We start from the raw sequence: 45,298 nt of genomic DNA on the forward strand, positions 1-45,298 counted from the left end.
TAGCTCAGAATTACCCCCGCTCGTGCGGGGAAGAGCGCACAATAGCGGGCGGCTCTTTGATTAGCTCAGAATTACCCCCGCTCGTGCGGGGAAGAGCGCACAATAGCGGGCGGCTCTTTGATTAGCTCAGAATTACCCCCGCTCGTGCGGGGAAGAGTTTCGATAGCATTGCTAATCCACTCTGGAACGGGAATTACCCCCGCTTGTGCGGGGAAGAGCCTCAAGGGGTCGGCTCAAAACAAAAGGAAAAAGAATTACCCCCGCTTGTGCGGGGAAGAGGCAGCAGCATCATTAAACTGCCGACTCCAAGCGGAATTACCCCCGCTTGTGCGGGGAAGAGGCAGCAGCATCATTAAACTGCCGACTCCAAGCGGAATTACCCCCGCTTGTGCGGGGAAGAGATTTTATTAAGCTTCTTTTTCCCTTCCGGGCTAGAATTACCCCCGCTTGTGCGGGGAAGAGATCATCGCCGGCGGTATCGGAGCGGGTGAGGAGGAATTACCCCCGCTTGTGCGGGGAAGAGCTACCCGCCCGGCGCGGGTAGCTAACCTGACAGGAATTACCCCCGCTTGTGCGGGGAAGAGTAAGGCCGTTTACTGTGAGTGCGGCCGCTGTGGGAATTACCCCCGCTTGTGCGGGGAAGAGGCGCGGGTCACCATTCGCCGCGGCCTTAATATAGAATTACCCCCGCTTGTGCGGGGAAGAGCCAAGCAGCGCGAGCCGCGACTGCCGGAGCTTAGAATTACCCCCGCTTGTGCGGGGAAGAGGTCATGATGCCCTGCGCTACCTTAATGGCCGCGGAATTACCCCCGCTTGTGCGGGGAAGAGCGATGGGTCAGATGGTGGTGTCTGATGTGGTGAGAATTACCCCCGCTTGTGCGGGGAAGAGTTATTATTCCCGATGAACTTAACCGGCGATTTGGAATTACCCCCGCTTGTGCGGGGAAGAGGGACTAACGACCTAACGGAGCTTTGGGAAAAAGGAATTACCCCCGCTTGTGCGGGGAAGAGGCGGTGGCTGTATATTGCGGCCCCCGATAATAGGAATTACCCCCGCTTGTGCGGGGAAGAGCGGATTCTAAGAAACCGGATTACATAACCGAAGGAATTACCCCCGCTTGTGCGGGGAAGAGCATTCACGAGGCGGATGTGCGGGCCGGTACTGGGAATTACCCCCGCTTGTGCGGGGAAGAGCATTCACGAGGCGGATGTGCGGGCCGGTACTGGGAATTACCCCCGCTTGTGCGGGGAAGAGACTGGCTGACCTGGTTGTTTATCGGTTGCGGGCCCGGAAATCGCAATGGAACAGAGTTCCAGATTTGCGGCTCTCCGGGAAATGTGCCGGTACGCCGGATACTACAACCACACCAGTTCCCACGTCTCAAATCTAGCTTATTTCACCTCATCCATCTTCATCGCACACAGGGCCGCTCTCGCGATTAGCGTGTTTGATGATAGTGACAGTAGGCTTGTTAACCCGACTCCTCCATTCACGATGAATCGGCGAGGTGAGGAGCGAATCGATAGAACCTGCCGACCTCCCTAGCGGAGTGGCAGCATCCGTTTCCTTGTCAGCCGCATCCTTCACACCCATCCCAATAACCAGCATGCCATCCAAATCAAAAACAAGGCGACTGCCGGTACCCGTACTGTGCAGGGAAAAGCTCTGCTCGCGGGCGGCGTCGTCGTACATAAGAGTGAGACTGCCGGTACCCGCAGTAGATACAGCGCGCGAGTCCCGTCTGCACAGGAAAGATCCAACGCGGTCACATTGCTATCTTTCCCCAGAATTTACTGGACGCACACCTCGCCATCAGTTCCGGCAAATTTTTATGTCGTAGGAGTGTGGCACCCTTAAGTCATGAGTTCACAACAGTCAGATCAGCCCGGGGCCGCGGCGCTGCGCCCTCGTCCGCAACTCAATGTTGCCCTGGACCTTCTGGAGGATAAGTATGGGCTCAACCCGCCTGATGATGCGCTTTATGAGGCTTTCACCCAATGGGCGGAAAGCACCGGGCGGCCGCTTTACCCCCATCAGGAAGAAGCGCTGCTCGCCGCTATTGATGATGCTCATATGATTGTTTCCACACCCACCGGCTCGGGGAAATCACTCATCGCACTCACCGCCATTTTCTGCGGGCTCGCGCGCGGAAAAACCGCGTATTACACCGCGCCTCTCAAGGCTTTAGTGTCGGAAAAGTTTTTCGAGCTCATCAATGTTTTCGGTGCCGATAACGTGGGGATGGTGACCGGGGATTCCACCATTAATGCCGGCGCTCCCGTGGTGTGCGCCACCGCGGAAATCGTGGCGAACCTCAGTTTGCGTGATGGTGCTGCGGCGGATATCGGCGTGCTGGTCCAGGATGAATTCCACTACTACTCCGATCCGCAGCGCGGTTGGGCCTGGCAAGTTCCGCTTCTGGAACTCACCCACACACAGCAAGTACTCCTCTCCGCGACCCTGGGGGATACCACCTGGCTGGCAGAGGATCTTGAGAAGCGCACCGGGCGCGCCGTCGAACTTATGAGTAACGCGGAACGGCCGGTACCACTGTCCTTCTCCTATTCCTATCAGCCGCTCGGCGAACTCCTCCTGGAACTCACCTCCACGCATCGGGCGCCTGTATATGTGGTGCATTTTTCGCAGCGGGAAGCGGTGGCGCAGGCCCAAGCTCTCCTCACCCACGCGCTCGTTTCCAAGGAACAGAAAGCCCGCATCCACGAAGCCCTCGGGGATTTTTCCTTCGGTCCCGGTTTCGGGAAAATTCTCTCTAAGCTGCTCCGTTCCGGTATTGGCGTGCACCACGCGGGCCTCCTCCCCCGCTATCGGCGGCTCGTGGAAAAACTAGCGCAGGCGGGCCTGCTTCCGGTTATTTCCGGTACAGATACCCTCGGGGTCGGCATTAACGTGCCTATTCGCACTGTTGTGATGACCGGGCTGGCTAAATTTGATGGCCAACGCAGTCGCCACCTGAGCGCGCGTGAATTCCACCAGATCGCGGGACGGGCCGGGCGGGCCGGATTCGATACTAAGGGTGATGTGATCGTGCAAGCACCCGAATTTGAAATTGAAAATGCGCGGCTGGTGGCCCGCGCCGGGGATGATCCGGTCAAGCAGCGTCGCATTCAAAAGAAGAAACCCCCGGAAAATACGGTGCTGTGGTCGGAAAAAACTTTTGAGTATCTCAAGGGTGCCGCTCCGGAAACTCTTACGTCCCAGATGCGGGTCTCCCACTCGCTCATGCTCAATTTGTTCCAGCGCCCGGGGGATAACGTGGCGGCCGTCACCAAGTTACTCACGGATAATCACGAACCGCGCACAGCGTCGAATCAATTGATTCGCCAAGCCACCCGCATTTATATGTCTCTGGAGCGCGCCGGGGTGATCATCCACCACACTCCGCAATGGATGGCCGAGCATCCGGGGCACTCCCCCATCGAATACACGCGTGAAGTTCCCTATGATTTCTCCTTGAACCAGCCGCTGGCACCCTTCGCGCTGGCCGCGCTGGATATCCTTGATCCGGATAGTCCGGAGTACGCCCTCGATGTTATTTCGGTTATCGAGGCGGTTCAGGATAACCCCATGCAGGTTCTGTACGCGCAGGAACGCGCAGCGCGTGGGCGCGCCATCGGGCGCATGAAAGCCGCGGGCATCGGCTATGACGAACGCATGGCCGAAGCAGATAAAATAACCTGGCCGCAACCGCTCGCGGAAGAACTTGGCGCGGCGCTTCAAATCTACCGGCAGACCAACCCCTGGGTGGATGATTTCCAGCTCTCCCCCAAGTCCATCGTGCGGGAAATGATCGAAAACGCGATCACCTTCTCTGAGTTTATTTCCCGCTATGACCTGGCCCGTTCCGAAGGAACCCTGCTGCGTTACCTAACAGATACCTACAAAGCGCTGCGCCAAACCGTTCCCCTGGAAGCCCGCACCCCGGATCTTGAAGACATGACCAACTGGCTGGGAAGCCTGGTGCGCTCGGTGGATTCCAGTTTGCTGGACGAATGGGAAGCCCTGCGCGATGGCCGTATCACCGCCACGGAGATCGCCAATCTTGACAGCAGCGCAGGTGGCGCCCGCGAGCGCGCTTTCGGGGCGGATGAGGATGGCAAGGTCACGCTCTCGCGCAGCCCACACGCACTGCGGGTCTCCATCCGCAATGCGCTTTTCCGCTTCGTGGAAGCCGTGGCGCACGAAAATCTCGACTGGCTTGATCGCGCGGCCCTGGATGACGGAGCCGGAGTGGCCCGCGGGGATGGCATCCCGCTCTGGGTGGGCGGGCCGGTCTGGGATGGCGACACCTGGATGGATGCTACCGACGCCTATTTCGATTCCTACCAGGAAATCGGCATCGGGCCCGAAGCGCGTTCCGCCCAACTCGTCACCATGCTGGAACACCCCGACCGAGCCGACTTCATCACCGCCGGCGTCCCTGCGGAACACGTGGATAGCGTGATGGACAACCTGACTTCTGCAACCGGGCGCCTGCGCGCCTGGTTAGTGCGTCAAGTTTTTGACGACGGCGCAGGTGACAACTCCTGGGGATTCTGGGCAGTCGTGGACCTTGAGGCAAGCGATGAAGCCGGGCACGCCATCCTCGACATTATTAGCGTGGGAGAACTATGAGGCAGCTACTGCACCTGCCACCGCTACCCCGGTAATGAGGATATATGCGAATTCGGTGAACAATGCGCCAGTTCTGAAACCATGCCACCAGTTCTGAGACCATGTCACCAGTTCGCGGCACAGAGACCTACTATAAACAACGGCGGATACCCGATACCTGTGGAGTTGACACAAACCATGACATATACGGAGCATGACAAGCTTGCTCGCCTTGCTGAACTTTCCGGCGTTACCCCGACCGCGGAGGAGATCCCCGGGCGCATCAACCTGGTGCGTGACGCCCTGCGTGGAGCGGAAGAAGCTGCAGGAATACCGCTGGGCACCGCTCGGCTCCAAATCGTGGTGAAACACCAGCCCATCACCGCCATCCGCGCCGCACTCGCCGCCGGCTCCCGCCTCATGGGCCAGAATTTCATCCAACAACTCCAGGAGGTAGAAGCCCAACTCGCAATACCCGGAACGGATGTGGAATCATCGGCACGCCTCATCCACGACGCCAGCACCTGGGAAGGCAGCGGTACCGCCCCGTCCAGTGCCGGAAACCCGCCCCACTGGACCCATGTCATCGGCCACGTGCAATCCAATAAAGCCGGGCGGGCCCTCGAACTGGCCGATTGCATCGAAACGGTGGACAGTCTCAAATTAGCCCAGCGCCTCAACCGACTCCAGGGCCGCCTGCGCGAAGAAGGCCACGCCCGCGGTCCCTTCTCTATTTACGTGCAAGTCAATTCCTCCGGAGCGACCAGCCAATACGGGGCCGACCCGGAGCGGGTAGAAGAACTTGTGGGCCAGATTGCGCAGCTCCCCCATCTGCGGGTAGACGGTCTCATGACGATCGGAGCCAATACCACTGATGTGCGGGACATCGCCCACTCTTTCGCCCTCGTGCGCGATCTTCGGGACAAGCTCCAAGGCGAGCACCCCACCGTGCGGGAACTCTCCATGGGCATGACCCACGATATGGGTATCGCCGTGGCTGAAGGTTCCACCCAAGTCCGCGTCGGCAGCGCCATCTTCGGACCCCGGCCCGCAGCCTAAATCCCTGCCGAAACCGGCACAACCATCGGGGTGCCCGTCACCGGATCCGGGATAACCACAGCGGTCAGCCCATAAATCTCCGCAATATTTTCGGGAGTGAAAACCTCAGCAGCAGAACCCGAAAAGGCAATACGCCCATCCTTCATCGCGATGACATGGGTGGCATAACGCGCCGCCTGATTCAAATCATGCAGAACCGCAACCAAAGTCCGCCCCTCCCGATTCAGGCGAGCACACAAGTCCAGAAGCTCAATCTGGTAGGCGATATCTAAATACGTCGTCGGCTCATCCAAAAAAATAATCGGTGTATCTTGAGCCAGAACCATCGCCACCCACACTCGCTGGCGCTCCCCACCCGAGAGCTCCCCCAGCAGCGCGTCGGCGAAATCCGCAGTGCCCGTAGCAGCCAAAGCCCGAGCAACCGCCTCCTCATCACGCGCCGAAGGCCGCGCAAACAAACCCTGGTGCGGATAACGCCCCCGGCCCACCAGCTCGGCAACCGTAATCCCCTCCGGAATATGCGGCGACTGCGGCAACAACGCCAGTTCCCGCGCGAAATCCCGCGAACCCAAGGCCGCGATATCCCGTCCATCCAGCAGCACCCGGCCGCGCGCCGGCGAAAGCAACCGCGCCAAACCGCGCAGCAGCGTGGACTTCCCGCACCCGTTCGCCCCCACAATAACCGTGAACGAACCATCCGGAATCACCACATTCAGATCCCGCGCCACCGCCACATCGCCGTAACCGAGACACAGATTCTCCCCGCGCAGCCGCGCCACACCGGCAGAAGCACCGACATACACATTTACGTTCTCGCGCATATTTATCGCCCCTTCCGTTGCGATATCACCACAACCAGCACGTAGAGGCCACCGACCACCGTGGTAATCGCACCCACCGGAACCGGCCGAGCTAGCGCAAATTGGGCAAACAGATCAGCCAGGAACAAAATCGAGGCACCCGCCAACGCGCTATGCACGAGCGAAATTCCGCGTCGCCCGGCCGTCACCCGCCCCACCTGCGGAGCAGCCAAGGCCACAAAAGCAATAGGTCCGGCCGCCGCCGTCACCACACACGTCAAAGCGATACCGACCGCGATGATCCCCCGGCGAGCCCTCTCGACCGGCAAGCCGTGCGCAGCTGCGGCGTCGTCGCCCAATTCCAGTTGCCGCAACGGCCGCACGCAACAGACCACCAACGGCACCAGGCACCCAAGAATCACCACCGCCGGCCCCACATTCGCCCACGAGGCCTGCCCGAGCGTTCCCGCGCCCCACACCGCAAGGCTCAGCGCCACCTCATCCGAAGCCCGCAACAGCAGCCAGGTATTCGCCGCGCTGAGCATCGCCGTCATACCAATCCCCACAATAATGAGACGGAATCCGGACACGCCATGCCGGTAGGCCAGCACATAAATAATTATTCCGACGACGACGCCACCTGCCAACGCGCCCACACTCACGGCAAGGGCTCCGCCCACGAGGAATGTCCGGGTGAGAATAACGCCGGTATAGGCACCAGCATTGAAGCCGATAATATCCGGCGAACCGAGCGGGTTACGGGTCAGAATTTGGAAGAGTGCACCCGACAGTCCGAGCGCTGCCCCGAAAACCACGGCGGCGAGGATCCGTGGCAGGCGCCACGTCAGAACCACCTGGGCCGCAAAATTCCCCTCACCTGCGGCAACCGCGCGTATCGAATCCGGGGTGAAGCAGGCGGCCACCTCGCCCAGGCTCAGGGGTAAGTCCCCGAGGAGCAGGGCGCCGAAGCCGCCGACCAGCAGGGCGAGACTCACCACAGCCGCAACCAGGCGGGAACGGCGGCGGCGTCGTATAGCGGAGTAGCGAGAACGCCTGGACCGGGCGGTTACTGGCGCTTCGGGAGCGGACTGGGGCGCGGCACTCGTATACGGCGCGGCGGAATACGCGGCTGTGGACTTGGGCGCCGCAGGCTGCGGCAACATACTCATAGCGCGAAAGCCTTTCGCCGGCGGACGAGGGAGATAAGAACCGGGGCACCCAGGAAAGCGCTCACCACGGAGACGGGAAGTTCACCGCTGGGGAGGATAATGCGCGCGAGGATATCCGAGGCCAGGAGCAGGGCTGGCGCCCAGATCGCGGACAGTCCCACGACCCATCGTTGATCCGCGCCAGCAAAGGAACGGATGGCGTGCGGTGCCATGAGCCCGATGAAAGAGATGGGGCCGGCAATAGCAACCGCCCCGCCGGTGAGGAGCGTCATCGCCGCAATACCGGCCAGGCGAATCGCGGTGACGTTCGCGCCGAGGGCGCGGGCGGTATCGTCACCGAGGGCGATGATATTGAGAGCCGGGGTGAGTGCGGCGGCCACGATGAGCCCGAGAGCGAGAAGCGGGAGGACCGGCAGAATCACCTCCCAGGGGCGGTTTTCCAACGTGCCGGCCGTCCAGACGAGGATTTCGTTGAAGGTGCGCGGGTCAGCGAGGCGTAGCACCCCCACGGTGCCGTTGAGCACAGCAGAAAGCGCCACCCCGGCCAGGATGAGACGAACCGGTTCCGCACGACCCCCACGGTGCGATCCGATAAGGAGAACCGCTGCGGTAGCCGCGAGTGCACCTACCACCGCCCACCACATGTACATGCTCGGCCGGCTGATGCCCCCGAGCGCGATGGCGAGGGTGACCGCAAAACCGGCGCCGGCCGAAACCCCGAGGATTCCCGGCTCCGCCAGCGGATTGCGCGAAATTGCCTGGATAAGAGCGCCCGCAACCCCGAGGGCTGCGCCGATGGCAATAGCTGCGATGGTGCGCGGCGGGCGCAAAGTAAGCACTGCTTGCGCGTCCATGGAATCGCGGTCTGCGCCGGAAAGAATAGTAAACAGTGTTCCCGGGGAGATGGGGCGGGCGCCGATGCAGATGGAGAGAATTGCCAGTACAAGAACAGCGATCACTCCGGCGATAAGAGCCGCGGAGCGCCGGCGCGCAATGGTACGGCCGGGGGCCGCGGGGGCCCGGTCCGGGTTCCGGTTGTCTTCGGAATGCGCGGGGGCGGGACAGGCGCGGCGTCGTACCGAAAAACGGTGGTGGACAGTGCTGTTCATAACGAGAACAGGCTACCCCAATTAAACAACGTCAGCGTATCCTAATAGGGCATCTGTGGTTTCAGTGACAACCACACGACCACCGCAGCCGCAGGTGTGTTCGGCCGCGAGTGCGGCATCCACGAAAGGAAGTTATGAAGAAGTCCCTGACCGCGTGGGCAGGCACCGTCCTGGTGGCTTGCCTGGCTTTTGCCGGATGCGGTTCTCAGAAGAGTAATGATTCTGCCAATTCCTCGGCGTCCCCTGCCTCCTCCTCCGCGGCGGCAAGCTCCGCAGCAGACGGGAGCGCCGCAACCGAGGCCGTGTTCCCCGCGACGATTGACACGAAGTTCGGTCCCGTTACCGTCAAGGAAGCCCCGCAGCGCGTGGTCGCTCTGGGCTGGGGCGATGCCGAAGTGGCGCTCTCGCTGGGCGTGCAGCCGGTGGGCGCGGCCGACTGGCTGGCTTTCGGTGGTAATGGCGTTGGCCCCTGGGTGAGCGAATCCTATGAGAAAGCCCCGGAGATTCTGGGCACCATGGAGCTTTCCTATGAGAAGATCGCGGCGCTCAAGCCGGATCTTATTCTCGATGTGAAGACGTCGGGCGATAAGGAACGCCACGATAAGCTTTCCCAGATTGCAACGACGGTCTCGCTGCCGGAGGGCGCGGATAATTGGCTTACCTCCACGAAGGACCAGGTCACCATGATTGGTGCGGCGCTGGGTAAGCCGAAGGCTGCCGCGGCGCAGCTGGATGCGGTGGAGAAGAAGTTCGCTGAGGTCACGGCCGCGCACCCTGATTGGAAGGGTAAGTCGGTGACGGTAGCAACCAAGACTTCTGAGGGTTGGGGCGCCTACCTGAAGGGTGATACTCGCCTGGAGTTCATGACGAAGCTGGGCTTCGTGCAGAACCCGAAGGTTCAGGAGCTGGCCACTGCCGATAGCGGTTTTGCCGTGCAGCTCTCCGCCGAGCAGCTCGATGCGATTGACGCGGATCTGATTGCCGCGTTCCCGATTTTCATTGATACCGCGCAGATTACCGACGACGCCACCTGGCAGAAGGTTCCGGCGGTTGCCGCCGGTCATGCCTTCGTGGTGGACGGTGACCTGTCCAATGCGTTCTCCCTGGGCACCCCGGCCGCGCAGCTGTGGGCCTTGGATAAGCTGACGCCGCTTATTGAGAAGGCTGCGAAGTAGCATCCTCGCGGCGAACCGCCTAAGTTACCCGCTACTGGCCTGCGCATAGATAGGCACAGAACGCCCCGGAAGGACCACTCATATGGGTGATCTTTCCGGGGCTTTTCTGTGGGGCGAAGTCACACTGTGGCGCGCGGGCGGGTTCACAGTCGCGACATGCTGGCATTCGCGACCACTTCGCGCCGTGACGCAACGGAACCTAGCGTTCCAGCAGCTCAGCTACCCGATTGAGCCATTCTTTCCGTTCGGTCACCACGTCCACCATGCTCGCGGTGCCGGGCAATGCCCCCGGCCCACTATCGGGCATATGTGGGGCCCGCGAATAGGTCCACACCTGTTTTTTCGCTTTCTCAAAAGACGGGTCACACACCGGGATCCGGTTGAGCATGTCATCCTCGCCGCGTCCCAGATAGAACGGGAACGACGGCGCAAAGGCTTTCTTCCCCAAGTAGGTCACGAAAGCAGGACTGCGCAACGCGGCATCCACCTCCTCCTGATGCCCCGGGCAGGTGACTCGCACGAGGAACTCGGCTCCGGCCAGGTAGGTGCGGCGGATGACCGCGTTCGAGTTTTGCTGATCCGGGGTGAAAGCCAGGTTTTTATCGGAATCACTTTGTTTCCGGATCCACAACTGGCGTGTTCGGAACTCGAGCTCGTCGTTGCGGAGGCCGCTTTTAGTAGCACGGGGATTAATGGTCTGGAATTCATTGATGAAACAGCCGGGACGATCAACCCGTACCGTAAAATCAGCTCCCTCCAGCCACTCTGGCCATTGTTCGCGCGGAGCACCTAAAGCGCCCGCGAGGAGCCCAAGGAGACCGGACCGTGTAGGCCGAGGCTCCGAGTTGACCACGTTCCCCGTCACTCGCGGCCCCGCCCAAGATTGCACGGGACTCGCTAGACGCAGGAATGTTGGATTACTCATTCTGGCCACCCAAGATCCACGCTACGACCGTGTCAACAAGGCCGTTCTTTGACGTGGGTTCCACCCCAAACAGCTCTTCTAGCTGGGGGAACGTTCCACTAAGGGCCAGTGCACTCCCGAAGTTATCGGGATCGAAGCGACGAGCAGCATGGAATTGGTCTCCGAGAGCCCGGACAGACGGTTCCAGGAATCCACCCTGGGAATCGTTAGCCTTCACCGGTGTTTCAAAACTGTAGGCGCAGCGGTAGCGCTGCTCTTCAGCAAGAACGACGACGGGCTGCGTGTACGGTGCCGTGGAATGCTCCTTACCGCGCGGCTGACCGTAAATAAGAGCGGTAATCATCTGACGTAGGTTTTCCTCTGCCTCCGGTTTGCCGAAAGCAGTCCAGCTAGCTTGGAGCTGTTCGCGATCAATGGTCACCGTGCGGTAGAAAATACCGCTGGTAAATTGGCTGATCCCTAGGTAGGTAGCCCCGCTGCGGGATTCTTCCCCGGTGAACTTATTCTGCTCACGGATATCGTCAACAGTCGAGAAATAGTCAGTGCCAATGGTGGCAGCGTGGGTGGTCACCGCAGGTGATACGCTCAGTGCCGCTTCTGTACCTTTCTCAGGTTTCGCCGCAAACATACGCCCAAAAGCGGCAATGGCGAGGGAACCGGTGCATCCGTTAAGCACGAACTCCGTATCAGGATCGACTTCGCCGGCCACGACCTGCGCCGCAACCTGGATCTCTTCCCCACTCAACCAGATCGAACGATCCGCTTCAGCAGCTCCCGCACCATCATCAGCATCGGCTTTCGCCTGCTTCTTGGTGAATTGACCGACGAGAGCGCGAGCCTTTGTCAGGGTTTTCTTCGGGTCCAGATCGGGGGAAAGCTTGAGTGCGGCGTCGCGAATAACTTCCTCAAGCTTGCCAGAACGCACTGAAACGTCAAGGCTGGCCTTTTCGTAAGCAACGCGTGCACCGCGTTTGATGGCCTGCGAGGAATGCATGGCGCGGAGAACGCCGCCTTCCATGAGGCGCTTGGGGGTTCCTGAATCGTCACGGTTGAGATTCGAGTAGCTGATCGGAGTAAGGAAATGCAGGGTTAGGTGACGGTACATGATTGGTCCTCTCGGTTATGGTTTTAGTTTTCAGAAGCTTTGGCAGGAACGGTTTCAGGTTGATCCGAAACCGCAAGTTGAGGTGCGGAATAGAATTCCTCTATTACTCGCATTCGAATGTGCTGAGATTGAGGTGACAGGCCGTTCCCCCAGCGCATCAACGTATCGGCAATATCGAAATAATTGACAGGAGGAACCGGACCCGGAATCGTTGATGCCACATCAAAAATTCGTTTGATGGATCGGGCTGCTTCTTCCATATCTTGGGTATGTAGGTACGCTAGGCGCGCGGCAATCATTCCTGGATTATCTGGTGAAACTGATTGTGCGCGTCCGTTTTTGTTCTCAGCGGTTGCCACGCGATATGCCCACCGACCCAAACTGTTGCGGCGCTTACCCTCACTGGAATGAGGCACCCGGTCATATTCCGCGGCCAGGGCTGCCACCCGCAGCAAGGCATTACGTTGCTCGGGGCGTGCATCTTCGGGCACCGCGGGTAGGACATAGGGATAAGCACGCATTTGAGTGAACGGCGTTGCCCCTTGCCGAATCACAGCGCACGCAGCACGAGATCTAGGATTAGTCTTTTTCTCTTTAGCCCATTTTGTAACTTCAAGCAGCAACGCTTTCCAAGGCTCCCGTTGCGGGGTATCTATCTGCGTCATTGTTATTTCTCCTCATAAGCCGTGGGAACATCAAATTGTTTTGTGACAGCCCGAATATGACGAGCAACATTCGAATAAACTGCCGCGAAGAGCGCCGGATCTTGCCCCCGATAGGGTGCAATAGCTTCATTGAAAGCTCCGAGCGCAACCTGAGCAGCCCCGCCGCGAGCCGCACGGATTTCTTCAGGACGCCGCTCAGCGGTTGTCACTTGAGAAAGAAAATCTTCATAGGAGCGGGTGATCGCACGCCAGAAAATATCCGATGCCGAATCCCGATAGTTTTCAAGCGAGTCAAGAACGGTGGGCATTCCATTAGAGGCAACGGAGGCTGCCCCGCGTGCGCGTCGGAAAGGTTGGACCACGCAATAGTGCAGAGCCTGGATGAACTCTGCATGGCGCCGTACTTGGCCCTGTGCTCGATCAGATAGCCCGAAAGCCCATAGCTGCGGATCTGCCACATCAACCCGCGAGGAACGGATAACTGGAGAAGAAGCGGTCCCTTCGATGTAATGGCGGATGAATATCAACCGACAGTCAGAGGAGGAAACAATGCGATCATGTGCTTCGGCCACTTGTGCCAGTCTGCCGCGTGCGGCCCATTCCACCGCAAGATCCGTCGCATCCCTCCCTACGTCCATCCGCTGAGCCTTTAACTCGCCGGACTTATTAGGCAAATACAGGTAGAAGGGATCGCTCTGATCGCGCTCAACCCAATAAGCTTTTCGGCTCTCTTTCGTTGCTCCCGCTTCTGGGGGCACCCACGCCGGTGGAACGCCACCGATGCGCACACCGGCGAGCTCGTTATCCTCCCAGTAACAGGCAGCACTATTGGATGACCAGGTAGCCCGCCATAGTGGATGATCAGTCCCACCCCGAGATCCGGTTCGATCTGCCCATGCTGGTAAACCGTCGCCTTCTACCCACGAGCGTGGGATCATCGCTAAAAGCGTATGAAGAAGCGACGAGCCTTCCCAGATCAGTTCGGTAGCCGTCATGCCTACGCCGACAAAATGGAAACCAGGACTTCCCATTTCAGCTTTTTGACCAGCATAAGAGTTATTTCCAGCCGGCGAATAGCAGTGATAGGCGAGAAGATAAAGCGCGGCATCTTCCAGGGAAAGAGTGTCACGCTGTGTCAGCAGACTCCAGAATTCTTCACCTTGGTCGGAGATCATGGAAGGTAACAACTTCTTGAGCCGCAGCTCCCCTTTTCCGAGTTTGCGCTCATTATCTTTCGCATTACGCATCGGCTCAACGGGCCGTTGCATAAACGGCTGCCGGTCATCGAATAACAAAGACCCCGGTGCGAGTATTTCAATAGCTTTGTCAATCGCCTCGGGTTCAAGACCCTCCGAAAGAATGCGTTCCCAGTCGATCCGGAATGGATCCCCATGAGCATGATTAGATTGCCTTAAAACCACGGCAACGACCGCCGCTAACAGTCGCAACTCTGCACCATACACATAGCCCGGGACAGTTTTATCCAGGACCACCGGTTCGCGGCCCATTTTTTTGTCGGAGGACCCTTTTAGAATATGAGCATCGAGAAGCGCATCACGAACCGATAATCGTCCGCGTAGCGTAACCAGTAACGGAATGTCCGTCAAAGCATTGATTTTTTCCATGCTTCCTCTCCTTTGAGATGAAACGAGACTAACAAGAGAAGAAGGCGTTGTCAATCCATTTGACCCGTCTTTACATTTACGGTTCTCTCCGCTAATATGAAACTCAAGATAAGGGAGAAATCCAGCCTCGAAAACGCTGTTACCCCCGCTCACGCGGGGAAAGCGGCCTATCTAGGCAATCCATTAGACCCTGAAATACCCACGCTAGACGTGGAAACCGCTCGCTAAGAGCCTAGTCGACGGAGACGAATATGGCAGATCAACACACATCGGAACCTCAACCGATCTTCTTAACAAAAGTACCGGTGCATACCCTTCTCTCACGCGTGGCCCTGCACAAGCCAGAGCGCGGATGGACACTGAAGGATCCGCAAGTACGCCACCGCGCGATCATGGCACTCTTCCCACAGACCGGCGCGGAACACCCCCGGGCGGAGATGGGGATTCTTTTCCGCTTGGATCACGTTCCCGGAGATGCCCCATTCTTCCTTATCCAATCCCGCGAGCCGGTTCCGCAACTCAACCTCCCCCACGAGGCCGCGATGAAAGAGGTTGAACTCAAGGAACTCCCGGCTGGAACTCCAGTTTCGTTCCGCATCGCAATCAATGCGATTCAACGCATTGGAACCGGGGGAACTCGGTCAATTCCGCTTGACGGTGAGGAATCTGAACCTGGGGTCCCAAGCCTCTCTGAATGGCTGAGCGCAAAACTAGCCCCCGCCCTCACGAATACAGAGATCATTGACGCGCGGCGCGAAATTCTCACCACCGGTTCGGGAAAAAACAAACGCGCCGTCCAGATCGATACGATCAACGGAGTTGCCACCGTGGGAGATAGCGAAGCACTACTCACCGCCCAAACCAACGGGGTTGGACGTGCGAAAAGCTACGGTTGCGGGCTTCTCTCCATACAGGCACTATCGTGATGCGCACGCACCCCAACGTATGGGCAAAGCAGCGCGGTACGGAAACGTCCTACCCACTTCTCGCCCACTTGCTGGATACCGCAACTACTGCCGGAGTCCTCTACGAAACTTGGCTGAGGCCCGGTCTGCGCACAGTTCTCGGACCTGCGGGAAAACGGGAAGTGGTGGAATGGGTGGCCGGGTCTCATGACCTAGGAAAAGCCTGTCCGGTATTCCAATACCAGCAAACCCAGAAGGGGCCGCAGTGGGATGAGATTCGGACCGCGCTCCGTACTAACGAACCTCAACTTGGTGACATTTCCGAGTGGTCTCGAAACTTCTGTGAGGATTACGCTCCTGATATCCGCCACCATCAGAAAATGTCAGCGCTGCTACTGCATCGGAAGGCGATCATTCCCGATGCATATGCAGTACCGTCGTGGAAATACATCCCAGCACTCGGCCATCATGGCCATTTCGAGACCCCATCCTGGAACAGTGAAGAGACCAACTACCTTTTCGAAGACATGGAAGAAACCGGCTGGTTTGCCCTCGCCGATGATCTTATCTCCTGCTTGGAAGAAGGCATTGGCATAACCCAGGCTGAACTCTCGCCCACCGCAACAATCTTACTCTCCGGCCTCACCGTGCTAGCCGACCGCATTGCCTCGGGAACCGAATGGGTGGCCGCCCAGCAGGAATTCCTCGCGGCCGGGAAACTCACCCTTGATGACCCAACCGGGTGGATCACCGCATGCCGCGCCCGCGCCCGTGCCCGCGTCGAAGAAACCGTTGGGGTGTATCACGGCTGGGAATCCACAGAGCAAAGCCAGCGGGCAATCCTCGGAAAGCGCACCCCGCGCCCGCTCCAGAAAGAAGCCACCCGGGTAGGCTGCGGACTCTGGAATGTCATGGCCCCCACCGGCGTCGGCAAAACCGAAGCGGCTCTACTCCGACACGCCACCGCGAACGAACGCCTTATTTTCCTGCTTCCCACCCAAGCTACCTCGAATGCGCTCATGCGGCGTATCCAGCGTTACTATGCAGGCACACCAAATGTGGCTTCGCTCGCGCATTCCCTCGCCTCCACCGAAGATTTTTATAATCAACCGGTCACCATGGGGAATGACCGCAGCGAAGCCCCGGGCAAAGCCAGCATCACCTCCGCGGGGCACGGCACTAGCACAGCCGGTCTTTTCCCCACCGACTTCGTTCGCTCCGGAAGCTCCCGCCTCCTGGCACCCGTCTGCGTCGGCACAGTGGACCAGGCACTTCTGGGCGCCCTACCAGCAAAATGGACACACCTGCGGCTCCTCGCCCTGGCCAATGCCCACGTTGTTGTGGACGAAGTCCATACCCTCGATCAGTACCAGAGCGGTCTCCTCAGCAACCTTCTGCTCTGGCTGCGCGCCACGAACACCCGGGTCACCTTCCTTTCCGCCACCCTCGCCTCCGCTCAACGCGCCACCTACCTCGAGGCGTATACGGGCCAACCCCCGCAAGGCGAAGCGCACTTCCCCCTCCTGGAAAACCTGGATACCACCGGAACCCAGCTGCGGAGTATTCGCCCCGACGGCCCGCCCCGTACCCTCACTATTGACCGCAGTGCCGAAAAGTATTGCAAGCTCGTTAGTTCGCACCGCGATTGGGTGCGTGACCAGCGGCGGCGTTACCCCCAGGCCCGCATCGGAGTCATGTGCAATACAGTTGCGCGTGCCCAGGAACTCACCCGAGCGCTCGCCGCCGAGGGCAACGTTGTTATCCTCCATTCCCGCATGACAGCTGAGCATCGCCGTCGTAACGCTGAACTCCTCGAACACGAAATCGGTTCGGGTAGCACGGGCGCGGCGCTCACGGTTATCGGAACCCAGGCAATCGAAGCCTCCCTAGATATTGACCTCGACCTGCTTCGCACCGAGCTATGCCCGGCCGCATCCCTCATTCAGCGTGCCGGGCGCCTGTGGCGTTCCGCCGATCCGAACCGCGCCACCCGAGTGCCGGGACTGAGCGGGCCGCGAGTGTCCGTCGTCGCTATTAATGGCAGCGAGGGGCAACAGCTACCGTACCTAGCCAGCGAACTTGCGCGCGTGGAGAAATGGCTCAAAGAACACAACAACATCCGAATCCCGGAGGATTGCCAGGAATTTGTAGATACTGGCACCCTGCTGCTGGCGGATATTGAGGAAGATAAACCCGATGAACTCAATGAATTCGCGAAGAAATCGCTGGCGGCAATCCGCGCTCGGAACGCTACGTACGATATGAAGGAGTGCCTGAGCGAAAGTTCCCAGGTGAAATCCTTCGCTGCCATGACGCAGCGTGATAAAAACCTCGGGGACGAGCGCTCAACCAGACTCATCGAAGTAGAAACCACCCGCCTGATTGTATGCGGTGATCCGGATATTATCCCCGGCGCGTGGACCGGTGCCCCTGAAGATTTGGGGAAGCTGCGCGGCAGTGACCGTGAAGGCATACGCAGCGCTTTGCGTGCGTCCGTTCCGGTCACGGTTACGGGTCGTGCGAAAACACTGTTTACGGATGCGACATCGCTTGAAAATGCGCCGTCGCTACTCTGCCGCTACCACGTTTTAAACGACGGCGCAGCTCATTACGATCCGCTCATCGGGCTCGTTGTGCCGGGTAGCATTCCGGATCCCCACTGCTCGGGCGCACCGGCACAGTCCGCCACCGGGAAGGAGTAAACATGGCTTACTCAGATGAGGCTCTGGCCTTCCGCACTATCAAGGCGAGCGAGCAGGTGCGCCTTGAGGACCGGGTCTCCTTCCTCTACCTCGAATACGTGCAAATCCGCCAATCGCGCACGGGCGTGGTGGCCTACGATGCCGGCCGGGAAGGGAAGAATGGATCCTTGGAAGGCACCCGTGCCCGGGCGATCCAACTCCCGGTAGCCGGGTTAGCAGTGCTTACCTTGGGCCCCGGAACCTCAATTTCTAGCGCAGCGCTGACCTCCTGTGCCCGTGCGGGAACCACCGTTCTTATCACCGGCGGAGGAGGCGTGCCCCTGTATACCCACGCCACGCCGCTCACCTCGAGCGCACGATGGGCCATTGCACAAGCCCGGCTGGCGAGTAATGAAGCCCGGCAGCGCGAAGCCGCGCTGGTGCTCTACAAAAAGCAGCTGGGGGTGGAGAATGCGCCTGGTAGTTCTATTGCAACGATGCGCGGGCTGGAGGGGCAGCTCATGCGCAATACTTACCGCACGATGGCAGCAAAATATGGAACCGGGAGCTTCGCACGTGATACTTCCTCGGACGACCCGGTCAATGCCGGCCTGAACTTGGCGAATTCAATACTCTACGGGTGCGCAGCTTCCGTGTGTGCGGCGCTGGGGATCAACCCGGCGCTGGGGATTATTCACCGCGGTGATGCGCGCTCCTTACTTTTTGATCTCGCGGATCTGTACAAACCGAGCGTGACGATCCCTCTGGTGTTCGCGGCGGCGCGCGAAGACGACCCCATGACGGCGGTCCGCAAAGCGGTGCGCAGAGCTATCGTGGAGCACCGAATTCTTCCCGATATGCTCGCCACCATCATGGACATCCTCCAGCCTTTCCTCCCCGCACGTGACGACGACCGACTCATCTCCGGTAATAACGTCGAAGTCGCCGGCCACATCCAGTACGGATAAGGAGGCTGTGTTGTTCGTTGTTGTTAATGCGGTCGCCATCCCAGATCACCTGCGCGGATACTTGAGCAGGTTTCTTTCCGAGGTTACCACCGGATTATACGTGGGAGTTGTTTCCGCGCGAGTGCGGGACAATTTGTGGGAACGTGCCGTATCCGCCGCTGGTTCCGGCAGCCTCACTCTTATTTATAACGACGCCGCCCGTGAGCAAGGCTTCGTGCTGCGCAGTACGGGAACCGGCAGTCGCCCAGTCCTTGATCTGGACGGCATGCTACTTATCGGGACGGGTGCGGAGGATGCAGTTGCTACGGAAGCAGTTGACGTCGATCTACCAGGTGCTTCGCTCAGCTCTCCTGATTCGGTTAGCGCTGCACCGATTCATCGCGAACGGAGAAGCCGGGTTCGCAAGCGCACGGTCACTATAGTCAAACGGGATCATCGAGAGCACGATCCTGTGTCCGATAAAGATAGGTAGGGCGAAATAAGCTAAATTTGAGGGGTGGGAACTGACGTGGTTGCTGTGCCCAGCACACCGGCGCATCTCCCGGCGAGCCGCAAATCTGGAACTCTGTTCCATTGCGATTTCCGGGTCCGCCGCAGATAAACAACCAGGTCAGGCGGACTCTTCCCCGCGCGAGCGGGGGTAATTCCTGTTTCGAGCATGGCGCAGCGCGGCAATGCCTCTCTTCCCCGCGCGAGCGGGGGTAATTCTAATTGCAAGGGTAATCCAGGTGAGGGGGTTAGCTCTTCCCCGCGCGAGCGGGGGTAATTCCCAAATGCCCGCCGTTCAATTTGAGCGTGAATACTCTTCCCCGCGCGAGCGGGGGTAATTCCACGCTGCCCTATCTCTGCGGATGGCGCAAGCGCTCTTCCCCGCGCGAGCGGGGGTAATTCCGTCGGTGTTAATGGCGAGCTCTTCGGCGATCTCTCTTCCCCGCGCGAGCGGGGGTAATTCCACGATCACGTTGAAGCCGTCCGGGACGATACCCTCTTCCCCGCGCGAGCGGGGGTAATTCCGATTGAAGCACAACAGGAACGGATCCGGTTCACTCTTCCCCGCGCGAGCGGGGGTAATTCCCGTGGGCGACGCCTACTACGGCAACAACAATTCTCTTCCCCGCGCGAGCGGGGGTAATTCCTACGCCTTGCACGGCGATGCGGGCGCCGCGCGCTCTTCCCCGCGCGAGCGGGGGTAATTCCGTGAAGATGTCACTTCATGATGAGCAGGCTTACTCTTCCCCGCGCGAGCGGGGGTAATTCCCGTTAAGGGATTCTTTAGCGACCTATGGACGACTCTTCCCCGCGCGAGCGGGGGTAATTCCATCTCGCGATTCCGCTGCTCCACCTGGTCGGCCTCTTCCCCGCGCGAGCGGGGGTAATTCCTGGCATCTGCCGGAATTCGGAGTATCGCGGCCCTCTTCCCCGCGCGAGCGGGGGTAATTCTGGCATAAGAGAATACCGTTACAGGCGCAATGCGCTCTTCCCCGCGCGAGCGGGGGTAATTCCCAGAAAGATTGGTCTCCGGCAGGGTACCGAATCTCTTCCCCGCGCGAGCGGGGGTAATTCCACCCATGACACGTAGCCACGCTTGGGCGTGGTCTGTTCCCTGCGCGAGCGGGGGAAATTCCATTGATAGGGCGCTACGGTGCCCTATCACCGTATATAAGTAGCATTGAACCATGGATAAAGACATTTTCGCCGCTAGCCGGCGCCGCCTGCACCTATCAGTAAAGCAATGCGCCGCGGCCCTCGACGTCTCACCCCGCACCCTGCGCGCCTGGGAATCCGGACGTGATCCTATCCCGCCCGGCGTCGCTGATGACCTCGCCGCGCTCATGCAGTGGCCCGCGCCACCTCACGCAAGCGACAGTAACCCTTCCCCGCGCAAGCGGGAAATTATCAAGAACGCGTTAAACCGGAATGACTGATGCAAGCGCATCTGGTGACTACTAAGTCAGAAACTGATAGCGTAAGCGCTTATATAACCATGTTTCAGGCAAGCGTATTCCAAAGCAATTTCTCGTGGATTTCGAGAGTGAAACAGGTTTAACCAGTGTGCCGTGATTGTCATGGAAACTCCCCAAACAGCACACCTATGATTAATTCACAACCACACCGTCAACCGCCTACTTGCCAATGGCCGTGATTATTTCTGATGCGGGTGCCCTGCCTGGCACGCGAAAAAAGCCGAAGCGGCTTTCAGGAGTTCGTTGACGTCGCGTAGTTCTTGGTTCTCCCGGCGTAGACGCATGTTCTCCGCGAGCACGTCTTCTTCCACCCACCTGACCGGCCCGTCCTTACGGGCTTGCTGAACCCATCGGCGGGCTGTGTGCCACGAAACATCAAATTTGGGTGCCACAGCCTTGCAAGCATCTTGTAAGGATATGCTCTCGGCGAGGATCCGCTTCTCAACAAGGCGGATAACACGATCCTTAGCTTCCTGATCAAATTTCTTCGGCATAATCCAGATGTCCTTATCTACTCAAAAGGAAGAAACCCTCGGTCAGCTCACTTTCCCACACTCCCTTTTCGTTGAGATGAAACGAGACTACCAGAAAGAAAGTACAGTACCAATACCCTTGACCCGTTCAAATAATAAACCCTTCCGCTAATGCGAAGCTAAACACAAGAACAATGACGCAAAAGAGGTACTGTTACCCCCGCTCACGCGGGGAAAAGCGGCCTGCCTAAGCAAGACACTAGACCCTGAAATACCCACGCCTTGGCGTGGAAAACCGCTCGCTACGAGCCTAGTCGATGGAGGCGAACCTGGAAAACCAACACACATGAGAACTTCTGCCAATCTTCCAAGCCCGACGGCCACCCCCACAAGCCCTAAAAGAGCGCGATTTTCTCCGGCGGCGGGAAAATCGCGTCGAGCTCAGTTAGGTCCGCACTGCTCGGCTCCCACACCAGGGAGGCTGCATTCTGGCGGACTTGCTGCGGCGTCGTCGCACCGGCAATAACGGAGGCCACGCACGGACGCGCGGCCAACCACGACATCGCCACCTGCACCGGCGTCAAGCCGCGCCCCTGCGCGAACGCAACAAAAGCCTCGATCTGATCCCAGTCCGTGGACTCCAGCAGTGCCGCCTTCGAGTGCGCAATCCGCGAGCCTTCCGGAGCCGCACCGCGCCGATACTTACCCGTCAGCAACCCGTTTGCCAGCGGGAAATACGGGAAAATTCCCAGGCCGAACCGCTGCGCCGCCGGAACCACCTCGAGTTCTGCGCGCCGATCAATCAAGTTGTAATGCGACTCTGTAGCAATCGGGCCCACAAGCCCCCGAGCAGCCGCCAGGTGCGAAGCGTCAGCAAGCTGCCAGCCGGCGTGGTTCGACGTCGCGTAATACCGAATCTTTCCCGCCCGCACCGCATCCGACAGCGCCTCGAGCGTCTCCTCGGGCGGCGTCACACCATCCGGCGTGTGATAAAAATACAGGTCAATCGCCTCCACGCCGAGCCGGCGCAAGGATGCCTCCAAAGCCCGCGTCACGTAGCGTCGCGAACCGCGCGCCCCGTAATCCGCGCCGTTGCGCCCCCGCATATCCATACCAAATTTTGTTATCACGACGACGTCGCGGGCCCGCTCACCCGCTTCCCGCAGCGCCCTCCCGAACATTAATTCCGAAAGTCCAGGTTCTTTGCCGTACACATCGGCAAGGTCAAAGGTGGTGATTCCTTCTTCAAGGGCGGCCCGCACGACGGCATTCGTGCCTTCTTGTGTTTCGGTTCGTGTGTGGGCGCGGCCAAAATTATTACCACCGATGCCGACGGCGGATACCATCAGGCCGGACTTCCCTACCGGGCGATACGTCATTGTCATACCGCCAGCCTAGCGGACACCGAGCGCGCGCGTTCCGTAGCTCGGTTACGATAAGGGAACAGTGCTCACCTGTGAGCGGTGTTTTCGGGCGCGGCCCCGGCAGGGAATCATGAGGCTCGGAGCGCGCCACCACCACCGAGGGAAAGAGGGCTTGCCACTATGTCAGATTCTGCGGCGCAGCAGCACCAGCACAACGGCTATCCGGAGGGGCAGCGCCAGATCCGCCGCGTCGTCCTCCTCACCAACCCGACCGCGGGAAAGGGCCGCGCCACTTCTCTAGCTGCCCATATCACAGCCGAACTGCTCAAACATGGCGTTGATGTGGTAGGAAACTACGCCACCACCGTCGCGGAAACTCGTAAGAACGCCAGGGCAGCACTGGCCGATCCCGGCATTGACGCCCTGGTGGCCTGCGGCGGGGACGGGCTGGCGAATCTCATCGTGCAGGAGCAGGCCGGCACCGGCAAGCCGCTCGGCTTAGTCGCGGGCGGAACCGGGAACGATATTGCGCGCGGCCTGGGCATTCCCCTCGATGTGCGCGCAGCGGCCCGGGTCATCGCATCCGGATATACACTGATGACCGACCTTGGCCTGGCCACCCGCGAAGTAAACGGTGTTTCCCAACCCGAGCGCCGCTATTTCGCCTCAATCCTCGCCGCGGGTATCGATACCCGCATTAACGCGCGGGCGAAGGAGATTCGGTGGCCGGGAGGTTCGGCCGCCTATTTCCTCGCGGTTCTTGCCGAAGTCGCAGCCATGCGCACCACCCCACTCACCTTGAGCATCGACGGCGGCGAACCCTTCACCCTAGAAGCTACCCTGTGCGCGGTTGGCAATACCCGCAGTTACGGAGGCGGGATCCGAATGTGCTCGCACGCGGATCCGCGTGACGGCAAGCTGGCACTTACCGTCGTCGGCCCGGTATCGCGCCGCACCGCGGCTCGCAACCTCCGCAATATCTACACCGGAAATTTCTCCAAACTGCAAGATATCGTCACTCAAATCCAGGTAAACAGTGTTCGCCTGGAGATGCCCGACCTTATTCCGGCGGTCGATGGCGAAGACCTCTTCCCCACTCCGCTCACCGTGACGGTGGCCGCTGGTGCCGGTTGTTTCCTCGTCCCGCCGCCGCGCCAGTATCGAGCCCAGAAGCACAAAACGAACTAGCCCAACCCCGCGGGCGTCGCTCACCCCAGCGCCGCGCGTAACGCCGCCCAACCCCGCTAAGCGATCCGATACATCCACCCGAAGGGATCTTCGCGAGTACCGTTGTGGATGCCGGTGAGCTCTTCGTAAATCCGCTGGGCAACGGTGTGGGTAGGCAGCTCAACGCTGAAATCTTCCCCGGTGAGCTGGCCGATGGCAGTCACTACGGCGGCAGTCCCGCAGGCGAACATTTCCGCCACGCTCCCGTCCTGAATACCGCTCACCACATCGCGCAAAGCGAGAGTATCTTCGCGTACCTCAACTCCGGAGCGGCGCAGCAGCTGCATAATGCACGAGCGGGTATTACCGGGCAGGATATTGCCGGTAAGTTTCGGGGTGGCCACGCTACCGTCGGCATAGACCACAAAGACGTTCATCCCGCCCAGCTCATCGAGGTTCGTGGCGGTTGCGGCGTCGAGGAAAAGAACCTCATCGTAGCCGGCCGCGCTCGCGGTGACCTTGGGCAGCAGCGAGGCGGCGTAGTTCCCGCCGGTTTTCGCCGCGCCCATACCCCCGGGGCCGGCGCGGTGGTAATCAGGCTCTACCCACACCTTGATGGGCTGGAAACCGTTGGGGAAATACGCCCCCGCCGGCGAAGCAAGTACGATGTATTCGTAGGCCGCGGCCGCCCGCACCCCGAGGAAAGCTTCCGAAGCAAAAATGAAGGGTCGCAGGTAGAGAGATTCGCCCTCCGCTCCCGGAACCCAGCGCCGATCCTGGCGCACCAGATCCACCAGCGAGGCCACGAAATCATCTACCGGCAGCTCCGGAATAGCGAGCCGATGCCCGGAGAAGTTCAGACGCGCCCCGTTGTAGCTGGGCCGGAACAGCCACAGCGATCCGTCCGCGTGCCGGTAGGCTTTCAGGCCTTCAAAAACTTCCTGGCCGTAGTGAAGCACCGAGCCGGCTGGGTCCAGGCTGAGCGGCCCGTAGGGCACGATGGCGTGGTTATGCCAGCCTTTTTCCGCGGTCCATGTTGCCCGTGCCATGTGATCGGTGAAGTAGCGGCCGAAACCGGGGCTGGCCAGGACCTGGCTCACCTCTTCTTCGCTGGCCGGGTGCTCATTCGGGTGCACAACGAACCGCCCCGCGAGGCTATCCGCGGGCGCGGGAGTGGTAGCGGCGGCTTCCAGTTCTTCCGGAGTGCTCGGAACGCTCATACCTGAGTCCTTCTTTCTTGGTGGTGATCCTTAACGGTTATCTTCCATAGCGGCGAGAATAGCATCACCGATCTGGGTGGTTGTGCGGTACAACGGCGCTCCGGTGGCCGCGGCCGCGGCGCGCGCTTCCATATCCGCCCTGATAGCCGCCTCGATACGCGCGGCCGACCCCACCAGCCCGAGGTGGCGCAGCATGAGCGCCACGGAGGCGATTGTCGCCGTCGGATCCGCTTTCCCGGTCCCCGCAATATCCGGCGCTGACCCGTGGATCGGTTCGAACATGGAGGGGAAGTCGCCTTCCGGGTTAATATTTCCCGACGCCGCAAGCCCCACGCCCCCGCTTACCGCCCCGGCTTCGTCGGTCAGAATATCGCCAAAGAGGTTATCTGTCACGATGACATCGAAACGCTGCGGGTCGGTCACCAGGTAAATCGTGGCAGCATCCACATTGCAGTAATCAACGTTTACACTCGGGTACTCCGCGGCCAGGCGGTTCACGGTGCGCTGCCACAGCCCACCCGCGTGCACGAGCACATTGGTTTTATGGACGAGAGTGAGGTGGCGGCGGGGCCGGGATGCGGCCAGCTCGAAGGCGTAACGCACCAAACGCTCAGTTCCGTGAGCGGTGTTTACCGATACTTCCGTTGCCACCTCGGTGGGCATACCGCGGTGAACACTGCCTCCGTTGCCCGAGTACAGGCCTTCGGTTCCCTCGCGCACCACCACTAGGTCAATATTTCCCGGCTCCGCCAGCGGGGTGGGAACCCCGGGGTAGAGCACGCTGGGTCGTAAATTGACGTAGTGGTCAAAGGCGAAGCGTAGCCGCAGCAGGATCTCCCTCTCGAGGATTCCGGCGGGCACCCGTGGATCCCCAATGGCGCCGAGCAGCAGGGCATCATGACCGGCCAGCGCCTCCAGATCCGCAGCGCTCAGGGTTTCCCCGGTATCCAAGTAGCGCTGCGCCCCGATACTATAGGGGGTCACGCTCAGCTCCGTGCCACTTTCTACCAGCGCAGCGCGTAGCACTTTTAGTCCTTCGGGCACGATTTCCGGACCGATGCCATCTCCGGCAATAACAGCAAGATTAATAGAGGCGCGCATATGGATGAGTATACGAGAGTCGTCCAGCTAGTGAGACCAAATCTCTCACTATATGAGATATTCCCGTGTGGGGTGACAGCGTGGAGATGCGCTCTTTCGGGAGGTTAGGTACGTCTCCTGGAGCCGGCGCTCCTCTCCTCGTAGAATTGAATTCTTGAATCTCTGGAGGCAAGGTTATGGCGTTCGATTCCACTATCGTCATTGTCGGCGGTGCTCGCATTCCCACGGGCAAGTTCCGCGGCTACTACGCGAATACTCCCGCGCATCAATTGGGTGCGGCGGCAGCACGCGCCGCCGCGGAGCGCGCGGGTATCTCCATGGCGGATGTGGATGATTTCGTGGTGGGCTGCGTGGGCCAGACCGGTGCTGATGCCTATATTTCCCGCCGTATCGCCCTGGCCGCCGGGGCACGCGCCTCCTCCACTGCCCTGACCGTCAACCGGGTGTGTGGCTCCGGGGTGCAGGCTCTGGCCAGCGCGGCGAGCGCGCTGCGCTCCGGGGACGCGCGCATCGTTATGGCCGGCGGTGCGGAAAATATGACGCGCCAGCCGGTGATGGATTTTTCGCGAGCCGGTCACCTCGACGGGCCGAAGCACGTGGACGGCACTTTTTCACTGATTTCTGATCCGTTCTCAGGCCGGCCCATGGGCTGGACCGCGGAGCGGGTCGCGGAAAAATTCGGTATTTCACGCGCCGAGCAAGATGCTTTTGCGGCCCAGTCCCAAGCCCGTGCCCAGGCCGCCATCACAGCCGGGACTTTTGATAAGGAGCGGGTTCCTTTCACGATTGATGCCGGGGAGCCCACTGAGCGCGTCGTCGTTGCTGAAGAGTATCCGCGCACGGGGGTGACGGTCGAAACGCTCAGCCACCTTTCTCCTGTTTTTGCCGCGCACGGTACCGTGACGGCCGGTAATTCTTCCGGGATTAACGACGGCGCAGCCATGCTTGTCCTCATGCGGGAAGAGGATGCGATTGCGGCGGGTGTAGATATTCTGGGTGAGCTGGTGGATGTGGCGACCGTCGGGGTGGAACCGGAATATATGGGTTATGCCCCGCGCTTGGCTATTGAGAAAGTGCTCGAGCGCACCGGCCTGAGCCGGGCGGATATTGGCTGGGTGGAACTCAATGAGGCTTTTGCTTCCCAGGCGATTGCGGTAATTCGCGACGCGGAGCTGGATCCGGAGATTGTCAATCCGCTGGGCGGGGCGATTGCGTTAGGCCACCCGGTGGGCGCTTCGGGAGCGATTATTTCTCTGCGTGCCCTTCTCAATCAGCGCGAACGCGGGATCGAGCACTCGCTTGTGACGCTGTGCATCGGCGGCGGGCAGGGCATCGCCGCGATTATTCGCGCCCGCTAACCGCTGCCCGCCCCGCCCGGCCCGGCCCCTGCCCTTACGCCGGGTACCACCGCGGGTGCCTAGTTTTTGAAAGCGTGCACCGGCGCCGGGATGGTACCCCCGCGGGAGATGAAGGCCGCGCTGGAGTACGGGCTTACCGGCATTACCGGCGCGCTGCCGAGCAGACCACCGAATTCCACGGTATCTCCTTCGCTCAAGCCGGTAGCGGGGATGACCCGCACAGCGGTGGTCTTGGAGTTCATAATGCCGATAGCCGCTTCATCGGCGATCATGCCGGCGATGGTGGCGGCCGGGGTATCCCCGGGCACCGCGATCATGTCCAGGCCCACCGAGCAAATGGCGGTCATGGCTTCGAGTTTAGCCAGGCTAATAGCGCCGAGCCGCGCGGCTTCGATCATGCCTTCGTCTTCGGAGACCGGGATGAAGGAACCGGAGAGCCCACCCACGTGCGAGCATGCCATGAGCCCACCCTTCTTCACCGCATCATTGAGAAGAGCGAGGGCCGCCGTAGTGCCGTGGGCACCCACGCGTTCCAGGCCCATGGCTTCCAGGGCGCGTGCCACCGAATCACCCACTTCCGGCGTGGGAGCCAAAGAAAGATCAACAACCCCGAAAGGCACCCCGAGGCGCTGCGCGGCAAGCTGACCGACCAATTCGCCCATACGGGTGATTTTAAAAGCGCTGCGCTTGATTTCTTCCGCGAGTTCATCGAAGGATGCACCCTCTGCGGCAGTAATCGCCCGGGTAATAACACCCGGCCCGGATACCCCTACGGAAACCACGCAATCGGGCATTTCTACCCCGTGGAAAGCCCCGGCCATAAAGGGGTTATCCCCCACCGAGTTAGCAAAAACGACCAGCCGAGCAGCCCCGGAGCCTTTATCCGTGCGGGCGGCGAGCTCACAGATGGTCTCCCCCATGCGCGCCACCGCGCTCATATTAATTCCGGCGCGCGAGGTTCCGATATTGACGGAGGAGCACACCACCGATGTGGCGGCCAGCGCGGCGGGAATGGAATCGATAAGCGCCTCATCCGCGCGTGTCATGCCTTTTTCCACCAGGGCGGAGAACCCACCCACGAAATCCACGCCAATTTCCCGGGCGCATTCATCGAGCATAACCGCCCACGGGGTGAGGTCCTTTTCCCCGCTTGCCGCGGCCACCAGGGCAATCGGAGTCACGGAAATGCGCTTATTAATAATGGGGATACCCAGTTCAGCTTCAATTTCCTGCGCCACGGGCACCAGGCGCGCGGCCCGCTCCATAATGCGGGCGCGGGCCCGTTTCCGCGCGCGCTCGCCATCCGAATCCGCACAGTCCAGCAGGGAAATCCCCATGGTGACAGTACGGATATCGAGGCGATCCTCGCGGATCATCGCGAGGGTTTCCAGAATATTTTGGGCAGTGGGCTCACTGCTGGCATACATAGGTATTCTCCCGTTCCTGTACGCAGTCTCGCTTCTGTGCGTAGTTCCCGTGCACGTTGCCGTGCCGGTTCCTGTGCGCCGGCCGGCGTGATACGCACCGGGCCAGCCTATACACCGAACCGGGCTATACGCGATGCATGGCGCGGAAAATGGAATCCGCCTGCACGTGGATCTCGAGTGCTTCAGCGGCACCCAGCTCCGCCATGGCCTGCTGCACCTGGGTGATGGAGCTACCCTCCGGGAGCGCCACTTCGAGGATCATGGTGAAGTACTCATCCATGAGGGTCTGCGTAACGTTGATGATATTCACCCCGAGGCGAGCGAGTTCAGCGGAGACGGCCGCGATAATCCCGGTGCGATCCACGCCGGTCACAGTCATAATGGCTTTCATGGCCTCTATTGTGCCACGCCGCTACGACAGTTTTTCGCCCGCTTCGGCCTGCGCACGCCGCAGCCTGCACTATCGCCGACCTACTTTAGCGGCGCGAGGAACTGGTCCAAGTTGCCGTTATTCGGGTCGCTCACCAGCTTTTCATCAATAACAACGGCGGGAATGTACTTCATTCCGTCAGCGAGGAATTGTTCACGCAGTTGCTTGAGGAGGGGAAGGTACTCATCACCGGCCAACGTGGCACGCAAGCTCTCCAGCTGCGCGTTATCCAGACCCACCCGGGTAGCAAATTCTTCGATAAGAGCCGGGTCAGGTTGCTGGCGTTCAGCCCGATCCACGTGCTTGACCACCGGGATCGAGCCTTCTTTGTAGAGCAGCTCGTGGAAATCGAGGTATTTATCCGGGGCGTTCACCGCAAACCACACTTCGGCCTGCTCACCCTTGACACTGTAGGGCGATTCTTCGAAGCGCATATTCGGGTGGTAGACCAGGGTGATTTTCCCGGCTTTCGCCATGTGGATGAGTTCTTCACCGTGGTCGCGTACCAGGTCATTGCACCAGGGGCACCAATAATCGGAATACACCCGCACCACCGGCTTGCCTTCATTGACACTTCCGGCCACCCCATCAGACCCGATAGAAATACCACCCCATTGATCAAGAGGCGCGGGAATTTTCTCCGTGACCACATTGGCTCCGCGTTGGATAGGAACCAGATGAGCGGGCTCTTTACTCGCGCTCGGAGTCGCGCTGGCGGTGGGCCCGCTGGGCGCCGTCGTACTATCGGTGGTCGCGGCCACGGTAGGTTTCACCCCCGGTGCATCGGACGTATCGGTGCAGGCGGCAAGGCCGAAGGCCAGTACCCCGAGGAAAGCAAAAGCGGAACGACGACGCATCTGCGGCCTTTCTCACAGTAGAACTCAGCTCGTACAAACCGGCCCACCCGCGGTACCTTGCCGCGAGCGGGCCGGTTAACTGGCGCTCATCCTAGCCGCCCCACCTGGGAACGGCAACAGCCGCGCTTAGCGGGCGGTCTGTCCGTCGGTGTAATCGGCATCCACATCGGTATTCCACGCGAACATGGACCGCACCTCACGCCCGGTGGCCTCCAGCGGGTGGCTTTCATGTTCGGCGCGCAGCTTCTTGAATTCGGGGGCGCCGGCATCCTGGTCGTCGATGAAGCGCTTGGCGAAGGAACCGTTCTGGATATCGGCCAGCACTTCCTTCATATGCTCCTTGACGTCCGGGGTGATAACGCGCGGTCCGGATACATAATCACCGTATTCGGCCGTATCCGAGCAGGACCAGCGCTGCTTGGTCAACCCGCCTTCGTTAATGAGATCCACGATGAGCTTGAGTTCGTGACACACCTCGAAGTAGGCCATTTCCGGCTGGTATCCCGCTTCCACCAGGGTCTCGAAACCGTAGGTGATGAGTTGGGAAACCCCGCCGCACAGCACGGTCTGCTCACCGAAGAGGTCCGTTTCGGTCTCTTCCTTGAACGTGGTCTTAATGGCGCCGGCGCGGGTACCGCCAATCGCCGCGGCGTAGGACAGCGCCACATCCCAGGCCTGCCCGGAGGCATCCTGTTCCACGCAAACGAGCACCGGAACCCCGCGACCGTCTTCGTACTGGCGGCGCACCGTATGCCCCGGGCCCTTCGGCGCCACCATGCACACATCGTGGCCGGCAGCCGGCTTGATATAACCGTAGTGAATATTGAAACCGTGGGCGAAGAACACCGCGGCGTCGGGCTTGAGATTCGGTTCGATTTCCGCGGCCCACAGCCCGCGCTGGGTCTGGTCCGGCACCAGAATCATAACGACGTCGGCATCCTTGGTGGCATCGGCCACGGAACGCACCGTCAGGCCCTGCTCCTGCGCTTTCGCCACGGAACTCGAGCCTTCACGCAGACCCACCACCACGTCCACACCGGAGTCGCGCAGGTTGAGCGCGTGGGCGTGCCCCTGCGAACCGTAGCCAATAATGGCAACCTTCTTCGATTGGATGAGGGACAGATCGGCATCGGCATCATGGAAGATTTCTGCCATGTTTTTCTCCTTTTTGTTGGGTCGGGGTCAGGCCCCGCGGTTACGGTTTTTCGGTTTCGGTTTCGTTGCGGTGACGGCACCGCGTTGCGGGCAGGGCCGTATTAAGTACGACGACGCCGCCAGCTGGCCGCGCGCCGCTCTGGCTTAGATGCGCCCGCGGGCGAGCGCTTCCGGGAAGTCCCCCGGGTCACCCGCCATATCGGCGGTAACCCGTTCGGAGAGCGAATGCGCCCCGCGCCCGAGCGCCACGGTTCCCGACTGCACAATTTCCCGAATCCCATAGGGTTCCAGGGCGGCAAGCAGGGCTCCGATCTTGCGGTCGGACCCGGTAGCTTCAATGGTGACAGCATCCGGCACCACGTCCACCACATGGGCGCGGAAAAGGTCCACCGCCTGCACCACGTGAGCGCGGGTCGTATCATCAGCGCCGACTTTAATGAGGACGAGGCGGCGCAGTACCGCTTCCTCACTGTCCAATTCCACGATTTTGATGACATTGACCAGCTTATTGAGCTGTTTGGCCACCTGTTCGAGGGGTTGTACCGCGGCGTCGACCACCACGGTAATACGCGAGAGCGCCGGGTTTTCCGTTTCTCCCACGGCAAGCGAATGAATATTAAAGGCGCGGCGGGCGAAGAGCCCGGCCACCCGCGTGAGCACTCCGGGTTTATTCTCCACCAGTACGGAGAGCGTGTGGCGCTGCGGCATTGTTATCCTTCCTTTCGTGGCGGCTCGAGCGGCTGTAATCCGCTACTCACGCGAAGTTCTCATCCACTTCGGGGCGCAGCCCCTTGGCGTACATAATCTCATCATTGGATACCCCGGCGGCGACCATCGGCCACACTTCCGCATCCGGAGAGGTAATGAAGTCGATAACGACGGGCCTGTCATTTATCTCCATAGCGCGCCGAATGGCGGTATCGACGTCGTCCTTCTTCTCCACGCGCCAGGCCGCGCAATCATAGGCCTCGGCAAGTTTGACGAAATCGGGAACGCGACGGGTGTTATTCCCGGTTTCCAGATCGGTGAAGGAATAGCGACCTTCGTAGAACAGAGTTTGCCACTGGCGCACCATCCCCAGCGAGGAGTTATTAATAACGGCCACTTTGATATTGATGTTATTGAGACGGCAGGTAGCCAATTCCTGATTGGTCATCTGGAAGGAGCCGTCGCCGTCAATCACCCACACGGTGCGCTCGGGCTGGCCGACTTTCGCGCCCATACCTGCCGGAATGCCGTAGCCCATGGTGCCCGCGCCCCCGGAGGAAAGCCAGCGGTGCGGATGCTCGAAACGCAGGAATTGCGAGGCCCACATTTGGTGCTGCCCCACCCCGGTCACCCAGATAGTGTCCTCACTTCCCGCCACCGCGCCCAGGCGTTCGATGACGTACTGCGGGGAGACGAGGCCATCATCCGTGGGGGTGTAGCCAGCCGGATAGGTTTCCCGCAGGCGGTTGAGGTAGCCCCACCACGGTTCCAGATTCGCTTCCCCGTACTGCTCGCGAGCTGCACGCACCTGCGCGAGGAGGGCGGGAACAGATTGAGCCAAATCCCCGATAATCGCCACGTCCGCGGTGCGATTCTTGGACACTTCCGCCGGGTCGATATCAAGGTGGATAACTTTCGCCTGCGGCGCGAAACCGTCAAGCGCCCCGGTTACGCGATCATCGAAACGCGCGCCCAGCGCCACGATGAGATCGCTGCGTTGGAGCGCCCCCACCGCGGGAACGGTACCGTGCATACCCGGCATCCCCAGGTTGTGGGGGTGGGAATCAGGTACGGTGCCGCGGGCGGGCAGGGTGGTGACCACCGGGGCACCGGTGAGCTCGCTCAGCTCCGTGACCTCGCGGGAAACCCGGGCACGCACCGCCCCACCCCCAACGTAGAGCACGGGCCGGCTGGCAGTGGCAATAAGTTGGGCGGCCTCGCGTACCGCCGCGGGATCCGGCTCGCCGGCCGGGCGGTATCCGGGCAGGTCCAAGCGCGGGGGCCACACGAATTCTGTTTCTTGGTTCTGCGCGGATTTCGCGATGTCCACGAGGACGGGGCCGGGGCGTCCGCTCGCCGCGAGGTAAAAGGCTTCGGCCAGGCGTGCCGGAATATCATCGGCGTCGGTTACAAGGAAAGAATGCTTGACCATGGGCATGGTGGCACCCACGATATCGGCTTCCTGGAAGGCATCGGTTCCGATGGCCGCGGCCCCCACCTGCCCGGTGATCGCCACCAGCGGGACGGAATCCATATTGGCATCGAGCAGCGGGGTGACGAGGTTCGTTGCCCCCGGCCCGGAGGTCGCCATAACAACACCTACGCGCCCCGTGGCCAGCGCATAGCCTTCAGCCGCATGGCCCCCACCCTGTTCGTGACGCACCAGGATATGACGGGGTGACTTGCTATCGTACATCGGGTCATAGGTGGGCAAAATGGCTCCGCCGGGCAGCCCGAAGACAATATCAACACCGAGTTCCGCTAGGGTGCGGACGATGGCGCGGGCGCCGTCCATTTTTTCGCGGATCTCACCGGGATGGTCCCGATGGGACGCGGCCGACGCGCCCATCGCGGATGCATTCATCTCGGATGCGGCCATGGTTCCTCCTTCAACCTGATTCACCTGGTTCTTCGGGCCTGTTCTCCTCAAATAACAAGCGGGGTGGCAAGCTGTGGCGGTTGGCGCATAAAAAATCCCCTCACGTGAGGGGAGCGCGCAACCGGTGGTGCGCGCTACCTCACTACGATAATAAGAAGAATCTGAGCCATGCCCTTCAGACTACCGGAGCGGGCTCCACAAACACTAAAAAGATCAATCTGTCTCACATCGTGGATTTTGGTTTCATTGTTCGGACAGTTTTCCGGAGTGTTTCGGGAAGCGTACCCTGGACGCGTGACGTTTTCGCACCGGCCTCCTGCGCCGCAGCACCCTAGCCACCTGCGCTACGCCGCGCGCGCGGTGCTGCGCGCCGGCCTCCTGCTGCTCGCCAGCGGCGCCTCCGCCTACCGAGTGAAACATTCCATGGAACGCACCGCCCACGCCCTGGGAATTCGTACCACCCACGCCCAGGTATCCTTCACCGAAATCACAGTCACCTGCTACGGCTACGGGGATGTGTGCACTCTCACCGGAGAGCAGCGCGCCCTCGGGGTGAACGCCGCCCGTATTGACGCGCTTATTGCTGCCATTGCTACCCTTCCGGATGGCTCGACTCCCACGCAGGTGACAAACACGCTCGACGATGCGATCACGCGAGCGCGCACCTACCCGGCATGGTTGCTCGCCCTGGTATCCGGGGTGGCCTGCGCCTGTTTCTGTTTCCTCAACCGGGGCGGGGTGGTGGAATGCTCCGCGGTCTTCTTCGCGGCGAGCGCGGGGCAGGCGGTGCGCGGCTGGTTAGCCCGCCGCCTCGTTAACCACTTCGGGATTTGGTTCCTGGTAGGAGCGCTAGCCGCGGTACTGTATCTGGCCACGGTTGGGGTGGCCGAAGCGGCGTGGCATATCGCGGTGGTGCACGAAGCCGGGGTGGTGTCTGCACTCCTTTTTCTTATTCCCGGTTTCCCGCTGGTCACCGCAATGCTCGATACTATTCGCGCTGATTTTTCCGCCGGCCTGACCCGCGGAGCCTATGTCACCATGCTCATGCTGGCCGCCGGGATGGCGGTGTGGGTGGTCACTGTCCTCTTCGATACCGATATTGCCCCGCACGCCGCTTACGTGATCCCCGAACCGTGGTTGGCCTTGGCGCGCGGCGCCGCAACCTTCGTGGCCTCCTACGGTTTCGCCATGCTCTTTACCGCGGAGCAGGGCGCGGCGCTGCTGGCCGGCGCTATCGGCGCGATTGTCAACGCCGCGCGCCTCAGCGCCCAGGATGCCGGCTTCTATAATGTGGCCGCGGTTTTCCTCGCGGCCCTGGGCGCCGGGGTACTCGCCCATCTGCTCACTCGCCGCACCCGATTTTCCCGGGTCTCGCTGAGCGTCCCGGCTGTCGTCGTCATGATTCCCGGAGTGGTATTTTTCCGCGGCCTGCACGCCATTAATGCCGGGCAGATTGCCCAGGCCGCCGGCGCGCTCACGAATGTGGTTCTGGTGATTTGCGCGGTGGGTGCCGGGGTGGCCGCCGCGCGCATGATCACGGACCGGCACTGGCTTATGGAGCCGCCCCACGAGCTCAGCCCGGCCTTCGACGAGTAACGAATAGTAACGAACACCGCGCCGAGGCTCGTGTGAACGCGGCACCGTGGAGGTGCCGGGCCGTGACCACCGGCCGCAGCCCGGCCCGCAGCCCGGCGCGCACCGTGGCGCCTTAGTCCACGCGGCCGTCCACCACCCGCACCGCCCCGCGATCCGCCGAGGTGGTCATCATGGCGTAGGCCCGCAGCGCCTTGGAAACATGCCGGTCCCGCTTCTCGGGACGCCAGGGCAGCTCCCCCATCTGGGCGCGCCGCTCAGCCAATTCTTCTTCGGATACATCCATGGCGAGCAGCCGGGTAGGAACGTCGATAATAATACGATCCCCTTCGCGCAGTAGCGCAATATTGCCGCCCGCGGCAGCCTCGGGGGAAACGTGCCCGATGGACAGCCCTGACGTTCCCCCGGAAAAACGCCCATCGGTAATCAACCCGCAGACCTTCCCGAGCCCCAGGCCCTTGAGGTAGGAGGTGGGATAGAGCATTTCTTGCATTCCCGGCCCACCCTTGGGGCCCTCGTAGCGGATCACCACAATATCGCCCGGTTCCACCGCCTTGGACAAAATAAGTTCGACGGCGGCCTCTTGGGAATCGACCACTCGGGCCCGTCCTTCAAAATGGAAAAGCTCTTCGCTAATTCCGGCCGTCTTAATAACCGCACCGTCTTCCGCGAGGTTCCCGCGCAGGACGCACAGCCCGCCATCCTCGGTATAGGCGTGATCTGCGCTGCGAATACACCCGTGTTCCCCGTCCACATCCGGGCTTTCCCAGGTGGAGTCCTGCGAAAATGCGCGGGTAGTGCGCACATTCCCCGGCGCGGCGCTGAAAAGATCACGGGCCTGCTCCGAGGGCGCCACCCCGCGAATATCCCAGGTTTCCAGCCAGGATTTCAGATCATCGGAATGCACCGAGTGCACCGAATCATCGAGCATCCCCGCCCGGTACATTTCCCCGAGCAGCGCCGGAATCCCGCCGGCGCGGTGGAAGTCCTGAATATGGAATTCGGTGGAATTTGGGGCAAGCTTAACCATGCAGGGCACTCGCCGCGAGAGCGCATCAATATCCGCAAGCGTGAAATCCACATGGCCTTCCTGGGCAATGGCCAAAATATGAAGCACGGTATTGGTGGAGCCCCCCATGGCCACATCCATGGACATGGCATTGGTAAAAGCCGCCTTCGTCATAATATTGCGCGGTAGCACGCTGGCGTCGTCGTCGTTATAAAAACGTTTCGTGAGCGCAACGATACGTTTCCCGGCCTCTTCGAAAAGCCGGCGGCGCCGGGTGGCGGTGGCAAGGGTGGAACCGTTGCCGGGCAGGGACATGCCCAGCGCTTCGGTTAGGCAATTCATGGAATTCGCGGTGAACATTCCCGAGCAGGAACCGCAGGTGGGACAGGCGTTTTCCTCCACGCGCGCGAGTTCATCGTCCGTGATGGAATCGTCCACGGCCAGGGCCATAGCGTCGATGAGGTCAATATTATGATCGACGACGCCTTCCACCGGCTTGCCCGCCTCCATGGGCCCACCGGACACAAAAATAGTGGGAATATTCAGGCGCATGGCGGCGATGAGCATGCCGGGCGTGATTTTATCGCAATTCGAAATGCAAACGAGGGCATCCACGGTATGCGCATTGCACATATATTCGATGGAATCGGCAATTATTTCGCGGCTGGGCAGCGAATAGAGCATGCCGTCGTGGCCCATAGCGATGCCGTCATCCACAGCGATGGTATTAAATTCGCGCGCCACCCCGCCGTTTGCCTGGATAACATCCGCCACGATTTTCCCGACATTACGTAGGTGCACGTGCCCGGGAACAAATTGGGTGAAGGAATTAGCGATGGCAATAATCGGCTTGCCGAAATCTTCCGAGCCCATCCCGGTAGCGCGCCAGAGCGCCCGCGCCCCGGCCATATTCCGGCCCGTTGTTGACGTTGCCGATCGCAGCTGCGCCATAGTTCCCCTTCGTATCGTGTGTTGTGGTGGCGGGCGGTGCCGCCGTCGTCCTTAGTCTAGCTATGTCCACGTAGTGAGAATTGCCTTCTCACTTTGCGGACGTGGTTGCGGTGGTGGGAACGACGACGATCGTCCCATCGCCCAGCGTCTCCACTCGTATCGGCCATTCGTAGACCCGGGTCAGTAGCTCCGAGCTGAGTACCTGGCGCGGGGTGCCAGCCGCCTCCACCCGGCCGTGGCGCAGCAACACCACGTCATCGCAGAGCGCGCCGGCCAGCTGGATATCGTGCAGCACGGCGACGACGGTATGCCCGCCGGCCGCCAGGCGCCGGCACAGCTCAAGGAGACGCTGCTGGTGGGAAATATCGAGGGCGGCGGTCGGCTCATCGAGGAGCACCACCCCGGCGCGCTGGGCGAGCACCCGCGCGAAGGTGACCCGGGCCTGCTCGCCGCCCGAGAGGCGGGTGACGTCGCGATCCTGGAGGTGGGTGACATCGGCGGCGCGCAGAGCGGCGTCGATAATAGCGGCGTCCGCCGCGCGGGCGGTGCCGGCCCCGTTCCCGGATCCGAGGCCCATGGCTACCAGGTCGCGCACCAGGTAGGCGAAGGGGAAAGTGGAGTTTTGGGGCATAACGGCACGCATGCGCGCCAATTCCCGCCAGGAAAGGGAGGAAACGGAGGTCTCGCCGATGCGCACCTGCCCGCAGGTGGGGGCAAGATCGCCGGCGAGGAGCGACAGCAGGGTGGATTTGCCGGTACCGTTGGGGCCGAGCACCCCGAGAACCCGCCCGGGCTGGGCGGTGATGCTGACGTCGTGGAGAACCCGGTGGGTACCGTAGGCGAAGCTGAGATGCTCAGCCACGAGTTCCCCGGCCGGCCCACCCGCGGCGGAGAAAAGATCAACCACGGGCACCTCGCAAGTTCTTACGCAGCAGGATAAAGAAAGTGGGGCCACCCACCAGGGCAGTGAAGATCCCGATGGGGAGTTCCGCGAAGGGTACGAGGGTGCGGGCCGCGAGATCGGCGTAGGTGAGGAGCACCGCCCCGCCCAGCAGCGCGGCGGGGATAAGCATGCGGTTCATCGGCCCCATGAGGAGGCGCAGCACGTGCGGGACAATAAGTCCCACGAAGCCAATGACCCCGGCGAAACAGACAGCGGCGGCGGTCAGGATGGCGGTGAGGACGATGGCGGCGGCCCGCAAGGCCGCGACGTTCACGCCCACGTGCCCGGCTTCCCGCTCCCCCAGGCTGAGCAGGTCGAGGCGGCCGGCCAGCCCGAGGGCACCGAGGATACCGATGCCGACCACCGCGCCCACCACGGCCACCTGGAACCAGGAAGCCCCGGCCAGCGATCCCATCTGCCAGAACACGATTTGTTCGCGGGCATTGGTATCAGCCAGGTAGGTGGCGATGGAGGTAAGCGCGGAAGCCACCGCGGTCACCGCGATGCCGGTGAGCACCAGGGTGAGAGTTTCAGCTCGCCCCTGTGAGCGCGCCAGCAGGTAGACGGTGGCGGAGGTGACAAGCCCGGCAACGAAGGCGCCCAGCGGTACCGATAACCCACCCAGCGCCCCGGGAATAAAGACCATGGTGAGAGCGGCCCCGAAAGCGCATCCGGACGAGACCCCGATAATTCCCGGTTCAGCAAGCGGATTGGAGAAAACCGCCTGCATAACAGCGCCGGCCACCGCGAGCGCCCCGCCCACCAGGATTCCTAAGCAGATACGGGGAAAGCGAATATTCCAGAGCGCCGCCATAACAAGGGGATCTTCCGGTGGCGCGGCCAGCCCGAAACGGGCGGCGATACCGCGCGCCACCTCCCCCACGGTCACGGGGAATTGGCCCAGGTGGGCGGAGAGGAGCATTCCCAGCGCAAGGAGCGCGATGAGAATGAGGAAGGTCCAGACACCCCGGCGGCGGCGCGCTTTAATTCCGGCGGGGAGCGCGGGCATGACTGGCGCGCCAGTCACCGCGGGGAGCGCGGTGGCCGCGTGCCGCTGGTTGCCGCGCTGTCCACTCATCCTGTCTATCTTGCCTTAATGTTGTACGGAGCGCTAATGGCGCGGCGCGCGGGGCGCATTATTCGCCGCGTTCCCCGGATGCGTGGCACCGTTCTCCGGAATCGCCTCACCGGGCACCTCCGCGCCGCTTTCCCGCGCCGCTTTCCCGCACCGCTTCGCGTACCCGGGCTTCGGTGATGTCGGCGGGTGGGCCGGTCAGCACCAGGCGCCCGCTCGAAAGCACGGCCACGGTATCCGCTTCGTGCACCGCATCGAGGCGGTGACTCACTTCAATAATGGTTGCATCGGGGAGGGCGGCGCGAAGATTTGCTCGAATTCCGGCTTCGAGTTCCCTATTGAGGGCGGCGGCGAATTCATCGAGGATGAGGACTGCCGGGCGCATCAGCACCGCGCGGGCCAAGCACAGCCGCTGCACCTGCCCTCCCGAAAGCGCGTATCCGGTGGGTCGGCCGTGCGAGGTACCGCCTCCCACCCGGGTGGCTAAGCCCTCCGGCATGGCCCGCACATCGCCCTCCAGCCCTGCTACGGCGAGGGCACGCCACAGTTCAACTTCGGTGGCGCTCGGGACTCCCAGGCGCAGGTTATCGGCAATCGTCCCGGCCACGATCTGGCTTTTTTGGGAAACGCCCACCACGCAGGCGTGCAGCGAGGCGACTTTGAGATCCGTGGTGGGAATCCCACCGATGCGCACCGTCCCAGATGCCGGGTCATCGTAGCGTTCCACCAGATGGACCAGGGTGGATTTACCCGAGCCGGAACGTCCGGCCAGCACGGTGTGGGAGCCGGCCGGAATGCGCAGACTCACCCCCCGCAACACCTCGCGTTCACGCTCCGGGTAGGTATAGCGAACGTCGTCGAATTCTACGGATAGGCCGCGTTCGGGCATGAGGATACCGGGGCCGTCCGGGCACGGTTGGGGCGCGTGCGCGAGGGTATATATACGCCGCGCGGCCGCGAGCGAAGCATCGAGGGACGACGCCGCATCTTCGAGAGCCTGGGGGCCTTCCCATACCCGCAGGGCCGCCACCGCGCCAGCCGCCGCGAGCGGCAGTGAGATAGTCGGGTCGCTCAGACCCGCCGCGATAATCCACGCCGCGCTCATCCCGGCGGCAAGAATATTGGCCCCGCGGCGCAGCCCGGCCACCCAGGCGGGGAAGGACCCGCTGGTGGCGACTTTCGCGCCGAGGGCGGCTGTTTCCTCCATGCGGTCGGCAGTGCGCCCGAAGACGAGCACGTCTTCGAGGCCGTACAGCGAATCGGTCACATGCGCGGTCAGATCGGCGCGGGCGGCTAGTTGCGCCGTCGTCGCATCAATCGCGCGCCGGGTGCCCGCGTAAGGGATAACCGCAAGTGCGAGCGCCGTGGCCACCGCCGGTAACGCCATCGCGTTCCACCCGAGCAGCGCGCCGCCCACCAGCAGCGCGGCGGGGGTGAGTACGTAGGCGCATACTACCGGGGCTACCGTATGTGCGTAGACCACTTCAATGCGGTCAATATCGCGAGTGAGGGAGGCAACCATATCTCCCGAACGCGAGCGGGTCATAATCCCGGGGGCCTTGGGCCACAGGCTGGCAAAAACGCGGGTACGCAGCAGCTCGAGGGCCCGGAAAGCCACGTAGTGCCCGGTGAATTGTTCGAGGTAGCGCAGGCCCGCTTTGAGGAGCGCGAGAAGGGCCACGAGCCAGAGGAAACCCGCTCCCCCGCCGCTGCTCACGGCCGCCACCATTCCGTAGGTAGCTACCGCGAAAAGCCCGATATCAGCCACCTGGCCGGCGGCCCGGCACAGGGTGGAGAGCGCGAGCGGACCGTGAACGGGGCGGGTGAGGGAAAGCAGCCAGCGCAGCACGGTGCGCAGCCCCGGCGCGGCGCCATCGCTCTCGCGCGCATCATTCCCGCGCAGCGCAGCGCCGTTATCCTCGCGCACGGCTTTATTATTCAGCGTGGACATCGCTGACCTCCTCGAGAATTCCGTCGCGGACTCGCACCACCCGATCAGCGAGCGCAGCTAGCGCGGGACGGTGCGTGACCATAACGAGCGTGTACTCGGGCCCGAGCCCCGCTAACGCCGCGCAAATCCGGTCCTCGGATTCCACATCGACCTGCGCGGTGGGCTCGTCAAGGAGCAACAGGGTACGGCCGGCCAAAAATGCCCGCGCTAGCGAGATACGCTGGGCCTGCCCACCGGAAATCAGCGCGGAATCCTCGCCGAGATACGTATCGATTCCGGCCGGCATGCGCGCCACGTCTGCAGCCACCTGGGCCCGCTCAAGAGCATCCCACATCTGAGCCGCGGTGGCATCCGGACGTGCCAGACGCAGGTTATCGGCAATGGTTCCGGTAAACATCCACGTTGTTTGAGCGACGACGGCGCTGCGCGCGCGCAGCTGCGCCAGGTCACCACTGCCGGCATCCACCCGAACCCCGGCTACCTGTACACTCCCGGCCTGCGGGCGTAAAGCGCCGCGCAGCAGGGCGAGGAGGGTGGATTTCCCGGCTCCGCTCACGCCCACAATCGCGAGGCGCTCCCCGCGCTCCACGCGCAGGTTTACCTCGGTCAGCACCTCTTCCCGCCCGTAATTCACCGCCGCGTTATTCACGGCGATAAGCGGGGCCGTGCTCGCTGGCGTGGGTACACCGTCGTTCCGGGGCGCACCGTCATTCGCAACAGCGCTGGGAGCCGCAGCTGCGCCGTCGTTCCCATAACGCGGAACGATGGAAAGGTAACGAGTGATGGCTTTTTGGGCGGCACGTCCACCCATGCCGATGTAAAAGAATCCGGCCACCTGCGAAAGCGGTTCGAGAAGCACCACCGCGAGCAAGGCCACGGCGAGCGCCTGCCACGGTGCGAGGTGCGCGGCGCGGGCGGTGGTGAGCCCGGCGGTGAGGCAGATGAGGAGGAGGCCGACCAGGCCGTCCATAACAATAATGACAATTTGGTTACCGGCCAGCATCCGCATAATGGCGCGCCGGTTAGCTTCCCCGCGGCGGGCCAGGTCCGCTTCGACGCGTTCCCCGGCGTTAAAGAGGCGGATAGTGGTCATATTGCGGATGGCGTCGAGGTAGCTATCCACGAGGGTGTCACGCGCGCGGCGTGACTCGCTGGAGGCGCGGCGGAAGAAACGGAAGAAGAGTCCGATACCTGCGGGAATGAGCGGGAGTGCCGCCATGACACCGAATCCGATGACCGGGTCGATGGCCACACCGATAAAGGTAAGGGTGAGGAACGGTGCGAGCAGCGCGCCGATGGTGGTACCCACGTAGCCCTGCCGGTAGTTGGTGATCCGCTCGACGCTATCGGTGAGGAGCGGCAGGAGACGCCCGGCGGTATAGGGCGTCGGAGTGCCGGTGCGGGCAAGCGTGAAAGTACGATCCAGAAGCAGACCGCGCAGCCGGCGTTCTTCCGCGCGAGCTGCACCGGTGCTCCCCACACGTTCAGCAATGGCGCAGGCACCGGCAACCGCGAAGAAACCGGCCGCGAGCCACAGGTGGCCAGTGCCGGGCGGCGCCACCGTGCCACCCGCTATACCGACAACCCCCGCGCTCGCATGGGCCACAGTCACGTAACCGGCAATAATCGCCGCGATGGTGGCCAGGCGCAGGAAAGCCGCGATAAGTGCGGCGCGGCGTCCGGGTGCGGAAATCGGATCCGCCCCGCGCGAGCTGGGGCGCTGGGCCACGATCATCCTCTCACTATCCTTTCGTGCTGTCCTACCGCGCGGGCGCACTGACCGCCCGCCTTGTACCGCTAGTGGCGATGTGTTCCTACCGCCGGGCAGCGTTATGCTCCCCTGCCGGCCGGTGTGTTCTCGCTACCGGCCGGCATATTCCCGCTACTGGGCAGTGTAGAGCGCTTGGCCCATTGCTCGAATAAGATCGCCACTTTGCGGACCGAAGCCGAGGGCAAGGTTATCGGGAATGGCAAGCACACGCTGTTTCTTCCCAGCTTCGGTTTGCGAGATCCCGGGCTGTCCTTCGAGCGCCTCGATCCCGCCGAGCGCACTCAGCCCGTTGGTCATAACAATAATAATGTCTGGGTTAGCCACGAGGAGGGCTTCCTGGCTGGCGGGCCGAGCCTGGGTCACTCCCGCTTCCCCGGCCATATCACGCCCACCCACCGCATCGATCACATCGCTGGCGCCCGATTCGCTCCCGAGCAACATAAAAAGGCCGGCCTGCGGGCGAATATTGAGGAAGACCATGCGCAGCGGATCGGCCGGGGCGAGCTGCGCTACGTCGATCCGCGCCTGCGCGATGGATGTAGAGATCTGTGCGGCCAGTTCTTCGCCGGCCTGCCCCGCTCCCACGGCGCGGGCCACCTCGGCCGCGCGGGCGGGCGCGTCGTCGAACTTCGTGGCGCGCGAGAGTCGCACCACCGGGATACCGGATGCTTCCAGTTGCGCGAGGGCGCCTTCGGCCCCGCGGATGGTGCCGTCAGTAAGAATGAGGGTGGGTGCGAGGCGCAGCACGGCCTCGGCATTGACGTTGTGCCCACTTTCGGTGACGACCGGCACGTTCGCCAGGCTCGGCTCGGTATCGGATACGGTGCGCCCGGCGATGGTCTGCCCGAGCCCGAGGGCGAGAAGCGTTTGCGAAATTGCGGCGGACATATCGAGTGTGACAACCCGCGATGCATCGGTCACGGTAACTTTCGCACCGCTGGCGTCGGTGATGGTGACGGGAAGATTGACCGCGGCAGGTACGCTCGGATGCGGTTCGGGGAGCGGGGCGACGGTCACCATCCCGGTGAGGCTACGCGGATCGGGCACGGGCGCCGCGGTGGTGGGCGTGGGCGGCGTCGCTGGCGCTGCCGATGCTGATGCACCGGGCTGCTTCGGGGAATTCCCTTCTGTTGTCGCGGTTGTCCCGCATGCACTCAGGGCGAGTGTGAGCACCGCGCACAGCGCTCCCCAACGTTTCATTCTTACCTCCGTTTCGCGTGTACCTGAGGGTACGACGGCGCAGCCAGCCCCCGCGAGCAACCCGCGTGTATATCGCTATCCGGGGGCGGCGTGCCAATCATGTATCGGACGGTACCACACCCTTAGGGCAAGGTTGAGCCCTGGCGACGCATCCGACTAACTGTCGCTATGTACGTGGATTGGCTGGGCGCATAGAAGCGGGCCCCGCTCACGAAACGGAGCGGGGCCCTTTCCCGGCTAGGACACGACGCAGCCGGAGCGTCACGGAGACTTAGCGGCGTACCGCCGGGGTATCGATACCGTCTCCGTCCCAGTCTCCGATGTAAAGGGTGTCAGAAACCCGCCCGTAGGTCAGAACCCGATCAGCAGCACCGGGCGTCAGAGAATTCTTGACGTAGATGGTATTGCCGCGGCGCACCGCAAAGGTATCCACGCCGTCGCCATCCCAGTCTCCGACGAGCACCTGGTCACCAGCGCGGCCGTAGGAGAACATATGCTCAGCAACCGTCGCTGTCCAATTATTCGAAACGTAGAACATATTGCCAGTACTCGGAACCGGGGTAGGTGCCGGTGGCGTGACTTCTCGAGCTGTTACGGTCAACGTAGAATCCTTAAATGCGATTCCGTACCCCGCCGCACATTCGGCTTTGTCTTTCACGGTTCCTTGGGTAATCGGATATTCACCGGGTGTAGTTTCCGTGGTGTACGTCAGGGCAGGTTGGCCTTCCAGACATGGCGCGAATCCTTCGGGCTCGCTTGTGAGTGTCAAGGTAGGAACGGGACTTCCCTCCACAACGTTGAGTGGAGAAACCGTAACTTCCACCGTGAAGTTCGGGCGCACGCAACGCGTCGGGTTAAATGTGTGTGGGGTGCCGCCCCTAACCAGGCAACACCCCACACACAC

At 61.5% G+C, this 45,298-nt stretch carries 35 protein-coding genes, 1 pseudogene and 2 CRISPR repeat arrays; of the genes and pseudogenes, 11 read left to right on the forward strand and 25 right to left on the reverse strand.

Translation table 11 applies throughout. The features are described 5' to 3' along the window. The first annotated feature begins 7 nt into the window (after positions 1-7). Positions 8-1,255: direct repeats of the CRISPR family, unit length 28 nt; unit sequence GAATTACCCCCGCTTGTGCGGGGAAGAG. A 147-nt stretch (positions 1,256-1,402) separates the two neighbouring features. Then, positions 1,403-1,693: a hypothetical protein gene (locus AC5RK6_RS06475; RefSeq protein WP_320757860.1), complete on the reverse strand. Its 291-nt coding sequence runs from the start codon at positions 1,691-1,693 to the stop codon at positions 1,403-1,405. Positions 1,694-1,861: 168 nt separating this feature from the next. Between AC5RK6_RS06475 and AC5RK6_RS06480 the strand changes: the two genes are divergently transcribed. Both AC5RK6_RS06480 and AC5RK6_RS06485 read left to right on the forward strand, forming a co-directional pair. Continuing rightward, positions 1,862-4,633 (forward strand): DEAD/DEAH box helicase, encoded by a 2,772-nt coding sequence (locus tag AC5RK6_RS06480; RefSeq protein ID WP_320757861.1) that lies wholly within the window; start codon positions 1,862-1,864, stop codon positions 4,631-4,633. A 177-nt stretch (positions 4,634-4,810) separates the two neighbouring features. Next, a complete protein-coding gene (locus AC5RK6_RS06485; RefSeq protein WP_435730938.1) occupies positions 4,811-5,671 on the forward strand; it encodes a YggS family pyridoxal phosphate-dependent enzyme in 861 nt (286 codons plus the stop codon). On the opposite strand, the gene AC5RK6_RS06490 is transcribed toward AC5RK6_RS06485, so the two are convergent. Genes AC5RK6_RS06490 through AC5RK6_RS06500 form a run of 3 tightly spaced genes read right to left on the reverse strand, consistent with a single transcriptional unit; the run spans position 5,668 to position 8,749 of the window. Further along, positions 5,668-6,492, reverse strand: a complete 825-nt coding sequence (locus AC5RK6_RS06490; RefSeq protein ID WP_320757863.1) for an ABC transporter ATP-binding protein — start codon at positions 6,490-6,492, stop codon at positions 5,668-5,670. The genes AC5RK6_RS06485 and AC5RK6_RS06490 overlap by 4 nt on opposite strands. A gap of 2 nt (positions 6,493-6,494) precedes the next feature. Continuing rightward, positions 6,495-7,640, reverse strand: a complete 1,146-nt coding sequence (locus AC5RK6_RS06495) for a FecCD family ABC transporter permease (RefSeq protein ID WP_320757864.1) — start codon at positions 7,638-7,640, stop codon at positions 6,495-6,497. Beyond that, positions 7,637-8,749 carry a FecCD family ABC transporter permease gene (locus AC5RK6_RS06500; protein WP_320757865.1) on the reverse strand — a complete coding sequence of 371 codons (1,113 nt, stop codon included), beginning with the start codon at positions 8,747-8,749 and terminating at the stop codon, positions 7,637-7,639. Before AC5RK6_RS06500 ends, AC5RK6_RS06495 begins: the two co-directional genes overlap by 4 nt. Positions 8,750-8,883: 134 nt before the next feature. On the opposite strand from AC5RK6_RS06500, the gene AC5RK6_RS06505 reads away from it, so the two are divergent. Beyond that, positions 8,884-9,924 (forward strand): iron-siderophore ABC transporter substrate-binding protein, encoded by a 1,041-nt coding sequence (locus AC5RK6_RS06505; protein ID WP_320757866.1) that lies wholly within the window; start codon positions 8,884-8,886, stop codon positions 9,922-9,924. Positions 9,925-10,123: 199 nt separating this feature from the next. Here the strand turns inward: AC5RK6_RS06505 and cas5e are convergent, their stop codons facing one another. Genes cas5e through AC5RK6_RS06525 form a run of 4 tightly spaced genes read right to left on the reverse strand, consistent with a single transcriptional unit; the run spans position 10,124 to position 14,244 of the window. Then, positions 10,124-10,849 (reverse strand): type I-E CRISPR-associated protein Cas5/CasD, encoded by a 726-nt coding sequence (gene cas5e, locus AC5RK6_RS06510; RefSeq protein ID WP_320757867.1) that lies wholly within the window; start codon positions 10,847-10,849, stop codon positions 10,124-10,126. Then, the gene (locus tag AC5RK6_RS06515; RefSeq protein ID WP_320757868.1) at positions 10,842-11,954 is read right to left on the reverse strand and encodes a type I-E CRISPR-associated protein Cas7/Cse4/CasC; all 1,113 of its coding nucleotides are present in this window, start codon (positions 11,952-11,954) and stop codon (positions 10,842-10,844) included. The genes cas5e and AC5RK6_RS06515 overlap by 8 nt, the downstream gene beginning before the upstream one ends. Positions 11,955-11,977: 23 nt before the next feature. After that, positions 11,978-12,619, reverse strand: coding sequence for a type I-E CRISPR-associated protein Cse2/CasB (casB, locus tag AC5RK6_RS06520; protein ID WP_320757869.1), 642 nt, complete (start codon positions 12,617-12,619; stop codon positions 11,978-11,980). Between the two features lie 2 nt (positions 12,620-12,621). Continuing rightward, entirely contained in the window at positions 12,622-14,244 is a 1,623-nt protein-coding gene (locus AC5RK6_RS06525) for a type I-E CRISPR-associated protein Cse1/CasA (RefSeq protein WP_320757870.1), read from the reverse strand. A 251-nt stretch (positions 14,245-14,495) separates the two neighbouring features. Here AC5RK6_RS06525 and cas6e point away from each other — a divergent pair, with 251 nt between their 5' ends. The 5 genes from cas6e (at position 14,496) to AC5RK6_RS06550 (ending at position 20,723) form a co-directional block, all read left to right on the forward strand. Further along, positions 14,496-15,170: a type I-E CRISPR-associated protein Cas6/Cse3/CasE gene (cas6e, locus tag AC5RK6_RS06530; protein WP_320757871.1), complete on the forward strand. Its 675-nt coding sequence runs from the start codon at positions 14,496-14,498 to the stop codon at positions 15,168-15,170. Further along, entirely contained in the window at positions 15,170-17,851 is a 2,682-nt protein-coding gene (gene cas3, locus AC5RK6_RS06535) for a CRISPR-associated helicase Cas3' (protein ID WP_320757883.1), read from the forward strand. Before cas6e ends, cas3 begins: the two co-directional genes overlap by 1 nt. A 2-nt stretch (positions 17,852-17,853) precedes the next feature. Continuing rightward, a complete protein-coding gene (gene cas1e / locus AC5RK6_RS06540) occupies positions 17,854-18,798 on the forward strand; it encodes a type I-E CRISPR-associated endonuclease Cas1e (protein ID WP_320757872.1) in 945 nt (314 codons plus the stop codon). A 7-nt stretch (positions 18,799-18,805) separates the two neighbouring features. After that, positions 18,806-19,270 (forward strand): type I-E CRISPR-associated endoribonuclease Cas2e, encoded by a 465-nt coding sequence (gene cas2e / locus AC5RK6_RS06545; protein ID WP_320757873.1) that lies wholly within the window; start codon positions 18,806-18,808, stop codon positions 19,268-19,270. 147 nt (positions 19,271-19,417) lie between these two features. Further along, a CRISPR array of direct repeats spans positions 19,418-20,423; the repeat unit is 29 nt; unit sequence CTCTTCCCCGCGCGAGCGGGGGTAATTCC. A gap of 51 nt (positions 20,424-20,474) precedes the next feature. Beyond that, positions 20,475-20,723 carry a helix-turn-helix domain-containing protein gene (locus AC5RK6_RS06550; protein WP_284901117.1) on the forward strand — a complete coding sequence of 83 codons (249 nt, stop codon included), beginning with the start codon at positions 20,475-20,477 and terminating at the stop codon, positions 20,721-20,723. A 218-nt stretch (positions 20,724-20,941) separates the two neighbouring features. On the opposite strand, the gene AC5RK6_RS06555 is transcribed toward AC5RK6_RS06550, so the two are convergent. Both AC5RK6_RS06555 and AC5RK6_RS06560 read right to left on the reverse strand, forming a co-directional pair. After that, on the reverse strand, positions 20,942-21,256 hold the full coding sequence (locus AC5RK6_RS06555) for a hypothetical protein (protein WP_284901116.1): 315 nt from the start codon (positions 21,254-21,256) through the stop codon (positions 20,942-20,944). A 374-nt stretch (positions 21,257-21,630) separates the two neighbouring features. Beyond that, the gene (locus tag AC5RK6_RS06560; protein ID WP_320757874.1) at positions 21,631-22,620 is read right to left on the reverse strand and encodes an aldo/keto reductase; all 990 of its coding nucleotides are present in this window, start codon (positions 22,618-22,620) and stop codon (positions 21,631-21,633) included. A 159-nt stretch (positions 22,621-22,779) separates the two neighbouring features. Here AC5RK6_RS06560 and AC5RK6_RS06565 point away from each other — a divergent pair, with 159 nt between their 5' ends. Beyond that, complete coding sequence (locus AC5RK6_RS06565; RefSeq protein ID WP_320757875.1) at positions 22,780-23,787, forward strand: diacylglycerol/lipid kinase family protein; 1,008 nt, start codon at positions 22,780-22,782, stop codon at positions 23,785-23,787. Between the two features lie 56 nt (positions 23,788-23,843). Here AC5RK6_RS06565 and AC5RK6_RS06570 read toward each other — a convergent pair whose 3' ends face one another. Continuing rightward, positions 23,844-24,986: a branched-chain amino acid aminotransferase gene (locus AC5RK6_RS06570; protein WP_320757876.1), complete on the reverse strand. Its 1,143-nt coding sequence runs from the start codon at positions 24,984-24,986 to the stop codon at positions 23,844-23,846. A 30-nt stretch (positions 24,987-25,016) separates the two neighbouring features. Then, on the reverse strand, positions 25,017-26,087 hold the full coding sequence (locus tag AC5RK6_RS06575) for a 3-isopropylmalate dehydrogenase (RefSeq protein ID WP_435730939.1): 1,071 nt from the start codon (positions 26,085-26,087) through the stop codon (positions 25,017-25,019). Between the two features lie 176 nt (positions 26,088-26,263). On the opposite strand from AC5RK6_RS06575, the gene AC5RK6_RS06580 reads away from it, so the two are divergent. Continuing rightward, positions 26,264-27,445, forward strand: a complete 1,182-nt coding sequence (locus tag AC5RK6_RS06580; RefSeq protein WP_320757878.1) for a thiolase family protein — start codon at positions 26,264-26,266, stop codon at positions 27,443-27,445. A gap of 59 nt (positions 27,446-27,504) precedes the next feature. On the opposite strand, the gene AC5RK6_RS06585 is transcribed toward AC5RK6_RS06580, so the two are convergent. From AC5RK6_RS06585 to AC5RK6_RS06610, 6 genes are all read right to left on the reverse strand, one after another. Beyond that, the gene (locus AC5RK6_RS06585) at positions 27,505-28,872 is read right to left on the reverse strand and encodes a PFL family protein (RefSeq protein WP_284901107.1); all 1,368 of its coding nucleotides are present in this window, start codon (positions 28,870-28,872) and stop codon (positions 27,505-27,507) included. 124 nt (positions 28,873-28,996) lie between these two features. Next, positions 28,997-29,263 carry an ACT domain-containing protein gene (locus AC5RK6_RS06590; RefSeq protein WP_087071100.1) on the reverse strand — a complete coding sequence of 89 codons (267 nt, stop codon included), beginning with the start codon at positions 29,261-29,263 and terminating at the stop codon, positions 28,997-28,999. An 80-nt stretch (positions 29,264-29,343) separates the two neighbouring features. Next, positions 29,344-30,159: a DsbA family protein gene (locus AC5RK6_RS06595; protein ID WP_320757879.1), complete on the reverse strand. Its 816-nt coding sequence runs from the start codon at positions 30,157-30,159 to the stop codon at positions 29,344-29,346. A gap of 126 nt (positions 30,160-30,285) precedes the next feature. Then, complete coding sequence (gene ilvC, locus AC5RK6_RS06600; RefSeq protein WP_320757880.1) at positions 30,286-31,314, reverse strand: ketol-acid reductoisomerase; 1,029 nt, start codon at positions 31,312-31,314, stop codon at positions 30,286-30,288. 144 nt (positions 31,315-31,458) lie between these two features. Continuing rightward, positions 31,459-32,022 (reverse strand): acetolactate synthase small subunit, encoded by a 564-nt coding sequence (gene ilvN / locus AC5RK6_RS06605; RefSeq protein WP_284901101.1) that lies wholly within the window; start codon positions 32,020-32,022, stop codon positions 31,459-31,461. A gap of 46 nt (positions 32,023-32,068) precedes the next feature. Beyond that, positions 32,069-33,871 (reverse strand): acetolactate synthase large subunit, encoded by a 1,803-nt coding sequence (locus AC5RK6_RS06610; protein WP_320757884.1) that lies wholly within the window; start codon positions 33,869-33,871, stop codon positions 32,069-32,071. Positions 33,872-34,195: 324 nt separating this feature from the next. Between AC5RK6_RS06610 and AC5RK6_RS06615 the strand changes: the two genes are divergently transcribed. Then, a complete protein-coding gene (locus AC5RK6_RS06615; RefSeq protein WP_320757882.1) occupies positions 34,196-35,497 on the forward strand; it encodes a threonine/serine exporter family protein in 1,302 nt (433 codons plus the stop codon). A gap of 112 nt (positions 35,498-35,609) precedes the next feature. Here AC5RK6_RS06615 and ilvD read toward each other — a convergent pair whose 3' ends face one another. The 7 genes and pseudogenes from ilvD to AC5RK6_RS06650 all read right to left on the reverse strand — a co-directional run. After that, the gene (gene ilvD / locus AC5RK6_RS06620) at positions 35,610-37,454 is read right to left on the reverse strand and encodes a dihydroxy-acid dehydratase (RefSeq protein WP_039898276.1); all 1,845 of its coding nucleotides are present in this window, start codon (positions 37,452-37,454) and stop codon (positions 35,610-35,612) included. 88 nt (positions 37,455-37,542) lie between these two features. Further along, a complete protein-coding gene (locus tag AC5RK6_RS06625) occupies positions 37,543-38,361 on the reverse strand; it encodes a heme ABC transporter ATP-binding protein (protein WP_320758263.1) in 819 nt (272 codons plus the stop codon). Continuing rightward, positions 38,354-39,475, reverse strand: coding sequence for a FecCD family ABC transporter permease (locus AC5RK6_RS06630; RefSeq protein ID WP_320758262.1), 1,122 nt, complete (start codon positions 39,473-39,475; stop codon positions 38,354-38,356). The genes AC5RK6_RS06625 and AC5RK6_RS06630 overlap by 8 nt, the downstream gene beginning before the upstream one ends. A gap of 106 nt (positions 39,476-39,581) precedes the next feature. Continuing rightward, positions 39,582-41,423, reverse strand: coding sequence for an amino acid ABC transporter ATP-binding/permease protein (locus AC5RK6_RS06635; RefSeq protein ID WP_435730940.1), 1,842 nt, complete (start codon positions 41,421-41,423; stop codon positions 39,582-39,584). Next, positions 41,407-43,152: an ATP-binding cassette domain-containing protein gene (locus AC5RK6_RS06640; protein ID WP_435706449.1), complete on the reverse strand. Its 1,746-nt coding sequence runs from the start codon at positions 43,150-43,152 to the stop codon at positions 41,407-41,409. The genes AC5RK6_RS06635 and AC5RK6_RS06640 overlap by 17 nt, the downstream gene beginning before the upstream one ends. A 153-nt stretch (positions 43,153-43,305) precedes the next feature. Further along, entirely contained in the window at positions 43,306-44,394 is a 1,089-nt protein-coding gene (locus AC5RK6_RS06645; protein ID WP_320758259.1) for a heme/hemin ABC transporter substrate-binding protein, read from the reverse strand. A gap of 271 nt (positions 44,395-44,665) precedes the next feature. After that, a pseudogene (locus AC5RK6_RS06650) lies at positions 44,666-45,298 on the reverse strand (hypothetical protein); the annotation flags it as partial.

Source organism: Actinotignum sp. usb-actsch-213, from assembly GCF_059085665.1.

What these genes read in the sequence shown, in the direction of transcription:
- AC5RK6_RS06560 (WP_320757874.1), bottom strand. Translation starts at nt 22,620, where the DNA reads ATGACAATGACGTATCGCCCGGTAGGGAAGTCCGGCCTGATGGTATCC.
- AC5RK6_RS06575 (WP_435730939.1), bottom strand. Translation starts at nt 26,087, where the DNA reads ATGCGCGCCTCTATTAATCTTGCTGTTATTGCCGGAGATGGCATCGGT.
- AC5RK6_RS06480 (WP_320757861.1), top strand. Translation starts at nt 1,862, where the DNA reads ATGAGTTCACAACAGTCAGATCAGCCCGGGGCCGCGGCGCTGCGCCCT.
- ilvC (WP_320757880.1), bottom strand. Translation starts at nt 31,314, where the DNA reads ATGGCAGAAATCTTCCATGATGCCGATGCCGATCTGTCCCTCATCCAA.
- casB (WP_320757869.1), bottom strand. Translation starts at nt 12,619, where the DNA reads ATGACGCAGATAGATACCCCGCAACGGGAGCCTTGGAAAGCGTTGCTG.
- AC5RK6_RS06565 (WP_320757875.1), top strand. Translation starts at nt 22,780, where the DNA reads ATGTCAGATTCTGCGGCGCAGCAGCACCAGCACAACGGCTATCCGGAG.
- AC5RK6_RS06555 (WP_284901116.1), bottom strand. Translation starts at nt 21,256, where the DNA reads ATGCCGAAGAAATTTGATCAGGAAGCTAAGGATCGTGTTATCCGCCTT.
- AC5RK6_RS06580 (WP_320757878.1), top strand. Translation starts at nt 26,264, where the DNA reads ATGGCGTTCGATTCCACTATCGTCATTGTCGGCGGTGCTCGCATTCCC.
- AC5RK6_RS06475 (WP_320757860.1), bottom strand. Translation starts at nt 1,693, where the DNA reads ATGTACGACGACGCCGCCCGCGAGCAGAGCTTTTCCCTGCACAGTACG.
- AC5RK6_RS06490 (WP_320757863.1), bottom strand. Translation starts at nt 6,492, where the DNA reads ATGCGCGAGAACGTAAATGTGTATGTCGGTGCTTCTGCCGGTGTGGCG.
- AC5RK6_RS06610 (WP_320757884.1), bottom strand. Translation starts at nt 33,871, where the DNA reads ATGGGCGCGTCGGCCGCGTCCCATCGGGACCATCCCGGTGAGATCCGC.
- AC5RK6_RS06635 (WP_435730940.1), bottom strand. Translation starts at nt 41,423, where the DNA reads ATGTCCACGCTGAATAATAAAGCCGTGCGCGAGGATAACGGCGCTGCG.
- AC5RK6_RS06505 (WP_320757866.1), top strand. Translation starts at nt 8,884, where the DNA reads ATGAAGAAGTCCCTGACCGCGTGGGCAGGCACCGTCCTGGTGGCTTGC.
- cas1e (WP_320757872.1), top strand. Translation starts at nt 17,854, where the DNA reads ATGGCTTACTCAGATGAGGCTCTGGCCTTCCGCACTATCAAGGCGAGC.
- AC5RK6_RS06500 (WP_320757865.1), bottom strand. Translation starts at nt 8,749, where the DNA reads ATGAACAGCACTGTCCACCACCGTTTTTCGGTACGACGCCGCGCCTGT.
- AC5RK6_RS06630 (WP_320758262.1), bottom strand. Translation starts at nt 39,475, where the DNA reads ATGAGTGGACAGCGCGGCAACCAGCGGCACGCGGCCACCGCGCTCCCC.
- AC5RK6_RS06485 (WP_435730938.1), top strand. Translation starts at nt 4,811, where the DNA reads ATGACATATACGGAGCATGACAAGCTTGCTCGCCTTGCTGAACTTTCC.
- cas3 (WP_320757883.1), top strand. Translation starts at nt 15,170, where the DNA reads ATGCGCACGCACCCCAACGTATGGGCAAAGCAGCGCGGTACGGAAACG.
- AC5RK6_RS06570 (WP_320757876.1), bottom strand. Translation starts at nt 24,986, where the DNA reads ATGAGCGTTCCGAGCACTCCGGAAGAACTGGAAGCCGCCGCTACCACT.
- AC5RK6_RS06590 (WP_087071100.1), bottom strand. Translation starts at nt 29,263, where the DNA reads ATGAAAGCCATTATGACTGTGACCGGCGTGGATCGCACCGGGATTATC.
- ilvD (WP_039898276.1), bottom strand. Translation starts at nt 37,454, where the DNA reads ATGGCGCAGCTGCGATCGGCAACGTCAACAACGGGCCGGAATATGGCC.
- AC5RK6_RS06525 (WP_320757870.1), bottom strand. Translation starts at nt 14,244, where the DNA reads ATGGAAAAAATCAATGCTTTGACGGACATTCCGTTACTGGTTACGCTA.
- ilvN (WP_284901101.1), bottom strand. Translation starts at nt 32,022, where the DNA reads ATGCCGCAGCGCCACACGCTCTCCGTACTGGTGGAGAATAAACCCGGA.
- AC5RK6_RS06595 (WP_320757879.1), bottom strand. Translation starts at nt 30,159, where the DNA reads ATGCGTCGTCGTTCCGCTTTTGCTTTCCTCGGGGTACTGGCCTTCGGC.
- cas6e (WP_320757871.1), top strand. Translation starts at nt 14,496, where the DNA reads ATGGCAGATCAACACACATCGGAACCTCAACCGATCTTCTTAACAAAA.
- cas5e (WP_320757867.1), bottom strand. Translation starts at nt 10,849, where the DNA reads ATGAGTAATCCAACATTCCTGCGTCTAGCGAGTCCCGTGCAATCTTGG.
- AC5RK6_RS06550 (WP_284901117.1), top strand. Translation starts at nt 20,475, where the DNA reads ATGGATAAAGACATTTTCGCCGCTAGCCGGCGCCGCCTGCACCTATCA.
- AC5RK6_RS06515 (WP_320757868.1), bottom strand. Translation starts at nt 11,954, where the DNA reads ATGTACCGTCACCTAACCCTGCATTTCCTTACTCCGATCAGCTACTCG.
- AC5RK6_RS06495 (WP_320757864.1), bottom strand. Translation starts at nt 7,640, where the DNA reads ATGAGTATGTTGCCGCAGCCTGCGGCGCCCAAGTCCACAGCCGCGTAT.
- AC5RK6_RS06585 (WP_284901107.1), bottom strand. Translation starts at nt 28,872, where the DNA reads ATGTATGCCAGCAGTGAGCCCACTGCCCAAAATATTCTGGAAACCCTC.
- AC5RK6_RS06645 (WP_320758259.1), bottom strand. Translation starts at nt 44,394, where the DNA reads ATGAAACGTTGGGGAGCGCTGTGCGCGGTGCTCACACTCGCCCTGAGT.